Source organism: Streptococcus sp. A34 (genome assembly GCF_043674115.1).
In the GTDB taxonomy this organism is placed as follows: Bacteria; Bacillota; Bacilli; order Lactobacillales; family Streptococcaceae; genus Streptococcus; species Streptococcus suis_V.
Genome location: NZ_JBIMJM010000002.1, coordinates 57,672 through 112,497, shown reverse-complemented (window position 1 = coordinate 112,497; position 54,826 = coordinate 57,672). Strand labels below are relative to the sequence as shown.

67 protein-coding genes, 1 tRNA gene and 1 pseudogene (2 of these 69 only partly in view) are annotated in these 54,826 nt (G+C 45.2%); 66 read left to right on the top strand and 3 right to left on the bottom strand.

The genetic code is table 11. The annotated features are described in order from the left end of the window. From ACHBGV_RS01295 to ACHBGV_RS01135, 33 genes are all read left to right on the top strand, one after another. Nucleotides 1-265 carry the 3' end of a 2-dehydropantoate 2-reductase gene (locus tag ACHBGV_RS01295; protein WP_105161048.1) on the top strand. The gene continues 656 nt to the left of window position 1, outside the view, so the window shows 265 of its 921 coding nt (coding positions 657-921); its start codon lies off the left edge, out of view; its stop codon occupies nucleotides 263-265. 59 nt (nucleotides 266-324) lie between these two features. Continuing rightward, nucleotides 325-1,674 carry a DUF1958 domain-containing protein gene (locus ACHBGV_RS01290; protein WP_394735488.1) on the top strand — a complete coding sequence of 450 codons (1,350 nt, stop codon included), beginning with the start codon at nucleotides 325-327 and terminating at the stop codon, nucleotides 1,672-1,674. A gap of 503 nt (nucleotides 1,675-2,177) precedes the next feature. Then, nucleotides 2,178-2,393: a YozE family protein gene (locus ACHBGV_RS01285; protein ID WP_105111139.1), complete on the top strand. Its 216-nt coding sequence runs from the start codon at nucleotides 2,178-2,180 to the stop codon at nucleotides 2,391-2,393. Nucleotides 2,394-2,712: 319 nt separating this feature from the next. Then, nucleotides 2,713-3,735: a PhoH family protein gene (locus tag ACHBGV_RS01280; RefSeq protein WP_257117983.1), complete on the top strand. Its 1,023-nt coding sequence runs from the start codon at nucleotides 2,713-2,715 to the stop codon at nucleotides 3,733-3,735. Continuing rightward, on the top strand, nucleotides 3,725-4,249 hold the full coding sequence (locus ACHBGV_RS01275) for a GNAT family N-acetyltransferase (RefSeq protein ID WP_394735480.1): 525 nt from the start codon (nucleotides 3,725-3,727) through the stop codon (nucleotides 4,247-4,249). The genes ACHBGV_RS01280 and ACHBGV_RS01275 overlap by 11 nt, the downstream gene beginning before the upstream one ends. A 35-nt stretch (nucleotides 4,250-4,284) precedes the next feature. Next, nucleotides 4,285-4,357, top strand: a tRNA-Thr gene (locus ACHBGV_RS01270). A 278-nt stretch (nucleotides 4,358-4,635) separates the two neighbouring features. Then, nucleotides 4,636-6,366, top strand: coding sequence for an ABC transporter ATP-binding protein (locus ACHBGV_RS01265; protein WP_394735479.1), 1,731 nt, complete (start codon nucleotides 4,636-4,638; stop codon nucleotides 6,364-6,366). After that, complete coding sequence (locus ACHBGV_RS01260; protein ID WP_394735478.1) at nucleotides 6,363-8,102, top strand: ABC transporter ATP-binding protein; 1,740 nt, start codon at nucleotides 6,363-6,365, stop codon at nucleotides 8,100-8,102. The genes ACHBGV_RS01265 and ACHBGV_RS01260 overlap by 4 nt, the downstream gene beginning before the upstream one ends. A 226-nt stretch (nucleotides 8,103-8,328) precedes the next feature. After that, nucleotides 8,329-8,487, top strand: coding sequence for a hypothetical protein (locus tag ACHBGV_RS01255; protein ID WP_161948244.1), 159 nt, complete (start codon nucleotides 8,329-8,331; stop codon nucleotides 8,485-8,487). Nucleotides 8,488-8,912: 425 nt separating this feature from the next. After that, complete coding sequence (locus ACHBGV_RS01250) at nucleotides 8,913-9,152, top strand: GlsB/YeaQ/YmgE family stress response membrane protein (RefSeq protein WP_105110353.1); 240 nt, start codon at nucleotides 8,913-8,915, stop codon at nucleotides 9,150-9,152. Nucleotides 9,153-9,173: 21 nt separating this feature from the next. After that, nucleotides 9,174-9,749 carry an alkaline shock response membrane anchor protein AmaP gene (gene amaP / locus ACHBGV_RS01245; protein WP_172021530.1) on the top strand — a complete coding sequence of 192 codons (576 nt, stop codon included), beginning with the start codon at nucleotides 9,174-9,176 and terminating at the stop codon, nucleotides 9,747-9,749. A gap of 8 nt (nucleotides 9,750-9,757) precedes the next feature. Beyond that, nucleotides 9,758-9,949: a DUF2273 domain-containing protein gene (locus ACHBGV_RS01240; protein WP_105110351.1), complete on the top strand. Its 192-nt coding sequence runs from the start codon at nucleotides 9,758-9,760 to the stop codon at nucleotides 9,947-9,949. Nucleotides 9,950-9,983: 34 nt separating this feature from the next. Next, on the top strand, nucleotides 9,984-10,481 hold the full coding sequence (locus ACHBGV_RS01235) for an Asp23/Gls24 family envelope stress response protein (RefSeq protein WP_394735477.1): 498 nt from the start codon (nucleotides 9,984-9,986) through the stop codon (nucleotides 10,479-10,481). Between the two features lie 24 nt (nucleotides 10,482-10,505). Beyond that, nucleotides 10,506-10,697 (top strand): CsbD family protein, encoded by a 192-nt coding sequence (locus tag ACHBGV_RS01230; protein ID WP_105101041.1) that lies wholly within the window; start codon nucleotides 10,506-10,508, stop codon nucleotides 10,695-10,697. 29 nt (nucleotides 10,698-10,726) lie between these two features. Then, on the top strand, nucleotides 10,727-11,251 hold the full coding sequence (locus ACHBGV_RS01225; RefSeq protein ID WP_105110349.1) for an Asp23/Gls24 family envelope stress response protein: 525 nt from the start codon (nucleotides 10,727-10,729) through the stop codon (nucleotides 11,249-11,251). 137 nt (nucleotides 11,252-11,388) lie between these two features. After that, nucleotides 11,389-12,015, top strand: a complete 627-nt coding sequence (locus ACHBGV_RS01220; RefSeq protein WP_394735476.1) for a TrkA C-terminal domain-containing protein — start codon at nucleotides 11,389-11,391, stop codon at nucleotides 12,013-12,015. Nucleotides 12,016-12,031: 16 nt separating this feature from the next. Beyond that, nucleotides 12,032-12,733, top strand: coding sequence for an HAD family hydrolase (locus ACHBGV_RS01215; protein ID WP_394735487.1), 702 nt, complete (start codon nucleotides 12,032-12,034; stop codon nucleotides 12,731-12,733). Nucleotides 12,734-12,931: 198 nt separating this feature from the next. Beyond that, nucleotides 12,932-14,440: a PTS transporter subunit EIIC gene (locus tag ACHBGV_RS01210; protein WP_394735475.1), complete on the top strand. Its 1,509-nt coding sequence runs from the start codon at nucleotides 12,932-12,934 to the stop codon at nucleotides 14,438-14,440. A gap of 197 nt (nucleotides 14,441-14,637) precedes the next feature. Beyond that, entirely contained in the window at nucleotides 14,638-15,339 is a 702-nt protein-coding gene (locus ACHBGV_RS01205; protein WP_105123191.1) for an N-acetylmannosamine-6-phosphate 2-epimerase, read from the top strand. Nucleotides 15,340-15,393: 54 nt separating this feature from the next. Beyond that, nucleotides 15,394-16,707: an ABC transporter substrate-binding protein gene (locus ACHBGV_RS01200; RefSeq protein WP_105160630.1), complete on the top strand. Its 1,314-nt coding sequence runs from the start codon at nucleotides 15,394-15,396 to the stop codon at nucleotides 16,705-16,707. A 94-nt stretch (nucleotides 16,708-16,801) separates the two neighbouring features. Continuing rightward, on the top strand, nucleotides 16,802-17,689 hold the full coding sequence (locus tag ACHBGV_RS01195) for a carbohydrate ABC transporter permease (protein ID WP_161943016.1): 888 nt from the start codon (nucleotides 16,802-16,804) through the stop codon (nucleotides 17,687-17,689). 13 nt (nucleotides 17,690-17,702) lie between these two features. Continuing rightward, complete coding sequence (locus tag ACHBGV_RS01190) at nucleotides 17,703-18,533, top strand: carbohydrate ABC transporter permease (protein WP_105110344.1); 831 nt, start codon at nucleotides 17,703-17,705, stop codon at nucleotides 18,531-18,533. Between the two features lie 331 nt (nucleotides 18,534-18,864). After that, nucleotides 18,865-19,314 (top strand): YhcH/YjgK/YiaL family protein, encoded by a 450-nt coding sequence (locus ACHBGV_RS01185; RefSeq protein WP_125265687.1) that lies wholly within the window; start codon nucleotides 18,865-18,867, stop codon nucleotides 19,312-19,314. A 9-nt stretch (nucleotides 19,315-19,323) separates the two neighbouring features. Then, nucleotides 19,324-19,950: a DUF624 domain-containing protein gene (locus ACHBGV_RS01180; RefSeq protein ID WP_105123194.1), complete on the top strand. Its 627-nt coding sequence runs from the start codon at nucleotides 19,324-19,326 to the stop codon at nucleotides 19,948-19,950. Between the two features lie 43 nt (nucleotides 19,951-19,993). Further along, on the top strand, nucleotides 19,994-20,914 hold the full coding sequence (locus ACHBGV_RS01175) for a dihydrodipicolinate synthase family protein (protein WP_394735474.1): 921 nt from the start codon (nucleotides 19,994-19,996) through the stop codon (nucleotides 20,912-20,914). Between the two features lie 12 nt (nucleotides 20,915-20,926). Continuing rightward, nucleotides 20,927-21,823 (top strand): ROK family protein, encoded by an 897-nt coding sequence (locus ACHBGV_RS01170; RefSeq protein ID WP_394735473.1) that lies wholly within the window; start codon nucleotides 20,927-20,929, stop codon nucleotides 21,821-21,823. A 4-nt stretch (nucleotides 21,824-21,827) separates the two neighbouring features. Further along, nucleotides 21,828-22,796, top strand: a complete 969-nt coding sequence (locus ACHBGV_RS01165; RefSeq protein WP_394718926.1) for an acetylxylan esterase — start codon at nucleotides 21,828-21,830, stop codon at nucleotides 22,794-22,796. 116 nt (nucleotides 22,797-22,912) lie between these two features. Further along, on the top strand, nucleotides 22,913-23,848 hold the full coding sequence (locus tag ACHBGV_RS01160; RefSeq protein WP_394735472.1) for a manganese-dependent inorganic pyrophosphatase: 936 nt from the start codon (nucleotides 22,913-22,915) through the stop codon (nucleotides 23,846-23,848). Between the two features lie 88 nt (nucleotides 23,849-23,936). Beyond that, entirely contained in the window at nucleotides 23,937-24,401 is a 465-nt protein-coding gene (locus ACHBGV_RS01155; protein WP_394735471.1) for a phage tail protein, read from the top strand. A 151-nt stretch (nucleotides 24,402-24,552) separates the two neighbouring features. Further along, nucleotides 24,553-25,506: an ABC transporter permease gene (locus ACHBGV_RS01150; protein WP_394735470.1), complete on the top strand. Its 954-nt coding sequence runs from the start codon at nucleotides 24,553-24,555 to the stop codon at nucleotides 25,504-25,506. Continuing rightward, nucleotides 25,503-26,471 (top strand): iron chelate uptake ABC transporter family permease subunit, encoded by a 969-nt coding sequence (locus tag ACHBGV_RS01145; RefSeq protein ID WP_105160637.1) that lies wholly within the window; start codon nucleotides 25,503-25,505, stop codon nucleotides 26,469-26,471. Before ACHBGV_RS01150 ends, ACHBGV_RS01145 begins: the two co-directional genes overlap by 4 nt. Continuing rightward, on the top strand, nucleotides 26,471-27,223 hold the full coding sequence (locus tag ACHBGV_RS01140; RefSeq protein ID WP_394731883.1) for an ABC transporter ATP-binding protein: 753 nt from the start codon (nucleotides 26,471-26,473) through the stop codon (nucleotides 27,221-27,223). Before ACHBGV_RS01145 ends, ACHBGV_RS01140 begins: the two co-directional genes overlap by 1 nt. A 12-nt stretch (nucleotides 27,224-27,235) precedes the next feature. Continuing rightward, entirely contained in the window at nucleotides 27,236-28,201 is a 966-nt protein-coding gene (locus ACHBGV_RS01135; RefSeq protein ID WP_394735469.1) for a siderophore ABC transporter substrate-binding protein, read from the top strand. A gap of 50 nt (nucleotides 28,202-28,251) precedes the next feature. Here ACHBGV_RS01135 and ACHBGV_RS01130 read toward each other — a convergent pair whose 3' ends face one another. Then, nucleotides 28,252-29,568, bottom strand: a complete 1,317-nt coding sequence (locus ACHBGV_RS01130) for a DUF2974 domain-containing protein (protein ID WP_394735468.1) — start codon at nucleotides 29,566-29,568, stop codon at nucleotides 28,252-28,254. A 98-nt stretch (nucleotides 29,569-29,666) separates the two neighbouring features. Between ACHBGV_RS01130 and ACHBGV_RS01125 the strand changes: the two genes are divergently transcribed. The 7 genes from ACHBGV_RS01125 (at nucleotide 29,667) to ACHBGV_RS01095 (ending at nucleotide 35,765) form a co-directional block, all read left to right on the top strand. Beyond that, on the top strand, nucleotides 29,667-30,350 hold the full coding sequence (locus ACHBGV_RS01125) for a response regulator transcription factor (RefSeq protein ID WP_105110382.1): 684 nt from the start codon (nucleotides 29,667-29,669) through the stop codon (nucleotides 30,348-30,350). Further along, nucleotides 30,343-31,323, top strand: a complete 981-nt coding sequence (locus ACHBGV_RS01120; protein WP_172096089.1) for an ATP-binding protein — start codon at nucleotides 30,343-30,345, stop codon at nucleotides 31,321-31,323. Before ACHBGV_RS01125 ends, ACHBGV_RS01120 begins: the two co-directional genes overlap by 8 nt. Nucleotides 31,324-31,533: 210 nt before the next feature. Further along, nucleotides 31,534-32,292, top strand: coding sequence for an ABC transporter ATP-binding protein (locus tag ACHBGV_RS01115; protein WP_394735467.1), 759 nt, complete (start codon nucleotides 31,534-31,536; stop codon nucleotides 32,290-32,292). 1 nt (nucleotide 32,293) lies between these two features. Then, nucleotides 32,294-34,294 carry an FtsX-like permease family protein gene (locus ACHBGV_RS01110; protein ID WP_394735466.1) on the top strand — a complete coding sequence of 667 codons (2,001 nt, stop codon included), beginning with the start codon at nucleotides 32,294-32,296 and terminating at the stop codon, nucleotides 34,292-34,294. Between the two features lie 187 nt (nucleotides 34,295-34,481). Continuing rightward, on the top strand, nucleotides 34,482-34,646 hold the full coding sequence (locus tag ACHBGV_RS01105; protein WP_394735465.1) for a hypothetical protein: 165 nt from the start codon (nucleotides 34,482-34,484) through the stop codon (nucleotides 34,644-34,646). Next, a complete protein-coding gene (locus ACHBGV_RS01100; RefSeq protein WP_105123210.1) occupies nucleotides 34,643-34,960 on the top strand; it encodes a PadR family transcriptional regulator in 318 nt (105 codons plus the stop codon). Before ACHBGV_RS01105 ends, ACHBGV_RS01100 begins: the two co-directional genes overlap by 4 nt. 1 nt (nucleotide 34,961) lies before the next feature. Next, nucleotides 34,962-35,765 (top strand): hypothetical protein, encoded by an 804-nt coding sequence (locus ACHBGV_RS01095; protein WP_394735464.1) that lies wholly within the window; start codon nucleotides 34,962-34,964, stop codon nucleotides 35,763-35,765. 253 nt (nucleotides 35,766-36,018) lie between these two features. Here the strand turns inward: ACHBGV_RS01095 and ACHBGV_RS01090 are convergent, their stop codons facing one another. Beyond that, the gene (locus ACHBGV_RS01090; RefSeq protein WP_153047860.1) at nucleotides 36,019-36,111 is read right to left on the bottom strand and encodes a type I toxin-antitoxin system Fst family toxin; all 93 of its coding nucleotides are present in this window, start codon (nucleotides 36,109-36,111) and stop codon (nucleotides 36,019-36,021) included. Between the two features lie 255 nt (nucleotides 36,112-36,366). Here ACHBGV_RS01090 and ACHBGV_RS01085 point away from each other — a divergent pair, with 255 nt between their 5' ends. From ACHBGV_RS01085 to ACHBGV_RS01035, 11 genes are all read left to right on the top strand, one after another. Then, nucleotides 36,367-36,603, top strand: coding sequence for a DUF2829 domain-containing protein (locus ACHBGV_RS01085; RefSeq protein WP_394735463.1), 237 nt, complete (start codon nucleotides 36,367-36,369; stop codon nucleotides 36,601-36,603). Beyond that, complete coding sequence (locus ACHBGV_RS01080; RefSeq protein WP_394735462.1) at nucleotides 36,596-37,294, top strand: 3-oxoacyl-ACP reductase; 699 nt, start codon at nucleotides 36,596-36,598, stop codon at nucleotides 37,292-37,294. The genes ACHBGV_RS01085 and ACHBGV_RS01080 overlap by 8 nt, the downstream gene beginning before the upstream one ends. Beyond that, a complete protein-coding gene (locus ACHBGV_RS01075; RefSeq protein ID WP_394735461.1) occupies nucleotides 37,291-37,671 on the top strand; it encodes a hypothetical protein in 381 nt (126 codons plus the stop codon). Before ACHBGV_RS01080 ends, ACHBGV_RS01075 begins: the two co-directional genes overlap by 4 nt. Then, nucleotides 37,668-38,258 carry a DJ-1/PfpI family protein gene (locus tag ACHBGV_RS01070; RefSeq protein ID WP_105160648.1) on the top strand — a complete coding sequence of 197 codons (591 nt, stop codon included), beginning with the start codon at nucleotides 37,668-37,670 and terminating at the stop codon, nucleotides 38,256-38,258. Before ACHBGV_RS01075 ends, ACHBGV_RS01070 begins: the two co-directional genes overlap by 4 nt. 124 nt (nucleotides 38,259-38,382) lie before the next feature. After that, nucleotides 38,383-38,928, top strand: coding sequence for a GNAT family N-acetyltransferase (locus tag ACHBGV_RS01065; RefSeq protein ID WP_394735460.1), 546 nt, complete (start codon nucleotides 38,383-38,385; stop codon nucleotides 38,926-38,928). Further along, nucleotides 38,928-39,368, top strand: a complete 441-nt coding sequence (locus ACHBGV_RS01060) for an ASCH domain-containing protein (protein ID WP_394735459.1) — start codon at nucleotides 38,928-38,930, stop codon at nucleotides 39,366-39,368. The genes ACHBGV_RS01065 and ACHBGV_RS01060 overlap by 1 nt, the downstream gene beginning before the upstream one ends. A gap of 391 nt (nucleotides 39,369-39,759) precedes the next feature. Then, on the top strand, nucleotides 39,760-40,071 hold the full coding sequence (locus ACHBGV_RS01055; protein ID WP_394735458.1) for a hypothetical protein: 312 nt from the start codon (nucleotides 39,760-39,762) through the stop codon (nucleotides 40,069-40,071). Between the two features lie 300 nt (nucleotides 40,072-40,371). Then, nucleotides 40,372-41,754 (top strand): bifunctional UDP-N-acetylglucosamine diphosphorylase/glucosamine-1-phosphate N-acetyltransferase GlmU, encoded by a 1,383-nt coding sequence (glmU, locus tag ACHBGV_RS01050; protein ID WP_172010054.1) that lies wholly within the window; start codon nucleotides 40,372-40,374, stop codon nucleotides 41,752-41,754. 9 nt (nucleotides 41,755-41,763) lie between these two features. Then, nucleotides 41,764-42,309 carry an NUDIX hydrolase gene (locus tag ACHBGV_RS01045; protein ID WP_105160653.1) on the top strand — a complete coding sequence of 182 codons (546 nt, stop codon included), beginning with the start codon at nucleotides 41,764-41,766 and terminating at the stop codon, nucleotides 42,307-42,309. 8 nt (nucleotides 42,310-42,317) lie between these two features. Then, nucleotides 42,318-42,641: a cell wall synthase accessory phosphoprotein MacP gene (macP, locus tag ACHBGV_RS01040; protein WP_172021571.1), complete on the top strand. Its 324-nt coding sequence runs from the start codon at nucleotides 42,318-42,320 to the stop codon at nucleotides 42,639-42,641. An 8-nt stretch (nucleotides 42,642-42,649) separates the two neighbouring features. Continuing rightward, nucleotides 42,650-43,339 carry a 5'-methylthioadenosine/adenosylhomocysteine nucleosidase gene (locus ACHBGV_RS01035; protein WP_125265666.1) on the top strand — a complete coding sequence of 230 codons (690 nt, stop codon included), beginning with the start codon at nucleotides 42,650-42,652 and terminating at the stop codon, nucleotides 43,337-43,339. 26 nt (nucleotides 43,340-43,365) lie between these two features. Here the strand turns inward: ACHBGV_RS01035 and ACHBGV_RS01030 are convergent, their stop codons facing one another. Then, nucleotides 43,366-44,175 (bottom strand): peptidylprolyl isomerase, encoded by an 810-nt coding sequence (locus ACHBGV_RS01030; protein WP_394735457.1) that lies wholly within the window; start codon nucleotides 44,173-44,175, stop codon nucleotides 43,366-43,368. 122 nt (nucleotides 44,176-44,297) lie between these two features. Between ACHBGV_RS01030 and ACHBGV_RS01025 the strand changes: the two genes are divergently transcribed. The 15 genes and pseudogenes from ACHBGV_RS01025 to ACHBGV_RS00955 all read left to right on the top strand — a co-directional run. Next, nucleotides 44,298-44,654, top strand: coding sequence for a DUF2500 domain-containing protein (locus tag ACHBGV_RS01025; protein WP_105110993.1), 357 nt, complete (start codon nucleotides 44,298-44,300; stop codon nucleotides 44,652-44,654). Nucleotides 44,655-44,912: 258 nt separating this feature from the next. Then, a complete protein-coding gene (locus ACHBGV_RS01020) occupies nucleotides 44,913-45,119 on the top strand; it encodes a hypothetical protein (protein WP_394735456.1) in 207 nt (68 codons plus the stop codon). A gap of 37 nt (nucleotides 45,120-45,156) precedes the next feature. After that, nucleotides 45,157-45,312: a hypothetical protein gene (locus ACHBGV_RS01015; protein WP_394735455.1), complete on the top strand. Its 156-nt coding sequence runs from the start codon at nucleotides 45,157-45,159 to the stop codon at nucleotides 45,310-45,312. 79 nt (nucleotides 45,313-45,391) lie between these two features. Continuing rightward, nucleotides 45,392-45,940 carry a hypothetical protein gene (locus ACHBGV_RS01010; RefSeq protein ID WP_394735454.1) on the top strand — a complete coding sequence of 183 codons (549 nt, stop codon included), beginning with the start codon at nucleotides 45,392-45,394 and terminating at the stop codon, nucleotides 45,938-45,940. A 365-nt stretch (nucleotides 45,941-46,305) separates the two neighbouring features. After that, nucleotides 46,306-47,295 (top strand): LacI family DNA-binding transcriptional regulator, encoded by a 990-nt coding sequence (locus ACHBGV_RS01005; RefSeq protein ID WP_394735453.1) that lies wholly within the window; start codon nucleotides 46,306-46,308, stop codon nucleotides 47,293-47,295. Nucleotides 47,296-47,376: 81 nt separating this feature from the next. Continuing rightward, nucleotides 47,377-47,919: pseudogene (locus tag ACHBGV_RS01000) on the top strand (ABC transporter substrate-binding protein); the annotation flags it as partial. A gap of 17 nt (nucleotides 47,920-47,936) precedes the next feature. Next, nucleotides 47,937-49,298, top strand: coding sequence for a glycoside hydrolase family 32 protein (locus ACHBGV_RS00995; RefSeq protein WP_394735452.1), 1,362 nt, complete (start codon nucleotides 47,937-47,939; stop codon nucleotides 49,296-49,298). A 132-nt stretch (nucleotides 49,299-49,430) separates the two neighbouring features. Further along, the gene (locus ACHBGV_RS00990; protein WP_394735451.1) at nucleotides 49,431-50,459 is read left to right on the top strand and encodes a YeiH family protein; all 1,029 of its coding nucleotides are present in this window, start codon (nucleotides 49,431-49,433) and stop codon (nucleotides 50,457-50,459) included. A 148-nt stretch (nucleotides 50,460-50,607) separates the two neighbouring features. Beyond that, a complete protein-coding gene (gene truB, locus ACHBGV_RS00985; RefSeq protein ID WP_394719006.1) occupies nucleotides 50,608-51,483 on the top strand; it encodes a tRNA pseudouridine(55) synthase TruB in 876 nt (291 codons plus the stop codon). A 33-nt stretch (nucleotides 51,484-51,516) separates the two neighbouring features. Further along, on the top strand, nucleotides 51,517-52,440 hold the full coding sequence (locus ACHBGV_RS00980; RefSeq protein ID WP_394735450.1) for a bifunctional riboflavin kinase/FAD synthetase: 924 nt from the start codon (nucleotides 51,517-51,519) through the stop codon (nucleotides 52,438-52,440). Further along, entirely contained in the window at nucleotides 52,433-53,164 is a 732-nt protein-coding gene (locus ACHBGV_RS00975) for a potassium channel family protein (RefSeq protein WP_105110984.1), read from the top strand. The genes ACHBGV_RS00980 and ACHBGV_RS00975 overlap by 8 nt, the downstream gene beginning before the upstream one ends. 79 nt (nucleotides 53,165-53,243) lie before the next feature. Beyond that, on the top strand, nucleotides 53,244-53,645 hold the full coding sequence (locus ACHBGV_RS00970; RefSeq protein WP_105123231.1) for a Spx/MgsR family RNA polymerase-binding regulatory protein: 402 nt from the start codon (nucleotides 53,244-53,246) through the stop codon (nucleotides 53,643-53,645). A gap of 6 nt (nucleotides 53,646-53,651) precedes the next feature. Beyond that, the gene (locus ACHBGV_RS00965) at nucleotides 53,652-53,930 is read left to right on the top strand and encodes a UPF0223 family protein (protein WP_394735449.1); all 279 of its coding nucleotides are present in this window, start codon (nucleotides 53,652-53,654) and stop codon (nucleotides 53,928-53,930) included. After that, nucleotides 53,920-54,681 carry an inositol monophosphatase family protein gene (locus tag ACHBGV_RS00960; protein WP_172062062.1) on the top strand — a complete coding sequence of 254 codons (762 nt, stop codon included), beginning with the start codon at nucleotides 53,920-53,922 and terminating at the stop codon, nucleotides 54,679-54,681. The genes ACHBGV_RS00965 and ACHBGV_RS00960 overlap by 11 nt, the downstream gene beginning before the upstream one ends. Beyond that, nucleotides 54,678-54,826, top strand: the start of a protein-coding gene (locus ACHBGV_RS00955) for an RsmF rRNA methyltransferase first C-terminal domain-containing protein (protein WP_394735448.1). It continues 1,153 nt past the right edge of the window; only the first 149 of its 1,302 coding nucleotides appear in the window; its start codon is at nucleotides 54,678-54,680; its stop codon lies beyond the right edge, outside the window. The genes ACHBGV_RS00960 and ACHBGV_RS00955 overlap by 4 nt, the downstream gene beginning before the upstream one ends.

Below are 54,826 nucleotides of genomic sequence, written 5' to 3'. Positions count from 1 at the left end.
GGAATTTATCGCTGTGGCGCGTGCGGAAGTAGGGAATATCGATGAAGAGGGAATTTGGAAGTACATCATGGAAACTTCTAAAAAGGCCTCACATCATTATCCGTCCATGCATCAGGACTTGATCCAACATGGTCGCAAGACGGAGATTGACTATCTGAATGGAGCGGTAGTTTTCAAGGGCAAGCGGGTTGGTATTCCAACGCCTTATTGCCAGATGATGACGGACATGGTTCATGCCAAGGAAGCCATGTTGGGATTGCGTTAGGAGGAAGGTGCAGGGTTTGTAGTTATCCTCCCGTTTATCAATAAATATCAATGGAGTTTATAGTGAAAAGAATACTACTTGCTCTACTGTTAATTGGCCTGGTTTGGGGCGGTTCGGTAGTAAAAGCAGATGAATTGATGGATATTGCTAGAGCTTCTGGTTATGAGGTTTATGAGGGTTACAGGCCCAAGTCTTCTATATTGATTGATGGAAATACTGGAGATATTGTTTGGCAAGATAATATTGATGAGTCAAGGGATCCGGCTAGTATGAGTAAGCTCATGACCTTGTATCTGGTCTATGAAGCCATTGGTCAGGGCAAGTTGACAGAAGATACGATTATCAGGGCAACGGAGACTGACCAGGCGATTTCTGCTATCCATGAAATTTCGAACAATCCGATCTATGCTAATGTTGATTATACAGTTGGTGATTTGATTGCCATGACCTTGGTACCATCTTCCAATGTAGCGACAGTCATGTTGGCAAATTATTTGTCTAACAATGATCCGGATGCTTTTATGGACATGATGAATGCCAAGGCCAAGGAGCTGGGTATGACCAATTCTGTCTGGAACAATCCAGGAGGAGCAGGGGCAAGTGGCTTTAGAGGTTACTATAGTCCCAAGCGTTATGACAATTCGGCTTCCAACCAGACAACAGCGCGTGATATGGCCATTTTGGTCTACCATTTGACCAAAAAATATCCTGCTATTTTGGAATATACGCGCCATCGGGTCATTGTTACGATGGTGGACACTCCCTACCAGCAGGCCTATAATTCCTATAATTATTCTTTACCAGGAAATATCTACGGTTTAGAAGGGGTCACTGGTCTCAAAACCGGTTCCAGTCCTCGTGCGGCCTTCAATATTTCCATGACCATCGATCGAGGCGGGCAAAAGATGATTGCAGTCATTATGGGTGTGGGTACCTGGTCTGATATGAATTCTGATTTCCAGCGCCATGCCTTTGCTAACGCCTTGATTAATAAGGCTTATCAGGACTTTGAATACAAGAAAGTCTTGACAGCTGGTAAACATAGCCAGGACGGAAAGCATTACCAGGTTGAGTCGGACCTATATGCGACTGTCCCCGTTGGAACTAGTCCCAAATTGGTATATAAGGATGGGCAGGTCTATGCGGATAATGGCTTGGATTCGGTCAGTCCCTTGATTCAGGATTCTGTGAAGGCTGAAGATACAGGCGTCTTGGCAACGGTCAATAAGGCCTTGGTCAAAAAGCAATCCGCTGAAGCTGACAATCAAACAAATTTCACCCTAACTTGGATTGGTTCTAGTCTGGTCTTGTTACCACTGGCTCTGGTTTCCTATTTTATTTTTAGGAATGAGCAGAAAAATCGTGCCCAATTTAAGGAAAGACGCAAGAGTCGTTCGAGAAATAAATAGTTTGTTAGAATGTCGATAAACTAAATTCTGGATAAATTAACTGAGTAGCTCTGCTAAGAAAAAAATAAAAATTTAGATTATTTTGCGAGCGGAGCGAGCCCTAAACCAGGACTTTCCGCCGTGATGAAAATGCCTGAAACGTTGTCTTTTCAGGTATTCGGAGTATTTGAGACCTTAGGCTCAAAGGAACAGAGGATTTGAGGAACTGCTCAGCAGTTCCCTATTTCCAACCTTTGATAGTCACTCCCCTGACTAAATGAACCGAACTGCGTTCGTTCTATTTCCAACCTCCGAAAGTCACTCCCCTGACTAAATGAACCGAACTGCGTTCGTTCTATTTCCAACCTCCGAAAGTCACTCCCCTGACTTTCGGAGCCATCCAACATCACCTCAGGAAAGTCTGAAAAGAGACTTTGTCTACAAACTGAGTTTGTTTTACTTTATTGAGAATCCTTTGGTTCTGAACTGAAGGATTCTTTCATCACTAAGGAGAATAGGATAGTATGAGAAGAACCTTTTATAGCTGGTTGATGACCCAGCGCAATCCCAAGTCCAACGAGCCTGTGGCTATTTTGGCTGATTATGCCTTTGAAGAGTATGATTTCCCAAAGCAATCAACGGATTTTGATGAGGTCAGTCGCTTTTTGGAGGAGTCTGCCAGTTTTGCTTTTTCAATGTCTGATTTTGACGCCATTTGGGAGGACTATATGGCCCATTAGCCTACTCTGCATATAGGATTATTTCATATAATCATACCAATATAAAATCAAAAATGTAAAAATATACATAAAAATAAAAAAATAATGTTCATTTAGTTGCAATTTATCACTAAATAGGGTTATAATACAAGTGTAAGAATAATTTCTTACGAAAATCGTGGAGATCTGATTATTCCTTTATAACCTAATCCCTTTATATAATGAATACGGTCTCCATAGGAGCAGAGAGGTGATCTTCTCTGTTCTTTTTGTTTTCACAAGGCCAGTTTGATAGATTTTTGGTATAATAATAGAAAAGCACAGGTAAAGGAGCAAGTCTTTGCAAGAACATTCTATTGATATTCAACTCAGCCATCCGGACGATAGTTTTAGTCTTTTTGGGTCCAATGAGCGCCATTTGCGTCTGATGGAGCAGGAGCTGGGCGTGGTCATTCATGCTCGGACAGAAAAGGTCCAGGTCATTGGTCAAGCTGACCATGTTGAGCAGGCCCGTCTGGTCATCCAGTCCCTCTTGGTCTTGGTCAATCGCGGGCTAACTGTGTCAACGCCAGATGTGGTGACGGCTATTTCCATGGCCAAAAATGATGAAATCGAAAAATTTGTCGCCCTCTATGAGGAAGAAATCATCAAGGACAATTCTGGCAAGCCCATTCGTGTCAAGACCTTGGGACAGAAGGTTTATGTGGATGCTGTCAAGCGACATGATATTGTCTTTGGTATCGGTCCAGCAGGGACGGGAAAAACCTTCCTGGCTGTGACCTTGGCTGTCACCGCCCTCAAGCGTGGCCAGGTCAAGCGGATTGTCCTGACTCGTCCTGCGGTTGAGGCTGGTGAAAGTCTGGGCTTTTTGCCGGGGGATTTGAAGGAGAAGGTTGATCCTTATCTGCGTCCCGTTTACGATGCCCTCTATCAGATCTTGGGTAAGGAGCAGACCACTCGTCTCATGGAGCGGGAGATTATCGAAATTGCACCTTTGGCTTATATGAGGGGGCGGACGCTGGAAGATGCCTTTGTCATTCTGGATGAGGCGCAAAACACTACTATCATGCAGATGAAGATGTTTTTGACCCGTCTCGGTTTTAATTCCAAGATGATTGTCAACGGGGATATTAGTCAGATTGACCTACCTCGTAAGGTCAAGTCTGGTTTAATTGATGCTACGGAAAAATTGAAAAATATTTCGCAGATTGATTTTGTTTATTTTTCTGCCAAGGACGTGGTCCGTCATCCAGTTGTTGCCCAGATTATCAATGCTTACGAACAAGATGCATTAGCAGCAGATAGCCGAGCAAGTTTTGAGGTGATTGGGGAGCCTAGTGGGAACGAAGAGGATGAAGATTAGTCAATTTTCAAATCATTATCAAGTCCGAAAGCTAACTGAAGCTGACTTAGAGCAGGTTTTGGTTCTTTACCAGACCAATCCCCTCTATTTTGAACATTATCCGCCTAGTCCGAGTTTAGAAGGTTTGCGGCAAGATTTAGTCGATTGTCCGCCTGGGAAGGACCTGTCAGATAAGTATTTTGTCGGTTACTGGTGGGACAATCAGTTGGTGGCAGTGCTGGATTTGATTGCCGGCTATCCTGATGAACAGATAGCTTACATTGGTCTCTTTATGGTGGACGGTAGCTTGGCTGGTCAGGGGATAGGTTCCAAAATCATGGCAGAGCTAGAAAGTCAGTTAGGACAGTATTTCCAAAAAGTCAGACTAGGCTATGTGGCGGCCAATCCACAGGCCAGTCGATTTTGGCAAAAGCAGGGCTTTGAAAGAGTTGCTGAGAAAACTGTAGAATCTATTCAGATATGTATAGCGGAAAAGAGTCCTTTTATAGGCTTTTTTTCTTTCAAAAAATATTGACAAATTTCCAGAGTATGATATACTGATAAGGTACTGCTGGTTTAGCTCAGTCGGTAGAGCGCATCCATGGTAAGGATGAGGTCGCCGGTTCAATCCCGGCAACTAGCATATAGTTGACAAACGGTCCGGATGGGTCGTTTTTTCTTACTTTTTTACCTAAAATACCTTGACAAGTCAATATATTCTGATAAAATAAGGGGTAGAATAAGGAAAGGAGTACTACAATGAACAATACAGTATTTATCACAAAACAATCTGTTTTTCATAAACCACTCCTTTTTAAGCAACTATAATAGTCTATTTGAACGGACTTGAGGGAGCCTAGGCGGAGTGTGTTGTCTAGGCTTTTTTGCGTGCTTAGAAAGGTTTTAAGATAAGGGAGATATATGTTCAGCTTAATTTTTGATTATGTCAAGCGGCACAAGTGGCTCTACTTGCTGATCGCTGTGACCTTGATTATTTACGACGCCACGCTCTTGGTGCCGACCCAGATTATCCAAAGAATGGTCGACACCCTGGCGTCTAATGGCTTGACCGAGAAAATGTTGGTCCAGGATATGACCCTGCTTTTCCTGGTGACCCTGGTCAACTATGCTACAGCCTTCATTTGGCATCTCAAGCTTTTTCAGTCTTCTATCAATTTCAAATTTGACATGCAGCAGCGGGCCTTCCGAAAAATGGTTGTCATGCGGACGCCCTTCTATGAGAAGTTTCGCTCTGGGGATGTCATGACCCGCTTTTCAACGGACGTGGACGGGCTGATGGAAATGGTTGGCTACGGAATCATGATTGTGGTCTATGCAGGAGGCATGTTTGCCTTTGTCATTCCATATATGTTTATCATCGACTGGAAGACTTCTCTGGTGGCTCTGCTTCCTATGCTGGCTATGACTGCGGCTATCTTTTTCATCGGTCGCAAGCAGGATGAGGCCATTGAGGCCAACCGGGAGGCTGTCGCCCAGCTCAATAATGAGGTTCTGGAAGTCGTAGAAGGTATTCGGGTCACACGCGCCTACAGCAAGAAGGCCACTCAGAAGGTCAAGTTTCAGGAGCGGACACGGGAGCTTGCCAAGGGTGGAGACCGGATTACTTCCCTCCAGTCCCTCTACAATCCCTTGGCTACTTTGGCTCTGGGCTTGTCCACTATTTTGGTCCTGGTCATGGGGACAGTAGCTGTCAAGTCCGGTCAACTGTCTATCGGCCAGGTCATCGCCCTCCAGCTCTACGTTGGTTCACTTCTCGAGCCTTTCTGGATGCTGTCGGATTTCATCTTGGTCTACCAGACCGGCAAGACCTCATTTGAAAAGCTGCAGGAGCTGATTGATACAGGGGATGATTTGGAAGTTGATGGTTTTGGGGAAATAGCAGAGCTGTCCAGTCTGGCTTTTGAAGGGTACAGCTTTAGCTATCCACAGGCAGACCGGCCGAGTTTGCAGGACATCCATTGGACCCTGAAAAGAGGGCAGACAGTCGGTATCGTTGGGAAAACAGGGTCAGGCAAGACCACTCTGGTCCGCCAATTCCTCTGTCAATATCCAGTCGGTCAAGGCAGTTTTACAATAAATGGCCAATCAGTTCTGGACTTTAAACGCGCATCTATCGAGGAAAAAATTGGCTACGTTCCTCAAGAGCATATCCTCTTTTCCAAATCAGTTGGCGAAAACATTGCTTTAGGCAAGCTAGATAGCAGTCCTGAGGACATTCAGAGAGCCATTGCCACAGCAGCCTTTACCAAGGACTTGGAGCGGATGAGTGACGGTCTGGACACCATGATTGGTGAGCGGGGTGTGTCCATTTCGGGCGGTCAGAAGCAACGGATTTCCATTGCACGGGCCTTTCTGCGAAAACCAGACCTGCTGATACTGGATGATTCCCTGTCGGCAGTAGATGCTCGTACAGAACGCCAGATTATTGAAAATATCCAAAAAGAACGGGTGGGTAAAACCAATGTCATCGTTACCCACCGCCTGTCGGCTGTTAACCATGCAGACTGGGTGCTGGTTCTGAATGAGGGCCGCATCGTTGAAGAGGGCCGTCCAGCAGATTTGCTGGCGCAAGGTGGCTGGTACTTTGAGCAATACCAGCGACAACAAAGCCAGGAAGGAGGAGAGGAATGAAGATTTTAGGATTTTTATTGCGACAAATCAAGCAGGTCAAATGGCTATTTGCCATTGCGGTAGCCTTCTATCTCCTTGCTTCTACCATGGTGCGTTTGGCACCGCTCATTATCCAGCAGGCTATTGACGGTCCCTTGACGGATTTGAGCAAGGGGCTGCCCTTTAATCAGGCTGCCTTTTTGACCAAGGCTAGTCAGTATATGGGAATGACGGTCATCGGTAGTCTGGGCTTTTATCTGTCCATGCGCCTGCTTATGCACTGTGCCAATCGGATTGCGGAGCTTTTGCGAAATCAGGCCTACGATGTCATGCAGCGCCTGCCTATTTCCTACTTTGATGACAAACCAGCAGGTAAGATTGCGACTCGGATTGTCAATGATACCGAGACCCTGCGCAACCAGTTCTATGGGACCCTGGTCTACGCCTTTAATAACCTCATCCGTCTGGCATTTACCTACGGTGTCCTCTTTTACATGAATGCCACCCTGGGCTGGCTCATGCTGGTCTTGATTCCACTCTATATCGCTATCCAGTATGCCTATAAGCGGATGACAGACAAACCCATGAAGGACTTTTATGATGCCAGGAGTGATGTCAATACCCAGGTCAATGAAACCATGAACGGGGCTAGTCTGATCCAGCTTTTCGGTCAGGAAGAGGCAGTCATGGAAGAGTTTGAGGCAACGGCAGACAAGATGCGACGGGCCGATAACCGAATTATCTGGGCCCAATCCTTGGCGACCTGGAACCTGAGTGGTTTCCTGCAAAACTTGGTGGTCACTGGTATTCTTACGGTGGTTGGCTATCAGTTTCTCAAGGGCCAGCCGGGGGTTAGTCCAGGCAAGCTCTTTGTCTATGTCAACTATATTGAGGGAATTTTTATTGCCCTGGGTTCCTTGGTACAGCAATTTCCAAATATGCTGCGGTCCTTTGAAACGGGCAAGCGTTTGATGGCCCTCTTGGAAGAAGAGACGGAGCCAGATAGAGAAGAGATCTTGCAGGTGACTGATGGTCAAGTCATATTTGAACATGTCCAGTTTGCCTATGAAGAAGGCAAGGCAATCTTGAAGGATATCTCTATCCAGGCGGACAAGGGACAGACAGTAGCTCTGGTGGGCCATACTGGTTCGGGTAAGACGTCGATTATGAACCTACTCTATCGCTTTTACGATCCCCAGGTTGGGCGGGTCTTGATTGATGGTCAGGATATTCGCGACTATTCTCGCGAAAGCCTGCGCAGCCATATGGGGATTGTCCTGCAAGATCCTTATCTCTTTACGGGGACCATTGCCAGCAATGTGGCCATGGATGTGGACCAAATGGACCGGGAGCGCGTGCACCAGGCTCTGGAAAAGGTTGGAGCTGGGCCGATGTTGGTTCGTCTGGAAAAGGGAATCGATGAGCCTGTTGTCGAAAAAGGTTCGGCCTTCTCCAGTGGAGAGCGGCAGTTGATTGCCTTTGCCCGGACCCTTTATTCTGACCCTAAGATTCTGATCCTGGATGAGGCGACTTCTCACATTGATACGGAGACTGAGGAAATCATCCAGCATGCCATGGAAGTGGTCAAGGAGGGGCGGACAACCTTTATCATCGCCCACCGCCTGTCGACCATTCAAAATGCAGACCAGATTCTGGTCCTGGACCAAGGTCGTATCATTGAACAAGGCCGTCATGATGACTTGGTCGCTCTAGGTGGTGTCTATGCCCAGATGCAGGCTATTCAGTCTAAAGTCTAGTGTTTATAAATCTATTGAATCTCAGTCTACGGACTGGGATTTTCTTTGTTTCTATCTATAAAACTCAATGAAAATGTCCATGGTTGCCCTCTGTCGTGCCCTTCTTTCAAGGCGATAGGCTGAAAATTTCCCCCGAAACTCTTCACTCAACAAGGCTGTTGACAATGGATAGATTTGATTTTTCAAGAGTAAAGATAGTATAATGATAGTACAAGGAGATTTACCTATGAAATTTGATTTGAAGAATATCTACATCCGCATCGCTTTGGCCTTGTTCTATGTCCTAGTGGCCAGCCTTGGCAAGTATCTGCTCCATATGGAGGTCAAATGGTGGATTTCGGTCGGAATTGTGCTCCCCTTTGTGCTCTTTTATAAGGAGAAGTAGCTTAAGTTGTCTCATTTGAGGAAGTCGTTGGATATTCAACGGCTTTTTTTGTTCAGAAAAAGTGACAACTTATAAATTAAAAAAGCTAGTCAATGTAGTTTCTTTTGAAGTAAAAACCGAAAAATCGTGTTATTTTTTCCTCTTATTCTCCTCATTATCTGACATTTTAGGTTAGAAACTGGCTCCTTCTGAAAAGAAATATCAAAAAAATAGCACCTAAAAATCGCATAAAATAGGCATTTTAAAGAATTTTTTCAACTTTTTTTGAAAAAATAAGAAAAAAGACTTGCCAAGTCTCCAAATTGATGATATACTGACAACATAAAGATAAATAAAAGTTGTCACTTATCAAGTAACGTTGCTGTTATTCATCTTTATAACCCAAAAATCGATTTTTACTATTTTTATCTAAAAGGAGAATTTATATGATTTGGTCACTTATTGTTGGTGGATTTATTGGAGCTATCGCTGGTGCGATTACGAAAAAGGGTGGTTCAATGGGTTGGATCGCGAACATTATCGCTGGTCTAGTCGGATCATCTGTTGGTCAAAGTTTGTTTGGTCACGGCGGTCCGAGCCTTGCAGGTATGGCCTTGTTCCCATCTATCCTTGGTGCGGTTATCGTTGTAGCAGTTGTATCCTTCTTCTTTGGCCGTAAGGGTTAATGAAACTAGAAAGAGGCCTCAATGTCTAAAGTAAAAAAAATACTGACTGCTAGCCTCTTATTGCTGGTCCTGCTCTTCCTCTTGCTGACTTCTTTGAAGTTTGCAGGAGGGGGCCATCTCCCAGCGGAGCTAGTAGCATGGATTCCTCAATGGCCTGTCCATCAGGTTGTCGCTCCCTTTCTCAATCCCCTTGCATTTTGGGGCTTGATAGGACTGGCAATTCTGACTGCGGTCCTGCTCCTGGTAGTCCTTTTCTACCCTAAGCGCTATGCAGAGATTAACCTCATCCAGGAAAATGGTGGCAGTCTTCTAATGAAAAAATCTGCTATCGAGTCCTATGTAGCGATCCTGGCAGAAGAATCTGGCTATATGAAATCTGCAAGTGCAACAGTTATTCCCTATAAGAAGCGTCTTAAAGTCAAGCTTGCGGGTGATCTTGCTAAAGCTGGCTCCCTTGGTGAGCAGACTAGTCTTTTGGAGAAAAGCATTCAACATGGTTTGCGTCAATTCTTTGGAATGGAGCAGCCTATCAACTTTACTGTTCTTGTCAAAGATGTTGCAAGCAGTAAACAGTCGCGTCCTTCTCGCGTAGAATAGAGGTGTACATGAAAACAGTCAATAAATGGACTCTTCCTCTAGTGGGAGGTGCCGTCGGTCTTGTATTATCTATCTTATTTCTGAGTCTTGGATTTTTCAAAACTCTCTTAGTCTTAGTTTTGGTTGCAATCGGAGTAGGGGTAGGCTTCGGCCTCCAGGAGACAGGTCTCTTGGAAAACTATTTCAATAAGCGCTATTAAGTTTAAATAGAATTTTATATTTTCGGAGGTCATTATGACAGAACAAAATACACAGGTAATCAATGGTGAATTGACCTATGCGGACAAGGTCATTGAAAAAATTGTTGGCTTAGCTTTGGAATCAGTAGACGGCTTATTAGCTGTGGATGGCGGATTTTTAGCTAACTTGAAGGATAAATTGGTCAACACTGAAAATGTCCGTTCAGGTGTGAATGTAGAAGTTGGGAAAAAACAGGTTGCAGTCGATTTGTCGATTGTGGCTGAATACCAAAAACATTTGCCGACTATCTACAAGGCTATCCAGACAGTTGTCGAGTCAGAAGTCAAGCGTATGACGGACTTGGAAGTTGTTGAAATCAACGTTGAAGTATCGGACATCAAGACGCGGGCTCAATTTGAAGCTGATTCTATTAGCTTGCAGGACCGTGTTTCAGATGCAACCCAATCAGTAGCAGATTTTACAGGTAGTCAGGTCAAGAAAACTTCAAGAGGTATTGAAGAATTGACTGCTAATGAACCCCGTGTCATTTAAGAAATAAAAGAAAGAGGAAATCCTATGTCAGAAGAAAAAGTAAATGCAAAAGCAGAAGAACTTGTTGGTGGTGCTAAAAACCTTGTCGGTAAGGCAACTGGCAACAAGGAAGTAGAAGCAGAAGGTAAGGTAGAGCAATTGGCTGGTAAGGCTAAGGCTGCTATTGCTGACGCTAAAGATGCCGTTAAAGGCGCTGTTGAAGGTTTGAAAAAATAAGTTTTATCTATAGAAAGAGAGATTAGGAAATGAAAGAAACGAAAAACACACAAGTTGAAGCTGTAAAAGGTACTGTAGAATACGCAGACCAAGTGATTGAAAAAATGATTGGCTATGCCTTGAAAACTGTTCCAGGTCTTTTGTCAGTCAGCGGTGGTTTCTTGACGGATTTCAAGAACAAGCTGGTCAATAGTGACAATGTGAGAGAAGGCATCAACGTCGAAGTTGGTACCAAACAAGTTGCAACAGACCTGAAGATTGTGGTAGAATATGGTAAAGATATTCCAGCTATCGTTGAACAAATGAAAGCTGTCATCAGCAAAGAAGTTGCGGCTATGACTCACTTGCAAGTAGTAGAAGTGAACGTAGAAGTTGTAGACGTACAAACGCGTGAAGAGTTTGAAGCGGCATCTGTTACCTTGCAAGATCGTGTAACTGAAGCAGGTCAAGCTACAGGTCAGGCTATCGCTTCTCAAGCAAACAAGGCTGGTGAATTTGTCTCAGAAAAAACAGGACAAGTGAAGGAACAAATCCAATCATCTCGCGTAGAGTAGACTCAGTCTAATCAGTTCATCAATTAAATAGGGTTCAGGGCATGATTCTTGCCTAGGACCAATTAAAGGAGTGAGTTTCGGGATCATGGAAGGTGATACGGTACCGCTCCTTTTGTCTATGGAAAGAAGGAAGATTTATGCCAAATCGAAAAATTGTGAAAGCGTCTAAGTACCAGCAGATTGCGGTCGGAGTGGCGCAACGGATTGTCTCAGGTGAATATGAAGTAGGTGAGCGAATCAAGTCTCGTTCGACCCTATCCAGCATGTTTGGTGTTTCGCCGGAGACCACTCGTAAAGCTTTGAATATCCTGGCAGATTTACATATTGTGTCGGTAAAGCACGGTAGTGGAGCGATTGTCTTATCCAAGGAAAAGGCCCACGATTTCATTGATAATTTTGAAATGACCAGCTCCCTAAATTCGCAAAAAGACCGGATTTTGGAGAAGATGGACCAGCAGGAAAATATGCTCAAGGAATTGCGTGGCTTGGTTTCTGTCTACTTGGATCAGACCAAGCGCGTGCAAAAGAAATACCCTTTGGAGCCCTACGGTTTAAAGTTGACAGCTGACTGTGAGTTGCTGGGCAAGCAGTTGGCGGATGCACGTATCTGGCACCACACAGGAGCCATTATTGTCGGTATTGAGCGCAATGAAGAGCTCTTGATTTCTCCTAGTCCCTACCAGACTTTGGAGAAAAATGATCTGGTGTATTTTGTCGGAGAAGAGCAGAGCTATCTGCGGATGAAAAATCTCTTCGGTTTATAAGAGGTAAGTAATGACAATAAAGGCACTTGTATTTGACTTAGACGATACCTTATATGACCAGATTCAGCCCTTTGAACGGGCCTTGAAACGACATTTGTCGGTGCCTGAGGAGCAATTGGTTCACCTGTATCTGGCCTTTCGCCACTATGCGGATCAGGTTTTTGAAGTGGCTGCGACTGGCAAGATCAGCCTCAAGGACAGTCATGTTTATCGGATGAAGGCGGCCTTAGCTGATTTTGGTTACCAGGTGTCCGATGGGCTGGCCTTGACCATTCAAATCGACTACGACTATTATCAAGGGCAATTGGAACTCAGTCCGATTTATCCAGTCATTTTTGAGGCTTGCAAGCAACGGGGTATTACTCTTGGCATCATTACCAACGGTCCCCATCGGCATCAATTGCGGAAAATCCGAACCTTGGGCCTACAAGATTGGATAGAGCAGGAGAAGATGGTTATCTCGGGGCAGGTTGGGATGACCAAGCCCAATCCAGCTATTTTCAAGCTGATGGAAGAGCGCCTGGGAATGGCGGGTCAAGAAATCTGTTATGTCGGTGATTCATTTGAAAATGATATCATCGGTGCCAAATCAGCTGGCTGGCAGGCCATCTGGTTCAACCACAGAAAACGGCAGCAGCCGGAGACAAGTGTGGAACCGGATAAGGTTGTGACCGAATGGCTTGACTTAGAAACAGCTATTATAGAGATGGGAAACTAGCTTAGGCTGGTTTTTTATTTTGGAGCTAATCGAAAGTAATTTCACAATTTATAAAATTTATCTATAATCTTAAAACTACTTTCTAAACAAGTTCAGATGGTTGAAATTCCTAAAAACTATGCTTATAATGTTTTTGTAAACGTTAACATTTTGTAAAAGAGCGATGATGTCGTTCCATGCTTTAGAAAGGAGTTTCTGATGAACTTCAAGAAGTTTTCTCAGTTGGGGCAGGCTTTCATGCTGCCCATATCTATCTTACCGGTTGCTGGTTTACTCCTGGGTATCGGGGGTGCCTTGTCCAACAGTAATGCGGTTTCTCAATTTCCTGTATTAGACCAGGCTTGGTTACAGGCAACTTTCACCATTATGAGTACAGCTGGTAGTGCTGTCTTTGCTAATTTGGCCCTTATTTTTGCGGTCGGAGTGGCAGTTGGTCTTGCAGATGCCGACAAGGGAACAGCTGGTTTATCAGCTGCGGTGTCCTACTTGGTGTATACAGCTACGATTAGTGGTTTTCTACAGTTATTTGCAGAAGAAGGTGCTAGTATTGACACAGGAGTGGTCGGTGCTTTGGCTATTGGTATCACAGTAGCAAATCTCCACAATAAATATAGGAAAATTGAGTTACCAGCCTTCCTAGGTTTCTTTGGAGGTTCGCGCTTTATTCCAATAGTGTCGTCTTTTGCAGCCATTGCCTTTGGTGGGATTTTCTATTTGATTTGGCCACCGATTCAGGGGCTTTTGGTGACATTCGGTGAAACAATATCAGAAATGGGAAGTCTAGGAACGTTCCTTTATGGATTTGGCTTACGGTTAACCGGAGCTTTTGGTTTACACCATACTATCTATCCGATGTTCTGGTATACTTCACTGGGTGGAAGTGAAGTAGTTGCCGGTGAAACGATTCAAGGTGCTCAGAATATTTTCTTTGCACAATTGGCTGATCCCAACCATACTGGATTATTTACATACGGGACTCGTTTCTTTGCCGGTCGTTTTGCGACTATGATTTTTGGTTTGCCGGCTTCTTGTTTGGCCATGTACCATGCTATTCCAAAGGAAAATCGTAAAAAAGTTGGCAGTTTCTATTCAAGTAGTGCCCTTACGTCCTTGTTGACAGGGATTACAGAACCAATTGAATTCTCCTTCCTATTTGTTGCTCCATGGTTGTACGTCGTCCATGCCTTCCTAGATGGTGTCTCTTTCTTGGTAGCTGACTTGCTACAAATTCGTATCGGGAATTCCTTCTCTGGTGGTTTGATTGACTATCTTATCTTTGGTGTTTTCCAAGGCAATGACAAAACCAACTGGCTCTTGGTGCTTCCAGTCGGTTTGGCCTGGGCAGCTATGTATTATGTTGTTTTCAAATTCCTAGTGACCAAGTTCCATGTTCTAGTGCCTGGTATGGAAACGGGTGATAGCTCTGCAAATTCTGATAAGGTATTGAAAAACGGCTCAACCCTCTATGATAGTGCCACTTCAATCATTGATGCCTTGGGTGGCGAAACCAATATAGAACACGTGACAGCCTGTGCGACTCGCCTCAGAGTATCCTTGAAGGACAGTCAAATGGTTGACAAGGATGTCCTGAAAGCGATTGGAGCAACAGCAGTTCTGGATGTGAAAGATGGTATTCAAGCCATCTATGGCGGACGGGCTATTCTTTATAGCCAAGAAATCAATCAGATTTTGGGCAGAGAAGAATAGCAAGGACAATCGACCAGCTTCGGCTGGTTTTTACTTTTGAAATTTTCTGACTTCTGAAAGTAGTTTTAGGAATATGTTAGATTTTACAATTTTTGAAACTGAAACCTATTATATGGCAATATATTGAATTATTGTATCCGAGGCGTTATAATAACAATGTAAGCGCTAACTCGGATCCGTCATTGAAAGGAGAATTCATGGCTAAATTGAGTAAGGAGGCCTTGATTGAACAAATAAAACCAGGGATCATCATTTCTTGCCAGGCCCTACCAGGTGAGCCACTGTATAGGGAAGAAGGCGGGATAATGCCCCTCATGGTTAAGGCAGCCCAGGAAGCAGGAGCTGTTGGTATTCGGGCCAACAGTGTTCGAGATATAAAAGAAATTAAAGAAGTGACCAACCTACCTATTATCGGTATTATCAAGCGGGATTACCCACCACAGGAGCCTTTTATCACAGCGACCATGAAGGAGGTCGATGAGCTGGCAGCCCTGGACATTGAGGTTATTGCACTAGATTGTACCAAGCGGGAACGGTACGACGGTTTGACTATCGTCGAGTTTATCAAGCAAATCAAGGAAAAATACCCAGACCAGCTCTTCATGGCAGATGTTTCCACCTATGAAGAAGGTCTGACGGCCTACGAGGCAGGTATTGACTTTGTCGGCACCACTCTCTCAGGCTATACTTCTTATAGCCGTCAGGGAGAAGGACCAGATATCGAGCTAGTAGATCGATTGGTTAAGGCGGGCATAGATGTCATTGCTGAAGGCAAAATCCATTATCCGGACCAGGTTAAAACGATTCACGACCTTGGTGTGGCAGGAATTGTAGTTGGTGGGGCTATTACTCGACCAAAAGAAATCGCAGAGCGTTTTATCAAGGCTTTGCAGGCTTAAATTGTCATCAAACTCCCCACAGGGGAAAATTAAAAAAATAAAAGGAGTAGAATGATGAAAAAAATCATGCATTCATTGTTAGCAGGTGCAGCTATTTTGTCACTTGCAGCTTGTGCCAATAAGGCAAGTGACACTACCGCATCATCTGCAGCAGAGTCAGGCAGCTCTGACAAGACAGAAATCACTTGGTGGGCCTTCCCAGTCTTCACGCAAGAAAAAACAGAAGATGGTGTGGGTACCTATGAGCAAAAAATTATTGCTGCTTTTGAGGAAGCAAACCCGGATATCGATGTGAAATTGGAAACCATCGACTTCACATCTGGACCTGAAAAAATCACGACAGCTATTGAAGCGGGCACTGCGCCAGATGTGCTCTTTGACGCACCAGGTCGTATCATTACCTACGGAAAAAATGGTAAATTGGCTGATTTGAACGACCTCTTTACAGATGATTTTGTTAAGGATGTCAACAACGATAACATCATCCAAGCGTCTAAAGCTGGTGATACAGCCTACATGTATCCAATCAGCTCTGCTCCATTCTACATGGCCTTTAACAAAGCGATGTTGAAAGATGCTGGTGTTCTTGATCTTGTCAAAGATGGCTGGACAACAGATGACTTTGAAAAAGTCATCAAGGCTTTGAAAGACAAAGGCTACAACCCAGGTTCCCTCTTCTCGAATGGTCAAGGTGGTGACCAAGGTACTCGTGCCTTCCTTGCGAACCTTTACAGCGGAAGCATCACAGACCCTGAAGTAACCAAGTACACAACTGACTCAGAACAAATGATTAAAGCCCTTGATAAGGCAGCTGGCTGGATCAAAGATGGCTACATGATGAACGGTTCTCAATATGCTGGTGGTGACGATATCCAAAACTTTGCAAATGGTCAAACATCTTACACCATCCTTTGGGCACCATCTCAAAATGGTATCCAACAACAATTGTTGGAAGCATCAGGCGTAGAAGTGCTTGAAGTTCTCTTCCCATCAGAAGATGGTAAACCAGACCTTGAATACCTTGTAAACGGCTTTGCAGTCTTCAACAATGGCGACGAAGCGCGTGTAGCAGCATCTAAGAAATTCCTTCAATTCATCGCAGATGATGCTGAGTGGGGACCTAAGAACGTTGTTCGTACAGGTGCCTTCCCAGTTCGTACATCCTTTGGAGCACTCTATGATGATGAACGCATGGCAATGATTGACGAGTGGACTCAATACTACTCTCCATACTACAACACCATTGACGGTTTTGCTGAAATGAGAACACTTTGGTTCCCAATGTTGCAAGCAGTATCAAATGGCGAACAAGACGCGGAAACAGCTTTGAAAGACTTCACTGAAAAAGCGAACGCAACCATTAAATAATATTTGAAAGTAGGCTCCTTTTCTAATCCCATTTCTAACGAGATCTAGAAAGGGAGCTCTTGCTTTCTAACTTGAAAGAATTGAGGTGTTTGCATTGCAAATCAACAAAATACGAATGCGGGAAACCATTGTTTCCTACACGTTCTTGGCCCCAGTTTTGGTATTCTTTACCGTCTTTGTCTTGGCACCTATGGTCATGGGATTTGTGACTAGTTTCTTCAACTACACCATGACGGACTTTACCTTTGTCGGCTTGGATAACTATGTGCGGATGTTCAACGATCCTATCTTCATCAAATCCTTGATTAACACCTTGGTTATCGTTGTGGGATCAGTGCCAGTCGTGATTTTTTTCTCGCTCTTTGTAGCGGCCAATACCTACCAGAAAAACGTCATCGCTCGTTCCTTCTATCGAGCAGTCTTCTTCCTACCGGTGGTTACTGGTTCGGTAGCTGTAACGGTTGTCTGGAAATGGATTTACGATCCTCTGTCGGGTATTCTTAACTTTGTTTTGAAATCAGGTGGTATTATTGAACAAAATATCTCTTGGCTTGGAGACAAACAGTGGGCCCTCTGGGCAATTGTCATCATTCTCCTGACTACATCTGTCGGTCAGCCCATTATCCTCTATATCGCTGCTCTGGGAAATATTGATAATTCCTTGGTAGAAGCAGCACGGGTAGACGGTGCCAATGAAACCCAGGTTTTCTGGCAAATCAAGTGGCCTAGCCTATTGCCTACAACCCTTTACATTACAGTTATTACAACCATTAACTCCTTCCAGATTTTCGCGCTTATCCAGCTCTTGACATCTGGTGGACCAAACTATTCAACATCGACCCTCATGTACTATCTCTACGAAAAAGCCTTCAAGCTTTCTGAGTATGGCTATGCCAATACCATGGGTGTCTTCCTTGCAGTCTTGATTGCTATCATTTCCTTTATCCAATTCAAGGTTCTTGGAAATGATGTGGAATATTAGAAAGGAGGTCAAGATGAAAAAGAAAACCATTACCCCATTTTCAATCCTATCTTCAGTGATTTTGTTGACCTTGACTGTCCTCTTTATCTTTCCTTTCTACTGGATTATGACAGGTGCCTTCAAGTCTCAACCCCATACCATTGTCATTCCGCCCCAGTGGTGGCCAACTGAGCCAACCCTGGAAAATTTTGTTAAGTTGACTGTGCAAAACCCAGCCCTGCAATGGTTGTGGAACTCAGTCTTTATTTCCTTAGCTACCATGATTTTGGTTTGTGCGACCTCATCCTTGGCAGGCTATGTTCTGGCCAAGAAACGCTTCTACGGTCAGAAAATTCTTTTCTCTATCTTCATCGCGGCCATGGCCCTGCCTAAGCAGGTAGTCTTGGTGCCGCTGGTACGGATTGTTAATTTCATGGGTATCCACGATACGCTGGCAGCGGTTATTTTGCCACTGGTTGGCTGGCCATTCGGTGTCTTCCTCATGAAGCAATTCTCAGAAAATATCCCGACCGAGCTTTTGGAATCAGCTAAGATTGACGGTTGTGGCGAGCTATCTACCTTTTGGAATGTGGCCTTCCCAATCGTAAAACCTGGCTTTGCGGCCCTGGCAATCTTTACCTTTATCAATTCTTGGAACGACTACTTCATGCAATTGGTTATGTTGACCTCTCGTCAGAACTTGACCATTTCCCTGGGCGTTGCGACCATGCAGGCCGAGATGGCGACCAACTACGGTCTCATCATGGCGGGTGCTGCTATGGCGGCCGTACCGATCGTAACCGTCTTCCTTGTCTTCCAGAAATCATTTACACAGGGGATTACCATGGGTGCTGTGAAAGGCTGATGCTCGTCGAAAATGGCTTTGTCTCGTCGTTATGTCGTCTCGGTAAACTTTAGTTATACCTTTGACTTCCTTGCCTAGATACCAAGCCATTTTCTTAGAGCATCCCGTTGGAGTGTTGATGAAGACTGTTTCAGCTAGGCTAAAAGAAATTTACATTGCCAAATCCCGTTGGGTTGGTTGATCAGTTTTCGTGGGAAATAGTACGAGACTTGGTCGATTTGGTTTGACGAGTGAAAACCTCCACCGGAGCTTTTCACTCACCAAGGCTCTTGACAACGGATGATTTTGATTTTCGCAGAGTATTAAAGCAAATATGGATTAGAGGTTGTATATGATTTACGATCTGATTGAAAATATTGCAACATATAAGGGGCTGGATCCGCATCTGGATCTGGCAATCGATAGTATTTTGAGTGGTGACTTCAAGACACAAGATCCTGGCAGGTACGAGCTGGCTGGGGACAAGGTTTTCTGCTTTGTTCAGGACAATCAGCTGGCGGAGCCAGGGCAGCGTTTTGAATACCATAGAAATTATGCAGATCTGCATTTTCTTCTAGCTGGTCAAGAAATGATTTCCTACGGATATGACGGTCTGGAGGACTTAGAACCTTATCAAGCCCAGTCAGATGTTGGCTTTGTGACGGCATCCAGTCAGCTTGATTTGACCATCAATGACCAGTATTTTGCCTTTTTCCTGCCAGGAGAGTCTCATTTGCCCAACCAAAAAGCGGGTGAGGGAGAACAGGTCCGCAAACTTGTGTACAAAATTTTGATAGAATAGGAGATTTCCATGAAAAAGACAGGTGGTCAGCTATTACAATCTTTATTCGATGTCAATCACCCATTTTGGCAATCGGTGGAAAAGGTCTTCACCATTTTCCTTCTGAATATTTGCTTTGTGGTGACCAGTTTGCCTGTCTTGACCTTTGGAATTGCCCGCCTGGCTCTCTTTGCCAGTCTGGACATCCTTAGAAAGGAAGGAAAAGTGGCTGTTCTTGCGACCTATCCTGTCATGGTGAAGCGGTATTGGAAACAGGGCTTGACCTTGGGTCTGCTGGAAGGTCTCTTGGTGGGAGTCTGCATCCTGAACTTATTCTTGACTTCGGGTGTGACCTCGCTGCCCATACAAATTCTGCGCCTGGTCTGCTTTGCGACCCTCATCTTTAGTCAGTTGATGATTCCTTACCTCTATCGAGTGGCCAGTCAAGTAGAATTGCCCTTGGTTCAGCTGGGCCTGACTGCCCTGATGCAGTCGGCTCGAAACCTTTGGTTGACCCTGGCTATTGTCGTGGTACTTCTGGTCCTAGTCTTTGTAGCTTTCTTCAATGGTCTGACCTTTTTGGTCGTCCTCTCATTGCTGGCTACTTTCGGCTACGCGGGCCTGGTCTATCTCTTCCTTCTTTACTATAAATCCTGAAATCTTGAAATCCTGAAAAACTGATAAATTTGAAAGGAATCTTATGTCTCATTTAGAAAAATACAAAGGAATTATCCCAGCATTTTATGCCTGTTACGGCGAAAATGGAGAAATTGATTCGCAACGTGTCAAAGAACTGACCCGCTATTTTATTGAAAAAGGAGTAAAAGGACTGTATGTCAATGGTTCTTCTGGTGAATGCATTTATCAGAGTGTGGCGGATCGTAAGTTAGTCCTTGAAGCAGTTATGGAAGAGGCGCGTGGTAAATTGACCATTATCAACCATGTGGCCTGCAACAATCTCAAGGACAGTCAAGAATTGGCCCGTCACTCTGAAGAATTGGGTGTTGATGCCATTGCGGCCATTCCGCCGATTTATTTCCACCTGCCAGAGTACGGCATCGCTGACTACTGGAACGGCATCAGCAGTGCCGCACCAAATACGGACTTCATGATTTACAACATTCCGCAGTTGGCTGGTGTGGCTTTAACGACAAGCCTCTACAAGGAAATGCTGAAGAATCCTCGTGTCATCGGGGTGAAAAATTCATCCATGCCAGTGCAGGACATTGACACCTTTATCAACATTGCTGGTCCAGACTATATTGTCTTCAATGGTCCAGATGAGCAATTCTTAGGAGGGCGTCTCATGGGAGCTGGCGGTGGAATTGGTGGTACCTATGGCGCTATGCCAGAGCTCTTTTTGGCCATGGACGATATGATTAGCAAGAAAGAATTAGAAAAAGCACGAGAACTTCAGGCTGAGATTAACCGAATTATTAACAAACTATGCTCCGCTCACGGTCATATGTACGCAGTTATCAAGGAAGTTCTTCGTATCAATGAAGACTTGGACATAGGATCAGTTCGGGAACCATTGTCCTCTCTTAAAGATACAGATTTGGCCATTGCCAAGGAGGCGGCGGCCATGATTACTCAAGCTAAGATAACGTTTATCAGCTAATGGAGGTGACTTATGACACGCTATTTAGCAGTAGATATAGGTGGTACCCAGATCAAATACGGACTGGTTAACCAGGATGGGAAACTTCTGGAGCAGTATAAAATGGATACCCAGGCTCACCTGGGAGGGCCACATATCCTTGCGACAGTTAAGGATTTGGTAAGAAAATACAAGGACAATTCTGATATTGCAGGTGTAGCTATTTCGTCAGCAGGAATGGTCGACCATGTTAAAGGGGAAATCTTCTACTCTGGACCGCAAATTCCTAACTACGCCGGAACAAAATTCAAGGCTGAAATCGAGGCAACATTTGGATTGCCCTGTGAAATGGAAAACGATGTCAACTGTGCAGGTCTAGCAGAAGGAATTTCGGGTTCGGGTCAAGACAATCAAATTTGCCTTTGCCTGACGATTGGCACTGGCATTGGTGGCTGTCTCCTTATCGACAAGGAAATCTACCACGGATCTAGTAATGCAGCCTGTGAAGTAGGCTATCTCCCCTTGTCTGACGGGGCCTTTCAAGATATTGCTTCAACGACAGCTCTAGTTCAGCATGTGGCAGACCTGCATGGGGATAATCCATCCGAATGGGATGGGTATCGGATTTTTCAAGAAGCCAAAAATGGCAACAGCAAGTGTCAAGTGGCTATTCATCAACTAGTGGACAATCTTGGTAAGGGCATTGCAACCATTACTTATGTAGTCAATCCGGAGATTGTCATCCTAGGTGGTGGAATAATGGGGCAGAAAGAATATCTGGAACCCATGATTCAAGAAGCAATAAAACGTCATTTATTACCAAGCTTGGTTGAAAAAACAAGGATTGCATTTGCTAAACATGAAAATGCAGCTGGCATGCTAGGGGCCTTCTATCATTTTGCCCAAAAACAGGGCTTGAAAGTTGGGTGAGTCTATGATTGATACCATGTCCCTGGAGGCTATGCGTACCTATCGTGGTCGTCATGAGCTTCCAGAAGATTTTGATAGTTTTTGGCAGCAGCAACTAGCTGCATTGCCAGAACTGCCAGATTATGATTTGCTTGAAAAGCCAGCTGGTTTGCCTGGTGTGATTTGCTATGAACTCTATTTTACAGGTACCAACGGCTCACGGGTCTTTGCCAAAACTATTTTTCCGGAAGCTGAACAGCCTGTGCCTGTTCTCTTCTATTTCCACGGCTACCAAGGCCAATCACCTGACTGGGCTGAATTGCTCAAGTTTACGGCAGCTGGCTACGGTGTTGTGGCCATGGACGTGCGTGGTCAGGCCGGTTGTTCCCAGGATTTGGGCCAATTTAAGGGCCTGACAGTCAAGGGGCAGGTCATTCGTGGCATGTTGCAGGGACCAGACCATCTTTTCTACAAGGATGTTTACCTGGATGTCTACCAGCTGATTAAGCTAGTGGCTGGCTTTGACTTTGTGGATGAGCACCAGCTGATGAGTTATGGGGCCTCCCAAGGCGGGGCCCTGGCTCTGGTAGCGGCCAGCCTCTATTCAGACCTATCAAAATGCCTGTCTATTTATCCTTTCCTATCGGACTTCAAGCGAGTCTTGGAATTGGGTAATAACAGCGAGGCCTATGATGAGCTCTTCCGTTATTTCAAATACTCGGATCCCTTCCATGAGACGGAGGAGCAGGTATTGCAGACCCTGTCCTACATTGACATTAAAAACTTGGCTCATTTGGTAAAATGCCCTGTGGCCATGGTGACTGGTCTAGAGGACGGAGTTTGTCCACCTTCGACCCAGTTTGCGGCCTATAACCGCCTGGAAGTTGAAAAAGAAATGAAAATCCTTCCAGACTATGGGCACGATGCCCTCAACGTCAAGGTTAATGACTATGCCTTTGATTACTTGGTGGGGACACGATTTTTAGGTGATTAATTTTTCGATACAATGAATGCAGAAACTAGGTCGTGAAAAGCCTGGTTTCTTTTGTTTTCAAGAGTCATCTTTTATGGTAAAATGTAGGAGATTATTAGAAAAATGAGGTTGTAGACATGTCTAAATTTTTAGTTTTTGGTCACCAAAATCCTGACACAGATGCCATTGCATCATCATACGGCTGGGCTCACTTGGAGCGTGAAGTGTTTGGTCGTGATGCGGAAGCAGTTGCACTTGGAACGCCAAATGAAGAAACAGCCTTTGCGCTTGACTATTTTGGTGTGACAGCACCGCGCGTGGTTGAGTCTGCTAAGGCAGAAGGCGTTAGCCAAGTCATCTTGACGGACCACAATGAATTCCAACAATCAATCGCAGACATCAAGGATGTGGAAGTTGCAGCTGTTATTGACCATCACCGTGTTGCCAACTTTGAAACGGCAAATCCATTGTACATGCGTTTGGAGCCGGTTGGTTCAGCATCTTCAATCGTTTACCGTGCCTTCAAAGAAAATGGTGTGACACCTCCAAAAGAAGTAGCTGGACTTCTTCTATCAGGTTTGATTTCAGATACGCTCTTGCTCAAATCTCCAACCACTCACGCAACAGATCCACAAGTAGCAGCTGAATTGGCGGAAATTGCTGGTGTAAACTTGGAAGAATACGGCTTGGCACTCTTGAAAGCAGGTACCAATCTTTCCAGTAAGTCAGCAGAAGAATTGATCGACATCGACGCAAAAACCTTCGGTTTGAACGGAAATGACGTGCGTGTAGCCCAAGTCAACACAGTGGATATTGCGGAAGTCTTGGAACGCCAAGCAGAAATCGAAGCAGCTATGACAGCAGCATCAGCAGCAAATGGCTACTCTGACTTTGTTTTGATGATTACAGACATCGTTAACTCAAACTCTGAAATCCTTGCCCTCGGTAGCAACATGGACAAGGTAGAAGCAGCCTTCAACTTCAAGTTGGAAAACAACCACGCTTTCCTTGCTGGTGCCGTTTCACGTAAGAAACAAGTGGTACCACAATTGACAGAAGCGTTTAACGCCTAATGAATTTTTTCTACCGACCTCGAACCTGAAGTTGGTAGAGAAGCCTTACCTAGCACCTTCGGGTGCTTTCTTTATTGAAAGGAAAATCATGGCTTATACAGTAAATTTTAAAGAAGTCGAAACGACAGGCTTGGAAACTAGTCCAGTCGCAGAAGTCTTGGCCGGTCTGCGTGCCAACGAAGCTCGCTATTTCTGGAACAAATACAAGCAGGAGTTCGTGGTCTATAGCCCAGAGGAGAAGCCTGAAATCCTGCCCTTCATAGAGCAGGTCTTGGCAGAGCGGGACATGAACTTTCCATACACCCCGCTTAACGTAGCCCAGCTTGAGGTAGATGGCGTTCTCTGGTCTTTTGTCTTTTATGACAATGGCCTGGCTGTCAATGTCCTCTATACGCTAGAAGAAGGAGGCAAACGAGCGGTCGGTTTCAAATTGTCGGACGGGATTGACATTCCCAAAGAATTTGAAGGAAAATTCAAGTTTGCCCGCCAACGCTCCAAACTAGCTGGGGAAATCCGTGGGACTTACTTTAATGTTAAGGGTGAATATTTATAAGTTAGAATCTCAAGCAGTTGATTTTGCTTGGGATTTTTTTATGCTGTTGAGACTGATTCTATTTTAAATTAGAATTATCTGACAATTATAATCAAAGATTGACATTTACCTGCTTTTCTGTTAAGCTTGTACTATTGAAAAATGAGGTATCATGAAAAATAAAATTCTCCTAGCTGGTCTGACGGCTAGTTTAATCATTCTTTCTTTATCCATTGGCAGTCATGCCGGCTTTTCCTGGCTTGGGCTTTTTCAGGGACAGGATACGTCTAGGATCCTCTTTTGGGAATCGCGTCTTCCCAGAACTCTTGCCATTATCTTAGCCAGTGGGGCCATTTCCCTGTCGGGCTTGTTAATGCAAACCGTGTCACAAAATCCCTACGCAGCCCCCTCGACAACAGGGACGACAGAGGCAGCCCAGCTGGGTATTCTCTTGTCTTTATTTGCCTTTCCCAAGGCCACTCTCTTTCAAAAAATGAGTTTTGCCTTTCTTACTGCCCTGCTCTTTACAACGGTTTTCATCCAAGTTATCCGGCGCTTGCAGTTCAAGGAAAAGTGGGTTATGCCCTTGGTAGGACTGATTTACAGTGGTATTATCGGCTCTTTTGCCCAGATGATTGCCTTTCGGTTTAACCTCATTCAGTCCATGACCGCATGGAGTCAGGGTTCTTTTTCCATGATTCAGCGCAATCAGTACGAATGGCTCTTCTTGTTGGTTTTCGTCTTGATTGCCATTTGGTACTATTCGGATGCCTTTTCGGTCATGGCTCTGGGTGAGGATGCCAGTCGGAATTTGGGTTTGCCTTACCAAGCCTATGAGACCTTGGATCTAGCCTTGGTGTCTCTGACCTCGGCTGTGACCATGATTACGGTCGGCGCTCTGCCATTTCTGGGCGTCATCATTCCCAATCTGGTTCGGCAGTACGCAGGCGATTATTTCAAGAAAGTCAAAGGCTTGGTGGTCATCTGGGGCATCCTCTTGGTCTTGGTCTGTGACATCTTGGCACGTTTGGTCATCTGGCCTTACGAGGTCTCAGTTTCTTTGATTTTGGGAGTGGTCGGCACCCTAGCCTTTCTCCTCATTATCTGGCAAGGAGCGCGTGCATGAACCGTATCAAACGCTCAACCTTGCTTCTGATTGGCATTTTGTCGGCCATCGCTGTTTTGGGAACGCTATTTTATCTCCTGCCAGATGGTAGCCTGCCCAATTCTTACATCCTGAACCTACGCTTGAAAAAATTGCTGGTCTATCTGGTGGTGGCTGTCATTGCTAGTTTTTCCACCTTCAGCTTTCAGGCGGTGACGGGCAATCGTTTCCTGACCCCGTCTGTGCTGGGACTGGAAAGTTTCTACGTCCTTATGCAGTCTCTTTTCCTATTTTTCTTTTGGAAATGGTCGCAGGGATTGGCACCCAATTCCCTGACCGAATTTTTCATGGTGCTGGGCTTGCAGGCTGGATTTTTCTTGCTCTTGCAACCAGCTATCAAGGCACTTTTGAATAAGGGAATTGGTCTTATTCTTCTCATTTGCATGACCTTGGGAACCTTTTTCCGTAGTACATCCACCTTTCTACAAGTCTTGATGGAGCCCAATGAATATGACAAACTGCAGTCCAAACTCTTTGCCTCCTTGCAGAATGTCAATGAGGGCGTCCTACTTGTGGTGGTGGGATTGGCCATTCTGATTTGTGGTTTGCTCTACCGCAAGGGCAAGGTACTGGATACCTTTTATCTGGGAAAAGACAATGCTCGGCTCTTGGGCGTGGACGTGGAAAAGGAGCAGCAACAGCTTCTCTGGTTAGTTGCTCTGTTAGTTTCAGCCTCCACAGCCTTGGTCGGTCCCTTGTCTTTCTTGGGCTTCATTCTGGCCAATCTCACCTATCAGCTGGTCAATGATTTTCGTCATCGAACTCTCTTTTTAGTTGGCTCTCTGCTCGGCTTTGTTAGCCTTTTACTGGCTCAAACCTTGGTCGAAAGAGTCTTTAACTTCAATATCAGCATTCGGACGGTCATTGAATTGATCGGTGGTATTTTCTTCTTTTATCTCTTGTACAAGGAGCGTAATAAGCTATGATTAAAATGGAAAATATTTCCAAGAAATATGGGACCAATCCAATCTTAGACGAAATTGGTCTTAACATCGAAAAAGCTAAGTTTACCGCCTTTATCGGACCAAATGGCGCAGGCAAATCAACGCTTTTATCGCTGATTAGCCGACTTTTGCCCAAGGAGCAGGGGCTGCTCTATATCAAGGGGCAGGAAATCGAAAGTTGGGACTCGGTTGAATTAGCCAAGGAATTATCCATGCTCAAGCAAAAGGTGGATTATCAAGTCAAATTAACGGTCGAGGAGCTAATTTCCTTTGGTCGCTATCCCTACAGCAAGGGGCGCTTGACAGCTGTCGACTATGAGCATATCAATCAGGCTATTTCCTATATGGAATTGGAGAATTTCCGCCATCGTCCTATTGACCAGTTATCGGGGGGGCAGTTGCAGCGGGTCAACATTGCCATGATTTTGGCTCAGGATACGGAGATTATCCTCTTGGACGAGCCGCTCAATAATCTGGACATCAAGCAAGGGATTTTGATGATGAAAACCCTCCGTCGTCTGGTGGATGACCTGCACAAGACGGTGGTGGTTGTCATTCACGACATCAATGTGGCTAGCCAATTTGTCGACCAGATGGTCGCCTTTAAAGATGGCAAGGTCTATTCCCAGGGGCAACCCCATGAGGTCATGACGGAGCCTATCCTCAGCTCCCTTTATGATATGGAGCTGACCATCGCCGATATTGACGGCAAGAAAATTTGTCTCTATAAATAGAAAGGAAAAATTATGAAACGCATCACACTCGCATTTTTAGCACTCTTTAGCATCATTGCTCTAGCTGCTTGTTCGTCAGCGGAGCAGGTCAGCACCTCTCAGGACATTACTATTCAAACCTCGACGGGTGAGACAACCGTTCCAAGTAATCCCCAAAAGATTGTGGTTTTGGACTACGGTGTGGCTGACAGCCTGCGTGCCCTTGGCAAGGAAGACACTATCGTCGGGATGCCAAAAGACAGCCTGCCAACCTATTTGAAGGACTTGAAGGATAAAAAAGAGATTACAAACGTTGGTAATCTGCGCGAAGTCAACCTTGAAACGGTTGCGGAGTTGGAACCGGATTTGATTATCCTGTCCAGTCGTACGCAGGACCAGCAGGCAGAGTTTGAGAAAATTGCGCCAGCTATATACTTTGAGACCTCTACTTCTGATTATTTGAACTCTGTCAAGACCAATGCTACTGAATTGGCAAAACTCTTCGGAGACGAGGTAGTCAAAGAAGCTGAAAGCAAGCTGGCTGATATCGACACACTTGTTCAAACGGCTCAAGACAAAAACAAGGACACCCAATTGACCACTCTAACTGTCCTGCTCAATGAAGGCAGTATGGCAGGCATTGCTCCAGACGGCCGTTATTCCTTTATTTATAAGACATTGGGCTTTCAACCAACTGACCTCAAGCTGAAAGAAAACACCCAAGGAAATCAAGGCAGAAGTCACGGTTCCAGCCTGAGCTTAGAGAGTGTCAGCCAGATCAACCCAGACATCATCTTTGTTGTTGACCGCACCCTGGCCATCGGTGGCGACGATACGCAAAATTCGGACATTCTCAACAACGCCCTCATCCAGGAAACCAATGCTGGTAAGAACAAGAAAATCATCACGCTGACACCAGACCTCTGGTACCTGTCAGGTGGTGGTCTTGAGTCAACCAAGCTTATGTTTGAAGAAGTAGTTGCTCGTCTTGAAAAATAAAATGCTCGACTAGAACATCAAATATAATAGAAAAAACTAGCTTTTCCAGGCTAGTTTTCTTTGTCTTTCTTATCGCTTGGTCCTCTCAACCAGTCGTTCCAATCCGGGAATTTGAAGTTGGGTACTCTGAGAAAATCGTCCGGCTGGACCTTCCTTCTATCGTTCACATAGTTTTCTGTGTTGTTTTTGAAACCAGGAACCTTCAATTCAGGACTGGGAAAATGGAGGGAGAACTGAGGCAATTTGAAATTGGTATGAGGCAGGTTTTGGTAGATGCCTTCCAGCCAAATTTTATAGCGGGTATCAATTAGTAAGCGGCTCAATTTGTCCAACATCTGGGCCTTTTCATCTGGCAATTCCTTGCGCAGTCGGTCGATTTCCTGCAATTTTTGGAGGGGGTTGACGGTCAAGTCCGCTAGTTTTTCAATACCAGCCTCCATGATGAGCCCGAAGAAGAGGTCGAAAAATTCCTGTAATTCCTCCTCTGTCAGGCTGGCTGTCCAGGTTTTGAGGGTTTGATCAACCTGCAAGCTATCCTCTGTTAGGGCTGGAGCAGGCTTGAAGTCGTTGCCGTTAATTTCCCAGGAAAAGCTTATATGCTGGAGGAGACCAATGGTATTGCTCTGGACGATTTGAACATGGTCAGGAGTTTCCAGCATCATACCGACCACAGAATTTTGCGGGATAATGGGGTGGACCCGATCAGCAAGCATCAGGTAGCTCGGACTTTCCAGGTGTTTCTTATGGAGTCCAGGAGCATCGTAGGGATAGACCTGCAAAATCCGTTCCTGCAAGTCAGCCGCAAGCTTGCTGCTGGCATAGAGTGCCAGGTTGCCCCCCTTGGAGTGACCAGAGATATAAAACAGTCCTGGCTGGCTCCCTATCAGCCCTTCCAAGTATTCCTTGGCGGACTTTTGGGCAGGAATCTCCTCCATGTAGGTCATGTGGAAATCTTCCTTCCAGCCGATAATGGTATCATCTGTCCCCCGGAAGCAGGTGACAATGGTCTGCCGGTCTAGGCGGTAGCTGATGACCGCAAACTGTTTCTGCAGGTCCAGTTCATATTGGTCGACATAGGCAAAGGCCCGTAGATGCTTGAAGCGCTTGGCCTGGGCTAGCAACTGAAACATGGCTAGTCGGCTCTTTGTCACCATAGAAAAAGGTGGGAATTCATCCTGGTATTTAGCTGCGAAATCTTCTGCTAATTGGTCGATTCGGACGCCTTTTTCAGTAAAGTCAGCTGGGACTAGACTGTCGAAGGGCAGATAGGCTAGCTCGGTCAGGGCCAAAATATCTAGCTTATTGAGCGGCCGATCATAAAAACTATCGAATTGACTTTCTTTTAGGTAATCAAGTAGGTTTGCCATAGTAGTCTTAGTATAGCGGATATTGTGGAAAATGACAAATTTGAAAGGTTTCTGGAGCGATTTTACGATATAATAATAGTATAGCCAAGGAGGTCCCTATGCAAAAGATTCTATTGATAGAAGACGATAAGGTCATCAGCCAGCTCGTGGCCAAGAATTTACGAAATTGGAACTATGAGGTGGAGGAAGTGGCTGACTTTCAGGATATTCTCAGCCAGATTGACCGCTTTCAGCCACACTTGATTCTCCTGGATATCGGTTTGCCCTTTTTCAACGGTTACTATTGGTGCCAGGAAATTCGCAAGACCTCCCGCATTCCGATTATGTTTTTGTCCTCTCATGACCAGCCCATGGACATTGTCATGGCCATTAACATGGGGGCTGATGATTATGTGACCAAGCCCTTTGAGATGACGGTCCTCTTGGCCAAGATACAAGGCCTGCTCCGTCGGACCTATGATTTTGTTGGTGAGCAGAGCTTGCTCTGGTTTGGAGAGATTTCCCTTGACCTTAAGACCATGCAGGTTCAGTACGACCAGAAGGTGGAGGAGTTGACCAAGAACGAATTTCAGATTTTGCGGGTTCTTTTCGAGCATGGTCAGGAAGTGGTCAGCCGGGAGGAGCTCATGCGCCAGCTCTGGAATAGCGATATTTTCGTAGATGACAATACCCTGTCTGTCAACATGGCCCGCCTTCGGAAAAAGTTGGATGAACTGGGGCTACCGGGCTTGATTGCTACCAAGAAAGGGGTCGGCTACGGCCTGGTGAAAGCTCATGACTAGAGAAGATTATCGGCTCTTTCTGACCAGCTGGATCCGCCACCGCCTGCCCTATCTCCTGGCCTACCCGGCCCTAGCCCTCTTCATCTACGGCCTCAGTTACCTCTTTGAGCTGGACCGCCCCCTCATCTCCTATGGTCTCTTGCTCCTGAGCCTGGTCTGGCTCTTGGCATTAGGCTGGGACTTGTTGGCGGATGTTTCTCGCTTTGGTAAATACTGGCGTGGTCAGCAGGCGGCATCAGGTAGCCCAGCAGAGCGGTATTTGCAGGAAAAGGTCCAGCAGCTAGAAGCCCACAACAAGCTCTTGCAGGAGCAGCAACTTCAAGCCAAGACCGAATTGGATGACTACTATACCCTCTGGGCCCACCAGATGAAGATTCCTATCGCTGCCAGTCAGCTCCTGGCCAAGGAAATCGACCAGCCAGACATCCGTTACCAGCTGGAAAATCAACTTTTCAAAATCGAGCAATACACAGGTCTGGTCCTCAATTATCTTCGCCTGCAATCCTTCCATGACGACCTAGTTATTGAGCGGGTGGACCTGGAAGAACTGGTCAAGAACCTGGTCAAAAAATATTCCCTCTTTTTTATCCAGGCCAGAACCAAGCTGGATTTGGGAGACCTATCGCGAGTCCTAAAAACAGACAAACGCTGGCTGGGTCTCTTGATTGAACAAGTCCTCTCCAATGCCCTCAAATATTGTGAGAATGGGACCATTTCCATTTTCCTAGACGGTCACGACCTGGTCATTCGAGATACGGGTCTGGGGATTGCGGAGAGTGACCTGCAGCGGATATTTGAGCGTGGTTTTTCAGGTTTCAATGGTCGTAGAACCCAACAGTCTTCGGGCCTTGGGCTTTATCTCTCCAAGAAAATCGCTGCGGAGCTGGGCTATTCCCTTACCCTCAAATCCAAGTTAGGCCAAGGGACTGAAGTCCGGATTGGGATAAAAGAGACAGAACTGGCCTTGGATTAAGTGACAATTTTGTAAGGTAAATGAAAGTTTGGGCTATGGCAGGCCTTGGGTTGAAACTGTAAAATGGGATTATAAAAATAAGAACTTGTATTCACAGTTCGGTACCTGATTTATGGCTAGTTTGCTGCCCCTCATAGCCCTTGATTAGCAAAAACTATCTCTTATTTCAATGACCGCACTGGTGAATACAGTTTCCAAAGGAGAAGTATCATGGTTCTACTAGACGTGCAGCATGTACAAAAGATTTATAGTTCTCGGTTTAAGGCGGGGCAGGTCGAGGCTCTCAAGGATATCCATTTTACGGTGGAGGAGGGCGAATACCTGGCCATCATGGGAGAATCCGGTTCTGGAAAATCCACCTTGCTCAATATTCTTGCGACCTTAGACAAGCCGACCCGTGGTCATGTCCTGCTCAATGGTGTCAATACAGAAACGATTAAGAGCAAGGAAGCTGCAGTCTTTCGTCGGGAGAAATTGGGGTTTGTCTTCCAAGATTTCAACCTCTTGGACACCCTTTCTGTCAAGGACAATGTTCTCTTGCCTCTGGTTTTATCCCGTTTTCCGCTTGACCAGATGAATAAGCGTTTGATTCAAACCCTCAACAGTCTGGGAATTACGACCTTACAAGACAAAATGCCCTACGAGATTTCGGGTGGTCAGCAGCAACGGGTTGCGGTGGCGCGTGCCATCATCACCCAGCCAGAAATCCTCTTGGCGGATGAACCGACTGGAGCCCTCGACTCCAAATCAACAGCAACCCTTCTCGATATCTTTGAAAAAATCAATCAAGAAGGGCAAACCATTTTGATGGTAACCCACTCGACAGCGGCAGCCAGTCGTGCCAAACGGGTCCTCTTTATCAAGGACGGTATCCTCTACAATCAAATCTACCGTGGTGAGCGAACTAGTCAGGAAATGTACCAGCTGATTTCAGATACATTGACAGTCATGGCGAATCGAGGTGAATAGTATGCTGGGATTGACCTTTCGATTGGGCTTAACCAATCTCAAAAAGAACCGCAGACTTTATTTTCCCTATGCTCTGATGACTATTTTGTCCACAGCCATTGCCTATATTTTTTCCTCGCTTGCTTTTCATCCTGATTTAGGTCAGGTCAAGGGGGCCAATGGGGTGATTCAAGTGCTGGGCTTTGGTATGATTGTGGTCATGTTGGCAGTTGCCATCATGGTTCTCTATGCCAATAGTTTTGTCATGAAGCAACGGTCAAAAGAGTTTGGTGTCTATAGTATCCTTGGCTTGGAGAAAAAACACCTTCTCTTGATGACGTTTTTAGAAAATCTGGTCTTTTCAGTCAGCACTATTCTGTCAGGCTTACTCTTGGGTCTGGCTCTGGACAAACTCTTCTATGCCCTCTTGCTGAAAGCCATGCAGATGCCTGTTGTCCTAGCTTCAACCTTTCAGTTGAAAAGTTTGGTAACTGTAGTCATCTATCTCTTTGGGATTTTTGCCTTGGTCAGTCTCTTTAATATTGGGAAACTGGGCTTGACCGATTCACTCAAGCTGGTTCAGGGCAAGAAGCGAGGGGACAAGAAAACAGGCTTCCTCTGGCTACAAACCCTCTTAGCCCTTATCCTATTGGGGGCAGGTTACGCCATTGCCCAACTAGTGACCAGTCCGCTAACAGCTATTCCAAGTTTCTTTGGAGCGACGCTTCTGGTTATTTTTGGGACTTATTTGCTTTTCCAATCAGGTGTCATCAGTCTCTTAAACTGGCTAAAGAACCGTCAGACCTATTTCTACAAGCCAGAGAATTTTATTTCTGTATCCAACTTGATTTTCCGTATGCGGAAAAATGCTCTAGGGCTTGCGACCATTACCATCCTATCAAGCATGTTCTTGGTGACCATGGTTGGAGGACTCAATATTTACATCGGTGGCAAAGATTATATCGCCAATCAAAATCCAAATGACTATTCGATCGATGTTGGGATGCAGCCAACAACTTCAAAATCACAAGTGGAGGAGTGGGCGGAAGCTATCTTAGAAGAGAAGGATATTCCTGTTGAAAGTAAGGTGGTCTATCCTTACCAGCAAGCCTCTTTTACTGAGGTGACAAACCAACACGTAAGATTTTTTACGGTTGAAGATGTAGCTAGCGTAGATTTCTCTGACCTGGGTGTTGGTTTTATCCTTGATCAAGCCAGCTATGAAAAGATGACTGGAGAAGCGCTCCAGCTGGCAAGTGACCAAGTAGCCATTTATAGTAAGGGAGTCCAGTATCAAGCTGGTCAAACCCTCACCTTTGATGAAAAGGAGATGGAAGTTGTCCAAGTCTTGCCCAAGAATGTGACCTTGGGGCATCTGCCTGACCATATGTCTTTCAATGTCAGTCAGTACTTAGTCGTTGTGGTTCAAGATTTGACGATATTTGAAAATCAAGCTGAGAATCGCTATTATATGGGCTTTGAAAGCAGTCTATCAGAAGAAGAACAAGTAAGTAGCCAGGAGATCTTCTTATCCGGTACTTTTGAAAGCGAACTGTGGACTTCCAATATTTTGCCAGATGGTACTAACACGGTTAGTCTCGCTTACCGTGCCTATGCGACACGGAATTACTTCAGTTTTGCAGGCTCTCTCTTCTTCATCGGTCTCTTGCTATCGCTCATCTTTTTGATGGCAGTGGTGCTGGTAATTTACTTCAAACAGATTTCAGAAGGCTATGAAGACAGAGATCGCTTCGTCATTATGACCAAGGTTGGTCTGGATGAGGACCAGACTAGACAGTCCATTCGCAAGCAATTGCTGACAGTTTTCTTCCTGCCTATCCTACTTGCCTTTGTTCATCTAGCCTTTGCCTACAAGATGCTATCGTCTATCTTGTTGTCTATCGGCGTGGTCAATGCAGGGCTTATGTTGCAGGTGACAGCAGGCATCTGTGGTGGCTATCTCCTCCTCTACCTAGTGGTCTATGCCATCACGACACGGACTTACAAACAGATTATTTCCTAAACTTGGGGCAACCCAAGTTTTTTTATTTTTTGAATAGGTTTCACTATTTTGTTTTACATACTAGCCACCTTGTGTTATACTATAGATACAAAACTAATAGGTAAAACAAACTAGTGATAGAAGACAAAGAAAATCACTTTTATTTTTATTAGGCTAGTTGGTATTACAAACTAGATGGGGAGGCAGTATGAAACTGGATAAGAAAAGTCGGGAAAGTTGGAAACTAGTAGGCATCATGCTTGTGACGGCTATTATAACTGGCTGGACTTTGGATTCTATTTTGATCTTAGACATCCTGTTAGTATCAGGCTTACTGTTTGGTTTTTTTACAGATGAAGAGGTGGGCTTATGAAAGAAACCCAGATGCTCAAGGGGGTCCTGGATGGCTGTGTCTTACAAATTATCAGTCAGAAGGAGATTTATGGTTATGAGTTGGTCCAGGAGTTGAGAAAGCAGGGCTTTGAAAACATGGTCGGAGGAACAGTCTATCCCCTCCTTCAGAAGTTAGAGAAAAATAGTCTGATTTTTAGTCAGAACAAGCCCTCGCCAGAAGGACCTGACAGGAAGTATTTTTATTTGACGGACCAAGGGCAGAGCTACTTAAACGATTTTTGGGTCCAGTGGGGAGAACTCGTCGAAAAAGTGGAGAAAGTGAAGGGAGAGTAAGATGAGCAAACAAATGGAATACCGCAAGCAGATTGAAGTGATTGAAAGCCAGCTGACCAAGGAAAACAAGGAATACATGGGCCGTATCAATGGCTACATGATGATTGCATCTGTTTTTCACAGGCAGGAAGAAGCAGTGACTGCCCAGCTTTTATCTATTTACCAAGATGTCCTTGAAGCTCAAGAAGCCGGGCTTTCGGCGGAGGATTTTCTGGACAAAGACAGCAAGCAGATGGCGGATGATTTGTTGAACTATTTGCCTCCGATCGGAGTCAAGGAAGTTGGACACCTGGCAGGGCTTGTCTGGCTGGTCTATGTCGGCAGTCGATTTCTCATGGAATTTGCAGGATCAGGCACAGTCCAATTTAATTGGTTAGCTCTGGTGTGTGATAGTTTGCTGGCCTTTCTACTGCCGGCTGGCATCATGCTCTTGTTACGGAATTTGATTTACCAGACTTCTAAACTGAAAATTTGGGCGACCTATATTGGTTTTCCACTGGTCTATGTAGCAATTTTGGCCGGTCGTTTCATCCTATTGCCGGATGGTACAGACATCTCTTTGACTGGTTGGACAAGCCTGATTCCAGTCATCCTCATCGGTCTCGCTCTGCTATGTTACCGTAAGGAAAAGCTGGTCAGCCATGTCTTTTTGCCAACCTATGGACTCATGCTTGCTGGTGGAATTCTCAATCTGGTTATGATGGTGCCAACTTGGTTAAATCTGGTCTTGGTTATTCTGCCAGCTGTGGTTTTCTGGATTGGCTCTATGGTCTTGCTGGTGAGAAAACCGAAAGTGGTCAAGTAATTTTTTGGTATAATGAGATGAACTATGAAATAATTAACTAAGATGTTCGGAGGATGAGGTGATATATTCCAGAGGAGAAAGACTAGAAGTCAAACGACATGTTGGTTAAAAACATTTGACAATTGAATGAGGGGATGCTATACTTTAGCTAATGATAAGTAAGTTCCATTGGAACACAAAAAGCCCCTGACAGATTCCACAATGTCAGGGGTTTTCTTTTGGCTCCTAGCTAGTTCTAGCTAGCGCCCTAGGGTTATTTGTTGCGTGAGTTGAGCCAATACTCAAACAATGCTGTTAGGATAGATACCAGCAAAGGTGCAACAAATACGATGATAAATAAGTCCATTAGACCACTTCACCCCCTCTCTATCCCAAAGGGGCAAGGAAAGATACCAGAAATCTGTCCAGCCTATCAAAGGCTCAAAAAGTCTTTGGATACATTCTATTTTCCTGATAAACCAACAAGATTGTATTTTCAACGGTCGGATAGATACAAATTACTGTAACTTCACAAAAAGGTGAAAAAATTACAAAATTAACTCAATACAAGGTGCTAGAAACCTTATTAAATCAACGTTTATAGACAATAAAGGAGTAAACCATGACATTTGAAGAGATTTTACCAGGCTTGAAAGCCAAGAAAAAGTACGTTCGCACAGGCTGGGGAGGAGCGGAGAACTACGTCCAGCTCTTTGACACCATTGAGGTCCACGGGCAAAAGCTGGAGGCGACGCCCTACTTCCTCATCAACGTGACCGGCGAGGGTGAAGGCTTCTCCATGTGGAGCCCGACCCCCTGCGACGTCCTTGCGACCGACTGGATAGAAGTCCATGACTAAGACAGCCCTCATCACCGGCGTTTCCAGCGGTATCGGACTAGCTCAGGCGGGGATTTTTTTGGAAAATGGCTGGCGTGTCTTCGGAGTTGATCTGGCTAGCAAGCCTGATTTGGCAGGCGATTTCCACTTTCTACAGCAGGACCTGACAGGCGATTTATCGCCCGTCTTTTCATGGTGCCAGTCAGTCGATGTCCTCTGTAACACCGCAGGCATACTAGACGATTACCGTCCCCATCTGGATATTGAGGAGGATGAATTAGCTCGCATCTTCGCGGTCAATTTTTTTGCGGTGACCAGACTGACCCGTTCCTATCTGCAGCAAATGGTGGACAGACAGTCAGGCATCATCATCAATATGTGTTCCATTGCCTCCAGTCTAGCAGGTGGAGGAGGTTCCGCCTATACTGCCTCCAAGCATGCTTTGGCAGGCTTTACCAAGCAGTTGGCACTGGACTATGCTAAGGACAAGGTCCAGGTCTTTGGCATTGCCCCAGGTGCCGTGCAGACAGGCATGACCCAGAAGGACTTTGAGCCTGGTGGCCTGGCGGACTGGGTCGCGGAGCAGACACCGATTGGTCGTTGGACCCAGCCTGAGGAAATCGCAGAGCTGACATTTATGCTGGCCTCTGGCAAACTAGCATCCATGCAGGGACAGATTATCACCATCGACGGTGGTTGGAGTTTGAAATGATAAAAAATGTTTTACTAGGCTTGGTCAAGACCCTGCTTGTTCCCCTAGCCTTGTTGCTAGTTACCAAATTTTGGTGGGGCTGGCCCAGCGCCTTGGTTTATTTGTTGATTTTGAATGCCTATCTGATGTCATTCTATCTGTTTGAAGTGCCAAAGCAGCAGTTGAAAAAGAAGTTGGCCTTTATTCGGTCAGCGCTCTGGTATCAGCTGATTTTCTTGGCTTTCTTTCTCACCATTGGTCTGCCCAATCGACACGGTCAAACCAGCGAGAGTTTTTGGCAAATGGCCCATCCTGTCAAATTTCTAATCGTCGGCTTGGCAGTAGCCGTCGTCATCAGTCTGTTCCTATGGAAGAAAAAGGAAGAAGGTCAGTCATGAAATGTATCGCCTTGGTATTTGAAGATTTTGAAACCTTGGATTTATTTGGTCCGGTGGAATTGTTGGCTGGTATTCCAGCTATTAACTTTTCCTATCAGTCTCTAGCTGGTGGGCTAGTTCGCAATCGTCAGGGGGTAGAAATACTGACTCAGCCTCTTGATTTGACTAGTCCTATTGACGTTTTGCTCCTACCGGGTGGTCGGGGAACCCGTACCTTGGTTGAAAATGAAGCCTTCTTGACCAGCTTAGGACAACTGGCTGAGCAGGCATCATTTGTTTTGTCTGTTTGCACTGGCAGCGCCCTTTTAGCAAAAGCGGGTCTGCTCGATGCTAAGGAGGCGACCAGCAATAAACTTGCTTTTGACTGGGTGACCAGTCAAGGATTAGCTGTCAACTGGAAGAGACAGGCGCGCTGGGTCCATGATGGGAAGTATTATACTTCTTCAGGTGTCTCCGCGGGAATGGATATGGTGCTCGGTTTTGTGCGGGACCAATTTGGTCAGGAATTGGCTGAGCAGATTGCCCGACAGGCAGAATATCATTGGCAGGATGACCCAGACAGGGATGATTTTGCTCCTGCCGGGTAATTTAGAAACAAGAAGCTTGGCCGTTGAACTCAGTCTTGAGAAGGTATAGATTTGTTTGGGATGAACTGCTTGCTGCGTAGAGGGCAGATTATCAACAGTTAGAGTTTTGAAATAGGAGAATTTTATGATAGAAACACCACGTTTATTGCTCCGTCCTTGGACGGTGGATGATGCGGAGAACCTCTTTGCTCTGGCCTCGCATCCTGAAATCGGACCGCGTGCAGGGTGGCCGGCCCACCAATCCTTAGAAGAAAGTCGGAACGTTATCGAGACGGTCTTTGCCCAACCAGAAACCTATGCTCTTGTAGATAATATTACTGGAAAGCCTGTCGGTGCTATTAGCTTAATGATTGGAGGTGCTAGTAAACTGACGACTTCGGATAAGGAAGCGGAGCTGGGCTACTGGCTAGGACGTGATTATTGGGGACAAGGTTTGGTTCCAGAGGCAATCCGAAAACTGCTCTGCCATGCCTTTGAAACCCTAGAATTAGAAACTATCTGGTGTGGCTATTTTGAGGGCAATGAGCAATCCAGGCGTGCCCAGGAGAAGTGTGGTTTTACCTATCATCACAAGCTGGAGAATGTTGAGTGTTTGCTGATTGGTGAGGTTCGGACGGAGCATGTGACCCGTCTGACCAGAGCTAGTTGGCTAGAAAGTAAGGAGAAATGATGATTCCAACACAATTATGGCAAGAATATTTGACCGTCAATCCGCAGGCGGGCCCTGAGCCAGAGGCTTGGGCTTTTGGTGCAGTACCAGATGAATTAGCTGACCTAGTGGCGCGTGGAATCAAGACGGCAACCAGCTCTGCTTACCCACTTTATGAACTAGAAGGGGAAGAAATTCCACAGACTGGTGGTTACGACATCATTCTGGATAGCCAAGGTAATTCCGTTTGCATTATCGAAACGACCAAGGTCTATGTTACCCCTTTTTTGCAAGTGACGGAAGAACATGCTTTTAAAGAAGGCGAGGGTAATCGTAGTCTGTCCTATTGGCGTCAGGTTCATGAGGAACTCTTCACCATTTGGCTGGAAGAGGCAGGTCTGACCTTCTCTGAAGATATGCTGGTGGTCTGCGAAGAATTTGAATTAGTCTATCCAAAATAGAGAATATTTCCGAGTTTGTAGACAAAGTCTCTTTCGGACTTTTCTGAGGTGATGTCGGACGGTAGTAAACTTTCTAGTTTCTGGGTTTACTCCTCAAACAGTCTCCCAGACTGTTTGAGCTTCCTTCGGAATTCCATACCTAGTCATTGAGCCTAAGGTCTCAATGACTCCGAACGCCAGAAACGACAACGTTTCTAGCGTTTTCATCACAGCAGAAAGTCCCGACTTAGGGCTCACTCCGCTCGCAAAATAAACTTAATTTTTATTTTTCATAGCAGAGCTACTCAGTTTATTTATCCAGAGTTTAGTTTGTCTACGTTCTGTATTTCCTTGTATTTTTTTGTTGATTTGATATAATAAATATAAATAAAAGATTCATAAGGAGGTCTTTATGGACAAAGAAAAAGTGCTTGGTTTGTTGGACCAGTTGAAACCCATACTGGCAGGTAAGGCAGAGTCAATCGGTGCTGAGACGGCAAAACAGCTGACTGCAACCCTTGACCAGACTAGGGCTGAAGTAGTGCAGAGCGAGGGGATGGCTCTGGGAATAAGTTTGCAGGGCTTGGTTCAAGCTGTTTCCAATGCTAGTCTACCGGGAACAGAACTGCGTTTCACAGACGAGGAAAAACCTGTCTGGGAAGAACTAAAAAGCTTGACAGATAAGGAACGGACAGATATTTTTCGAGGTGTCCACTTGTTTTAACTGTCGGCCAGGAGGATGACCAGATGAAGCGATTATTGATGATGATAGTTATATTTTTGTCCGTCTTTGGTGTGTTTTTCGGACTGCTCGATTTACCAGATAATTGGTTCACTATGTTACTAGCAGTTTTTAGTGCCACTTTGTTATCCGAACTGGCCTATAGAAAATGGCTCCATAAATTCTAAAGAGGTTTCGACCTCTTTTTCTTTATCCAATGCAGACTTGATTTTTGCTCTGCCATTTTCCAAAACAATCAAAATTTGCTATAATGGTAGCAGTATCAATGAAAAGAGAGTAATCATGAGTAATAACTATGCAATCATCCTAGCGGCGGGCAAGGGAACCCGCATGAAGTCAGACCTGCCAAAAGTTCTCCATAAGGTGGCAGGCATCACCATGTTGGAGCATGTCAAGCGAGCTGTGGATGCTGTCAATCCTGCCAAGACCGTGACGATTGTGGGTCACAAGGCAGAATTGGTCCAAGCGGTCCTTGAAGGTCAGTCCGAGTTTGCCCTGCAATCAGAGCAGTTGGGAACAGGCCATGCAGTCATGATGGCGGAGCCAGCTCTAGCAGGTCTTGAGGGCCAGACTTTGGTTATCGCAGGTGACACACCTTTGATTACGGGTGAGAGCTTGAAAAATCTGATTAACTTCCACATCAGTCATAAGAACGTGGCGACGATTTTGACTGCTCAGGCGGACAATCCTTTTGGCTACGGCCGCATTATCCGTAACGCTGACGGCGAAGTTCTGAAAATCGTTGAGCAAAAGGATGCCAGCGATTTCGAACAACAGGTCAAGGAAATCAATACAGGTACCTATCTCTTTGACAACAAGCGTCTCTTCGAGGCTCTCAAGGATATCAACACGGACAATGCCCAAGGGGAATACTATTTGACCGATGTTATTTCTATTTTCCGTCAGGCTGGTGAGAAGGTCGGGGCCTATATCCTCCGTGATTTTGATGAGAGTTTGGGGGTCAATGACCGTATTGCTCTTGCGACGGCGGAAGCTGTTATGCGCAAGCGGATCAATGAAAAACACATGATCAACGGCGTAACCTTTATCAATCCAGATGCGACTTACATTGACATTGACGTAGAAATCGGTGCGGAGGCAGTCATCGAGGCCAATGTTGTCCTCAAGGGCGCAACGACCATCGGTGAGCGGACAGTTTTGACCAACGGCACCCGAGTTCGTGATTCCAAGATTGCAGCGGATGTGGTTATTACAAACTCCGATATTGAAGAATCTGTCATTGAAACAGGCGTGACAGTGGGGCCATTCGCCCATATCCGTCCTCAGTCCATTCTTGGTAAAGATGCCCACGTCGGCAACTTTGTTGAAGTTAAGGCTACGACAATCGGTGAACAGTCCAAGATTGGTCATCTGACTTATCTCGGTAATGCAACCATTGGAAAAGATGTCAACGTCGGTGCAGGTACGATTACAGCCAATTACGACGGGCAACACAAGTACCAGACAGTGATTGGTGATGGTGTATTTGTCGGTTCAAACTCAACCATCATTGCACCGGTAACTGTTGGCGATAATGCCCTCCTAGCAGCAGGTTCAACCATTACCAAAGATGTTCCGACGGATTCGATTGGAATCGGTCGCGGTCGCCAGGAAAATAAGGAAGGCTCTGCCAAACGTTTTCCTTTCCACCCTAGTCAAAAGTAGGAGTTTTTCATGAACTTTGAAGAAAAAACTATTGAGCGGACAGAGATTTTTAAGGGCAAAATTTTTGACGTCGTTGTCGATGATGTTGCCCTGCCAAATGGCGGAACCAGCAAGCGTGAGCTGGTTTTCCACAAGGGAGCAGTCTGTGTGCTGGCTCTGACAGCGGAGGGTAAGATTATCCTGGTCAAGCAGTATCGCAAGGCCATTGAACGCGCTATTTATGAAATCCCCGCTGGCAAGCTGGAACTGGGTGAAGAATTTACACAAGAAGATGCAGCCCTGCGGGAATTGGAAGAGGAAACCGGCTATCGGACAGACAAGCTGACCCTCTTGGCAGACTTCTATTCTGCTATTGGTTTTTGTAACGAGCGCATCTATCTTTATCTGGCTGAAAATCTAGTCAAGGTAGAAAATCCCCGTCCCATGGACGAGGATGAGGTCATCGAGCTCTATGAAGTGACCTTGGATCAGGCTCTGGACTTGGTGGCAAGTGGTGACATTTGCGACGCCAAGACCATCATGGCTATTCAATATGCACAACTAATGAGAAAGTAGGTCTAAACATGGGCAAGTCCCTGTTGACAGATGAAATACTAAAACGATTTAAGAAGGGTCAGAAACTGGAAGATACCAGTCAGTTTGGCCATTACAATCCGGATAAGGAAGTCTATTTGGAACCAGATGATTTTCAGGACTATCTGGACGAGGAAGGATACGAGGGCTATGTAGAAGGGCATACCATCCGCATCCCTGTCCAACCCTCGGTTGTTAAAAGTAGACGGATTGAGACCAATAAGCGCGAAGCCTTTCGCAGCAAGGTCAATACAATCTTGTTTTGGGTAGTGATTCTTGTTCTTCTGTTTATCGTAGCGGTTATTTTTTGGTAGGAGAGATTATGAAATTTGGAATTATCGCAGCCATGCCCCAGGAACTCAAGGTTTTGGTGGACTATTTGCAGGAGCCAGTCGAGACAGAAGTGCTTGGCAGAACCTATTATCAAGGCAAACTTGGCCAGCATGAGGTAGTTTTGGTCCAGTCAGGCATCGGTAAGGTCATGTCAGCCATGTCGGTGGCCATTTTGGTGGACCGCTTTGAGGTTGATGCCATTGTCAATACAGGATCGGCTGGTGCAGTGGCAGAGGGCATTTCAATCGGTGATGTGGTAGTGGCTGACAAGCTAGCCTACCATGACGTGGATTTGACAGCCTTCGGCTATGCCTATGGGCAAATGTCAGGGCAGGAACTGTATTTCCCGGCTGACCAGGCCTTACTTGAGAAGGTGACAGCCGTTTTGGCAGAGCAGGAAATCGACAGCCATGTGGGTCTAATCGCAACAGGAGACAGTTTTATTGCAGGTGCTGACAAGATTGCGGCCATCAAAGGACATTTTCCACAGGTCCTTGCTGTTGAAATGGAAGGAGCCGCCATTGCCCAGGCAGCAGTCAATCTGAGCAAGCCTTTCTTGGTCATTCGTGCCATGAGCGACACGGCTCAAGGCGATGCTAATATTACCTTTGATGAATTTATCATCCAGGCAGGCGAACGTTCTGCCAAGACATTGATTGCCTTTTTGGAGAAAGATTAAAACCCAGTCGTCGACTGGGTTTTGGTCTATTCTGTTGGGAAGGTGTAGTCTTTCAAGATTTCGATATTTTCGATTTTCACATCTGTTTTGGGCTTGTCGTTTTCGCCGGTTTCTACAGCGGCGATTTTATCCACAACGTCCATGCCTTCGGTAACTTGACCAAAGACGGTGTGCTTGGTATCCAGGTTTGGATTGCCCCCGTTTTTGTAGGCTTGTAGGATTTTTTCAGGATAGCCTGCGCCAGCCAATTGACCGGACATATCGGTTGTGTTTTGGTTGATGAAGAACTGGCTGCCGTTTGTCCCCGCGCCAGCATTGGCCATGGAAAGAGAGCCACGGATATTGTAGAGGAAGGCAGAAATTTCATCCTTGAAACCATAGCCGGCATCCTTGGTCGTCCCCTTGCCAGCCCAAATGGACTCGCCACCGGTACCATTGCCAAGGGGATCTCCGCCTTGAATCATAAAGTCCTTGATAACCCTGTGGAAAATCGTACCATCGTAGTAGCCTTCTTTGGCGTGGGTCAGGAAGTTTTCCACCGTCATAGGGGCCAATTCAGGGAAGAGCTTGATGGTGATGTCTCCCTCGGTTGTTTTTATCTTGACCAGGGCCTCATTGTCAGCAACCTCTGGGCTCAACTGTGGAAAAACGGCGTCAGGATTGTTGACAGCGTAGGCCAGGTCTTTTTTGAATTTGCTGGCTGCTGTCGAGTCAGAAGTTGTTTGCAGGGTAGAGCTTGAATTAGCCTCTTCAGTGCTGCTTGGTGTCGTTGTTGAGTTGGCGCAGGCTGTCAGTAGGAGGCTGCTAGTAAGGCCTAGAAAAAGTAGTTTTTTCATTTGTATCATCACTTTCATTTCAAAATTATGCTTCATTTTATCATGATTTTAGTCAATATTCAATTTCCTGGCCATTCAAAATATGATATACTATTCTTATAAATGTAAAAGGAGTATCTACTATGTTTGACAATCTTTTAGGTCCAGGTGGAAGTGTGGATGTAATTATGCTATTCATTTATGCAGTTGCCACCATTATTTTGGGGATTGTTGTCTATCAAATCGTCCGAAATTTTTTGGAATGGCATCGCAATAACCAGTCTCCGGTGGAAATTCGGCAGGCCAAGCTAGTGTCCAAGCGCACTCATGTCTTTGGCAATGAAATGGCTAGGACCAATTACTATGTGACCTTTGAATGGCAGAAGGAGCGCAGGGAGTTTCGTGTCAAGCCTGAGGAATATGCCCTACTTGCTGAAGGTGACCAGGGAGAATTGACCTTCCAAGGCAGCCGCTTGCTCCAGTTTAAAAGACAAGATTAGACCAAGTTCCTGCAGTCATCTTCTGGCTAGCAGGAATTTTATTTGATTAAAAATAACTAAATATTTACAAATGATTTTAAGTTAATTTTTGAATAAATATCGATAAAAAGTTGATTATTCCAATATTTATGAATTGACTTTAATTATCTGAAATTCGTTTGTTTTTGAAATTTTCTACAAAAATTGTATAATAAAAATTGCCATTTTGTATAATGAAGAAGTTGCAGAATGCTTATTTATCAATGTGAGGATGTTAAAATGATACAAGCGCTAGAAATCAATCTAGTAACGAATGGAAATGGGGTGGAAGCGGTCCAGTTTTACCAAGATGCCCTGCAGGCTGAGGTCTGTAATCTGAAGAAATGGGCAGACTTTGTCCATCCTTGTCCCAAGGAGCACGAACATTTGCTCTTGAGCGCTGAATTAGTGGTCGGAGAGCATCGACTGATGATATCCTGCCTTTGAATACCGACAGGGCTACAATTTTTCGGCCTCTATTGTGGTGGATACGGCGGATAATGCTAGACGTATTTACGAGAAATTGAGCCGGGATGCACGGAAGATTATTGCTGAATACCAGGAAACACCTTGGGCTCCTGCCTATGCCAACCTTGAGGACCAATTTGGTATCTGCTGGCAGATTATGGTTGGTGCCTAACAGTCTGCAGTTCTTCTTGTCCTATGCCCATAAATAGGCTATAATTGAGGAGAAGTTTAAGTTTGGTGAGGAAGAGAACATGTCATTTGAGAAACGCATTGAGGAAATGTATAAAGACCATGAGGTCAAGCCTTATATTTCTCATGAACGCGATTTGGGTCAATGGTTGCTAGAACCCAAGCCGGTTCCCAAGCGCAATATGGTCCGTCTGGAAGAGGGAATTTTGCCGGGCGATATTATCTTGCTCTGGCGCATTAGTCTAGGTTCTTTTGAAACGACGACGCCCTATTCCAAGTATTTTGAGTACAGCTATGGGATTGACGGTCCTGCCCATATGGAACAACTGATTGCGGATGGCTATGCCCGCGTCGAAACAGCATTTGAGTCGCTGGATCACATTACTTCAACGGCCAAGAAAAATATTCTTAAGGCAGAAGGTGTGACCGGTTTGTCGAAAATGAAGGCGGCAGAAGTTGATCAAGCCCTCAAAGACCATTTGAAGGAGGAGCAATTGGCACCTTACTTCAAGGTTCGTGGCTACGCCTTGACCGAAAAAGGCCAGGCAGCACTGGACAATCACCCAGAAGTCATTGCCAAGCACCCGATGAAGAAGATGTATAAATCGTAAGGAATGGACGGCTCTATTTAAAACAAAAGGCTATAAACATTTCACGGCCTTTAGGGGTAAATAACAATGAGCAAACTATTTAAAAATAAGAATTTCTATTTAGTATTATCTCTTCTAGTTTTGGTTGTTTTGTATTTTAGCAATCTTGATTCAAGATTGTTCTTTCTAGCTTATTTTGTTTATCTTATTCCTTATTGTTTGTTGGATTTATTTGATTATTTGAAAAGAAAGAAAAAGAAATAATTAGACTTTGTCAGCTCAATGGACTGGCTCAGCTGGTCTATTTTATTTTTTCTTGACAGAAAACGCTATCAATGATATCCTAGTATTAAATATTGAAACGTTTCAAAAGAAAGGGGTAAACCATGGAAGAGCAAAAATCAATCACCATGAAAGATGTTGCGCGGGTTGCTGGTGTAAGCGTTGGGACTGTATCAAGAGTTATCAACAATGAGCCAGGTATTAAGGAAAGTACGCTTGAAAAAGTCAATGCTGCCATTCAGGAATTGAATTACATTCCGGATGTCTATGCCCGTGGTATGAAGAAGAACAAGACCGAAACCATTGCCTTGATTATTCCGACTGTTTGGCATCCCTTTTTTGGAGAATTTGCCTATCATGTCGAAGTGGAGCTGAGTAAGAAAAATTACAAATTGCTCCTTTGCAATATTTCTGGTCCAAAAAGGGAACTGGATTATCTGACTATGTTGCAACAAAATAAGGTGGACGGCATTATCGCCATCACCTATAGTCCCATTGACGATTACCTATCATCTAATATTCCTTTTGTGAGTATCGACCGCACCTATGAAAACAAGGAAATAGCCTGTGTCAGCTCGGACAACCAAGCTGGTGCAGAACTAGCAGCGGACACCTTGATTGAAAAAGGTGGTAGCCATTTTGCCTTTATCGGTGGGCACAATAAAACCATCAATGAAACCAAGAAGCGCCGCTTATATTTTGAAAAGCGGATTTTAGAAGCAGGTTTTCCTTGTCAGGTCTTGGACTTGGAAGAGCCTTATGATGATTTTGGTGGCCAAGTCGAAGAATTTTTGGTTAACAATCCACAGGTTGACGCCATTTTTACCATCAATGATTTTACAGCCCTAGATACTCTTGCTGTTTTAGAAAAACTGGGACGACGGGTTCCAGAAGATGTGCAGGTGATTGGCTATGACGGTATTCAGTTGGCAAGTGAACGTTCTTTAGAACTTTCTACCATTCGTCAGCCATTGGAGGCTATGGCCCAAGAAGCAGTTGCCTGTTTAGTCGACATTATTGAGAAAAGGGAGCGCTCTCTCCAAGTTACATTACCAATTTCTTACCTAGAAGGAAAAACGACAAAAAATTTTTAAAAAGCAGTTGACAGAAAACGGTTACAATGTTAGAATAAAATCATCAATAAACAGTTGGTTTTATTTTTGCAAGAAAAATGAAACGTTTCAAAAAACTTGGAATTGACAGCCAAGTGGATCGATGCCCAATACAAACCAATCCAGTCTGTTCAAAACAACTGGGGTACCTATGGTGATGAAACCCAACAAAACATCTTCGAATACGATGAAGCTACAGATAGCTTGACACACTTGCCGTTGAACGGTACAGCTCCAGGCGAATTGCGTCAGAAGACAGAAGTTGGTGGACCGCTTGCTATTCTTGATGAGTACTACGGAACTGTGACAACAATGCCAGACGATGCCAGATGGCGTTTGGATTTGATGCACGAAACCTATCTTGACTATGTGACCAACGATGACATCTACCCTCGTGTCTTCATGGAACAAGAAGATTTGGACAAGATTGCTCAAGTTGAAGTAGATATGAACGACTTTATCTACCGTAAACGTGCAGAATGGATTGTCAACGGTGGTATCGAAGAAGAGTGGGATAGCTACTTGAAAGAGTTGGAAAGCTATGGTCTTTCTGACTGGTTAGCTATCAAGCAAAAATATTACGATCAGTACAAAGAAAATCAGTAATCAAAAGGAGGCTGCCTGTGAAAACAGTAGTAGAAGCCAATCAATTTATTCAGACAGAAAAAGGAAAGGTCAATCCGATTTTCAAACCGCAAGCCCACTTAACACCAGAAACCGGCTGGATGAACGACCCAAATGGATTTATCTACTTCCGTGGAGAGTACCATCTCTTCTACCAATTCAACCCTTACGAAAGTGTTTGGGGACCGATGCACTGGGGTCATGCGAAAAGTAAGGACTTGGTCAACTGGGAACAGCTTCCAGTTGCCCTAGCTCCTGATAAAGCTTACGATAAAGACGGCTGTTTCTCGGGCTCTGCCATTGTCAAAGATGATGTCCTCTGGCTCATGTATACCGGTCATATCGTCAATGAAGACGGTACAGTTAGCCAAGTTCAGAACATGGCCTTCTCAACTGACGGTATTCACTTTGAAAAAATCGAGCAGAATCCAGTCGCAACAGCAGATGGACTGCCAGAAGAAGTCATTGCCAATGACTTCCGCGATCCGAAGATTTTTGAGAAAGATGGTCACTACTACTCTGTTGTCGCAACCAAGCATAAGGACAATGTCGGCTGTATCGTCTTACTCAGCTCTCCTAACCTGACGGATTGGAAATTTGAGTCTATCTTCTTGAAAGGTGAGGCCAACCAAGGCTTTGTCTGGGAATGTCCTGACTACTTTGAAGTGGACGGTCAAGAGTACCTGATTATCTCTCCCATGCGTTACCAAAAAGACGGGAATGACTTTATCAATATCAATTCCAACATCTTTGTGACAGGTCATGTGGACTGGGATAAGAAGGTCTTTGTGGCAGAATCCTTCAAAGAAATTGACCACGGACATGACTTCTACGCAGCTCAGACTACCCAAGGTCCAGAAGGCGAAAGGATCATGGTAGCCTGGATGCACACTTGGGGTCGCAAGTTGGTGACCAATGACCTTGGACACCAATGGTTTGGTCAAATGACCCTACCACGCATTCTCAAGAAGACTGAAAACGGATTGCACCAAGTTCTGCCAACAAGTGTCTTGGAAGCCTTCAAGGATATTGAAATTGGACAAAGTATCCAAGGTCCAAGCAAGCTCTCTATTAGACTGGAAGACAGTTTGGAACTAAAACTTGGAAGTGACCAAGATTACCTGCAATTTGGTTACGATAAAGAAAGCCAAGAAGTCTATATTGACCGTAGTCACCTCAAAATCCAGCAGTCTGGTGAAGAAGAGTGGCCAACGGTTCGCCGAGCAGTTACTGTTCAAGCGACAGACCTGCTGGTCTTGGTTGACAGCAACTGTGTGGAAATCCTTGTCAACGAAGGGCAGGAAAGCCTGACATCGACTTTCTATATTGAGGGTGATTACCAAGTCACCGATCTAGATTAACTGCCCCCTAAAATTCAAGACCTGCTTGTGCGGGTCTTTTCTAATGGGCCTGAGGTGTTTATCATCCCTCCCAGGCATTTTTTACAGAAAAAGAGTATAATGTTTGAAAAGTTTCCTTTGGGGGAGGTTAGGATGGAATTTAGGAGAAAAGCAGCTGGTATCGGTGTTTGTGTCATTATTGCCTTGGCCAGTCAGTGGCTGGGAAGTCAATTTCCGCTGGTTGGTGGAGCAGTCTTTGCCTTGATAATAGGACTGGTCTTAGCATTTTTTATCAAGGATAGCTATGTTTTGGATGCTGGATTGGCCTTTACATCTAAAAAAATATTGCAATATGCGGTTATTCTACTAGGGTTTGGTCTCAATCTGGGTGTCATCTGGGAGACTGGCAAGCAGTCCTTGCCTATTATCCTTGCGACAATTTCAACAGCCCTGCTAGTGGCCTATCTTGGGCACAAGTATTTTGCGATTGAAGCGCCGATTGCAATCCTGGTCGGAGTTGGTTCTTCGATTTGTGGGGGTTCTGCCATTGCAGCGACAGCGCCTGTTATCAAGGCCAAGGATGAAGAGGTTGCCCAAGCCATCTCGGTGATTTTTTTCTTTAATCTCTTGGCAGCACTGCTATTTCCCAGTTTAGGACAAATCCTGGGATTTTCCACCCAATCGGGTCAAGAATTTGGCTTGTTTGTAGGAACTGCCATCAATGATACCTCCTCTGTCACAGCGGCAGCAAGCACCTGGGATAATCTTTACCAGCTGGGAAGTCAGACCCTAGATACAGGTGTAACAGTCAAATTGACACGAACTCTGGCCATCATACCGATTACTCTTGTTCTGGCCATTCTGCAAGCCAAAAAAGCTCGGTCCAGCCAGTCAGATTTCTCGCTCAAAACGGTCTTTCCGACCTTTATCCTCTTTTTCCTTGGGGCCAGTCTTTTTACGACGATTTGGACTGGTCTGGGCTATTCTCAAGCAATTTTTGCGCCCATCAAGGATTTGTCTAAGTTCTTCATCACCATGGCCATGGCAGCGATTGGACTCAAGACAGACCTGCTTCATCTGCTCAGGACAGGTGGAAGAGCCATTCTGCTAGGGGCCAGCTGCTGGATTAGCATTACCTGCATCTCCCTCCTCTTGCAGTATCTGCTAGGGATGATTGGCTAGTCAGGAATTTATAAACCTGTATTTACAGTTCAACACCTTTAACTAAGGAAATTTTCTAAATGACATTTACTTGTAAATACAGCTTCTTAGAAAGTAAGCGAGGACTTGCTCACAAGAGCGGTCCTTTTATGGTATAATTAAATCTATGATTTCAGGAATTATCAATTTAAAAAAAGAGGCTGGCATGACCAGTCATGATGCGGTTTTCAAGCTCCGCAAGATCCTACAGGAAAAGAAAATTGGCCATGGCGGGACCCTGGACCCAGATGTGACAGGTGTTCTGCCCATTGCGGTTGGCAAGGCTACTCGCATGATTGAGTTCATGCAGGAGGAGGGCAAGGTCTACGAGGGCGAGATTACCATTGGCTACTCGACTACGACAGAAGATGCGTCCGGGGAAACTTTGGAGACGACGCCTGTTTTGGAAATAGCAGAGCAGGCAGTGGATGAGGCTATGGCTAGCTTTGTCGGTCGGATTACCCAGATTCCGCCTATGTACTCAGCTGTCAAGATCAATGGCCGTAAACTCTATGAATATGCACGAGCAGGAGAGCAGGTAGAGCGTCCCCAACGCCAGGTGGACATTTACAGCTTTGAACGCACTAGCCCTATTCAGCTGTCAGACGGCTGTGCCAGATTTACGTTCCGTGTCAAATGCGGCAAGGGAACCTATGTTCGGACCCTGTCTGTGGACCTGGGTGCCAAGCTAGGTTATGCCAGCCACATGTCCAAATTGGAGCGGACTGGTTCAGCAGGCATGTGCCTGGATGACGCCCTGACCTTGGAGGAAATAGCGGTCTTGGTTGCTAGAGATGATTTCTCCTTCCTTCGCCCCATTGAGCAAGGCATTGGTGATCTGCCGATTGTGACCTTGAATGAAGAGCAGGTGGCAGATGCTGGCTTTGGCCGTTTTCTCCAATTGGATGCCAGTGCAGACCGAGTAGCTGGCTTATATGAGGACAAGTTGATTGCTGTTTTTGAAAAACGAGACGACCTCTACAAACCAAGCAAGGTTTTTGCCTAGTTTTCGTCCAAAAATATGATAAAATAAACTGTTATGGAAATTATAGAGATAAATGATTACAGGGATTTGAACCAGCAGGAGCCTACGGTGCTGGTTTTGGGTTATTTTGATGGGATTCACCTGGGCCACCAGGCACTCTTGCAGCGGGCCAGAAAAATAGCGGATCAAGAGGGGTTGACCGTGACGGTTTTGACCTTTCCTGAGTCACCCAAGCTGGCTTTTGCCCGCTTCTCGCCGGACTTACTCCTTCATTTAACCAGCCCGGAGCAACGCTACCAGCTCTTGGCAGACCATGGTGTAGACCGGCTATTTTTGACGCCCTTTACCAGTGAATTTGCCAGCAATCAGCCGGAGCAATTTGTAGAACGCTACATCAAGGGGCTCAAGGCTCAGGTCTTGGTGGCAGGTTTCGACTATCATTTTGGCAATTGCAGAGCAGATGTTACGGTTTTGGCAGAACTGTTTGATGGTCGGGTTGAGGTTGTGGAGGCAGTGACCATGGGCGGTGAAAAAATTTCTTCCACCCGCATTCGCCAAGCTATTAAAGAAGGGAATGTCACCCTTGCTAATCAATTGCTGGGCCACCCCTTTACGACTCAAGGCCTGGTTGTTCACGGGGATGCTAGAGGTCGAACTATTGGTTATCCTACCGCTAATCTGGCTCCTTACGATAGAGTTCATCTGCCGTCGGACGGTGTTTATGTAGCAGATGTAGAGGTCGGTGGCCGACGTTACCGAGCCATGACCAGCGTAGGGAAAAATGTCACCTTTGATGGGACTGAACTGCGGATTGAGGCCCATATTTTTGACTTTGAAGACTTTATCTACGGAGAAAGTATGACTATTTTCTGGTTGGAAAAAATCCGTGACATGATTAAGTTTGATGGCATTGAGGCTCTGATGGAGCAGATGAAGAGTGATGAAGCCTATTCACTCAACTGGGGGCAGCATGATTAAAAAATGGGTCCAACACCCTATTTATGAAAAGGTCATGACCTATCTGGCCCTGGCCTACGTTCTTTTGATTGTCTTGGAACTACTGGATACCAGCCTTGTGTATAATTCTGGCTTTCAGACCTTGGATTGGTGCCTCTGGTTCATTTTTGTAGTGGACTATTTCGTTCAGCTATATTATGCAGAAGATAATCTGCAATACATACAGGACCATATCTTGGAATTGATTGCCATTATTCCCTTCGATTCGGTCTTTCGTTTCCTGCAGATTGGTCGGCTGGCGCGGCTTTTTCGCCTGGTCAAGGTTGCCCGCATTTTTGCCCTGTCCAATCGTTTCTGGGACACGCTCAATAAGCTCCTCCACACCAATAGCCTGTCCAAGGTTCTGATGCTCAATGTATCAGCTGTCCTAGTGGCCAGTGGGGTCCTGTCTATCATCGAGAAGAAGTCCTTCTTTGATGCCCTCTGGTGGTCTATTGTAACCATGACAACGGTTGGTTACGGGGATATTGTTCCTACGGATACTATTTCAAAAATTATGGCCATCCTCCTGATGTTGATTGGCATCTGCACCTTCGGTATGGTGACTTCGACCATTACCCGCTTTTTTACCGACAATGAGCGCGAGACCAAGATGGATATTCTCCTTGCCAAAATCGAGGAACAAGGTCTGAAGATTCAGGAGCTGGAGAAAAAAATCGACATTTTGATTAAGAAAGAGGAATAAATCCAGGAATAGCCTTGAAAACGTTCTAAAGTTGCGATATAATATAAGTGATTAGGAATGTAGAAGGGAGCTGAAACAGATGATTACCTTGTTTTTATCGCCAAGCTGTACTAGTTGTCGCAAGGCGCGTACATGGTTGACCAATCATGAAGTCCCTTTTATTGAGCACAATATTATGACCAGTCCGCTGACTGCTGTCGAGCTTAAGCAAATTTTAGCCTTGACAGAAAATGGAACGGATGACCTCATTTCAACACGTTCTAAGGTTTTTCAAAAGTTGAATGTGGATGTCGATGACCTGTCCATTGGTCAATTGATTGAATTGATAGAAACCCATCCGAGTCTCTTGCGTCGTCCCATTATCTTGGATGAAAAGCGGATGCAGATTGGGTTTAACGAAGATGAAATCCGTGCCTTCCTTCCTAGAAAATACCGTAAACAAGAATTAAAAAATGCTACATTGCGAGCAGAAATAGGATAAATTGATATGAACAAAAATTATTCATATCCACTTGATTTTTCGTGGAGCACAGAGGAGATTTCCTCCGTGCTTTCTTTTTTGAATCAGGTGGAGCTGGCCTATGAAAAGGGAGCTGATGCAGGACAGGTTTTGACAGCCTACCGTGCCTTCAAGGAAGTGGTTCCCAGTAAGGCCCAAGAAAAGCAAATTGACCGTGATTTTGAGGATGTTTCTGGCTACTCTAGCTACCGTGTAGCCAAGGCTGCCAAAGAAAGGCAGAAGGGGGTGGTCAGACTTGGACGCTAAATACCAGTTTGCCCTGACGATTGTCAAGGAAGCCGGGGACTTTCTCCTGGAACATCTGGACGACCAGTTGGAAATCACTGCAAAGACTAATCCCCAGGACTTGGTAACCCATGTGGATATGGCTATCCAGGAGCGTCTCAGTCAGGCTATTTTATCGCATTATTCTGACGACCATATCTTTGGTGAAGAAGGTGGCGATGTTTCCAGCATTGATACTGGTCATGTCTGGGTCATCGACCCTATTGACGGGACCACGAATTTTATCGCGCAGAAGGCGGATTTTGCCATTATGCTGGCTTATTTTGAAGAAGGAAAAGGGATTTTTGCGGTCATTTACGATCTCATGAATGATGAGATTTTGCATGGTGGTGCTAACTACCCTGTCAAGCTCAATGACCAACTCTTGCCTGCTCCCCAGAAGAAGGATTTTGCCTACAGTTTGCTGGGGCTCAATGCCAAGATTTATGCAGAAAATGCCTATGGTTTGCGGGATTTGGCCCAGCAAACCCTGGGGACGCGATCGGTAGGAAGTGCTGGGATTGGCTTTTTACAGGTTTTGAAGGGTCGTCTTCTGGCCTACGCTTCCTATATTTACCCCTGGGATTATGCGGCAGCAGCCATACTTGGTCAGGCCCTTGGGTTCAGTCTCCTGAGTTTGGAAAATGACCAGCCACTTTACCAGGGACGGGAGTATGTTCTCTTGGTGGCCGACGCCAATGTTGAAGAAGTAAAAAGGTATCTGACATCATGAATTTACCACAAGATTTTATTGATAAATATAGTGAATTGCTTGGACCAGAAGCCCAAGCATTTTTTGAGAGTTTTGACCAGCCAGCTGTTTCAGGGTTTCGTACCAATCCGCTTAAAGAGGCCCAGATGGAATTTGTGGATGCCAT

Coding starts and splice junctions, on each gene's coding strand:
- ACHBGV_RS01285 (WP_105111139.1), top strand. CDS start 2,178: ATGAGAAGAACCTTTTATAGCTGGTTGATGACCCAGCGCAATCCCAAG.
- ACHBGV_RS01275 (WP_394735480.1), top strand. CDS start 3,725: ATGAAGATTAGTCAATTTTCAAATCATTATCAAGTCCGAAAGCTAACT.
- ACHBGV_RS01265 (WP_394735479.1), top strand. CDS start 4,636: ATGTTCAGCTTAATTTTTGATTATGTCAAGCGGCACAAGTGGCTCTAC.
- ACHBGV_RS01260 (WP_394735478.1), top strand. CDS start 6,363: ATGAAGATTTTAGGATTTTTATTGCGACAAATCAAGCAGGTCAAATGG.
- ACHBGV_RS01255 (WP_161948244.1), top strand. CDS start 8,329: ATGAAATTTGATTTGAAGAATATCTACATCCGCATCGCTTTGGCCTTG.
- ACHBGV_RS01250 (WP_105110353.1), top strand. CDS start 8,913: ATGATTTGGTCACTTATTGTTGGTGGATTTATTGGAGCTATCGCTGGT.
- amaP (WP_172021530.1), top strand. CDS start 9,174: ATGTCTAAAGTAAAAAAAATACTGACTGCTAGCCTCTTATTGCTGGTC.
- ACHBGV_RS01240 (WP_105110351.1), top strand. CDS start 9,758: ATGAAAACAGTCAATAAATGGACTCTTCCTCTAGTGGGAGGTGCCGTC.
- ACHBGV_RS01235 (WP_394735477.1), top strand. CDS start 9,984: ATGACAGAACAAAATACACAGGTAATCAATGGTGAATTGACCTATGCG.
- ACHBGV_RS01230 (WP_105101041.1), top strand. CDS start 10,506: ATGTCAGAAGAAAAAGTAAATGCAAAAGCAGAAGAACTTGTTGGTGGT.
- ACHBGV_RS01225 (WP_105110349.1), top strand. CDS start 10,727: ATGAAAGAAACGAAAAACACACAAGTTGAAGCTGTAAAAGGTACTGTA.
- ACHBGV_RS01220 (WP_394735476.1), top strand. CDS start 11,389: ATGCCAAATCGAAAAATTGTGAAAGCGTCTAAGTACCAGCAGATTGCG.
- ACHBGV_RS01210 (WP_394735475.1), top strand. CDS start 12,932: ATGAACTTCAAGAAGTTTTCTCAGTTGGGGCAGGCTTTCATGCTGCCC.
- ACHBGV_RS01205 (WP_105123191.1), top strand. CDS start 14,638: ATGGCTAAATTGAGTAAGGAGGCCTTGATTGAACAAATAAAACCAGGG.
- ACHBGV_RS01200 (WP_105160630.1), top strand. CDS start 15,394: ATGAAAAAAATCATGCATTCATTGTTAGCAGGTGCAGCTATTTTGTCA.
- ACHBGV_RS01190 (WP_105110344.1), top strand. CDS start 17,703: ATGAAAAAGAAAACCATTACCCCATTTTCAATCCTATCTTCAGTGATT.
- ACHBGV_RS01185 (WP_125265687.1), top strand. CDS start 18,865: ATGATTTACGATCTGATTGAAAATATTGCAACATATAAGGGGCTGGAT.
- ACHBGV_RS01180 (WP_105123194.1), top strand. CDS start 19,324: ATGAAAAAGACAGGTGGTCAGCTATTACAATCTTTATTCGATGTCAAT.
- ACHBGV_RS01175 (WP_394735474.1), top strand. CDS start 19,994: ATGTCTCATTTAGAAAAATACAAAGGAATTATCCCAGCATTTTATGCC.
- ACHBGV_RS01170 (WP_394735473.1), top strand. CDS start 20,927: ATGACACGCTATTTAGCAGTAGATATAGGTGGTACCCAGATCAAATAC.
- ACHBGV_RS01165 (WP_394718926.1), top strand. CDS start 21,828: ATGATTGATACCATGTCCCTGGAGGCTATGCGTACCTATCGTGGTCGT.
- ACHBGV_RS01160 (WP_394735472.1), top strand. CDS start 22,913: ATGTCTAAATTTTTAGTTTTTGGTCACCAAAATCCTGACACAGATGCC.
- ACHBGV_RS01155 (WP_394735471.1), top strand. CDS start 23,937: ATGGCTTATACAGTAAATTTTAAAGAAGTCGAAACGACAGGCTTGGAA.
- ACHBGV_RS01150 (WP_394735470.1), top strand. CDS start 24,553: ATGAAAAATAAAATTCTCCTAGCTGGTCTGACGGCTAGTTTAATCATT.
- ACHBGV_RS01145 (WP_105160637.1), top strand. CDS start 25,503: ATGAACCGTATCAAACGCTCAACCTTGCTTCTGATTGGCATTTTGTCG.
- ACHBGV_RS01135 (WP_394735469.1), top strand. CDS start 27,236: ATGAAACGCATCACACTCGCATTTTTAGCACTCTTTAGCATCATTGCT.
- ACHBGV_RS01130 (WP_394735468.1), bottom strand. CDS start 29,568: ATGGCAAACCTACTTGATTACCTAAAAGAAAGTCAATTCGATAGTTTT.
- ACHBGV_RS01125 (WP_105110382.1), top strand. CDS start 29,667: ATGCAAAAGATTCTATTGATAGAAGACGATAAGGTCATCAGCCAGCTC.
- ACHBGV_RS01120 (WP_172096089.1), top strand. CDS start 30,343: ATGACTAGAGAAGATTATCGGCTCTTTCTGACCAGCTGGATCCGCCAC.
- ACHBGV_RS01115 (WP_394735467.1), top strand. CDS start 31,534: ATGGTTCTACTAGACGTGCAGCATGTACAAAAGATTTATAGTTCTCGG.
- ACHBGV_RS01110 (WP_394735466.1), top strand. CDS start 32,294: ATGCTGGGATTGACCTTTCGATTGGGCTTAACCAATCTCAAAAAGAAC.
- ACHBGV_RS01105 (WP_394735465.1), top strand. CDS start 34,482: ATGAAACTGGATAAGAAAAGTCGGGAAAGTTGGAAACTAGTAGGCATC.
- ACHBGV_RS01100 (WP_105123210.1), top strand. CDS start 34,643: ATGAAAGAAACCCAGATGCTCAAGGGGGTCCTGGATGGCTGTGTCTTA.
- ACHBGV_RS01095 (WP_394735464.1), top strand. CDS start 34,962: ATGAGCAAACAAATGGAATACCGCAAGCAGATTGAAGTGATTGAAAGC.
- ACHBGV_RS01090 (WP_153047860.1), bottom strand. CDS start 36,111: ATGGACTTATTTATCATCGTATTTGTTGCACCTTTGCTGGTATCTATC.
- ACHBGV_RS01085 (WP_394735463.1), top strand. CDS start 36,367: ATGACATTTGAAGAGATTTTACCAGGCTTGAAAGCCAAGAAAAAGTAC.
- ACHBGV_RS01080 (WP_394735462.1), top strand. CDS start 36,596: ATGACTAAGACAGCCCTCATCACCGGCGTTTCCAGCGGTATCGGACTA.
- ACHBGV_RS01075 (WP_394735461.1), top strand. CDS start 37,291: ATGATAAAAAATGTTTTACTAGGCTTGGTCAAGACCCTGCTTGTTCCC.
- ACHBGV_RS01070 (WP_105160648.1), top strand. CDS start 37,668: ATGAAATGTATCGCCTTGGTATTTGAAGATTTTGAAACCTTGGATTTA.
- ACHBGV_RS01065 (WP_394735460.1), top strand. CDS start 38,383: ATGATAGAAACACCACGTTTATTGCTCCGTCCTTGGACGGTGGATGAT.
- ACHBGV_RS01060 (WP_394735459.1), top strand. CDS start 38,928: ATGATTCCAACACAATTATGGCAAGAATATTTGACCGTCAATCCGCAG.
- ACHBGV_RS01055 (WP_394735458.1), top strand. CDS start 39,760: ATGGACAAAGAAAAAGTGCTTGGTTTGTTGGACCAGTTGAAACCCATA.
- glmU (WP_172010054.1), top strand. CDS start 40,372: ATGAGTAATAACTATGCAATCATCCTAGCGGCGGGCAAGGGAACCCGC.
- ACHBGV_RS01045 (WP_105160653.1), top strand. CDS start 41,764: ATGAACTTTGAAGAAAAAACTATTGAGCGGACAGAGATTTTTAAGGGC.
- macP (WP_172021571.1), top strand. CDS start 42,318: ATGGGCAAGTCCCTGTTGACAGATGAAATACTAAAACGATTTAAGAAG.
- ACHBGV_RS01035 (WP_125265666.1), top strand. CDS start 42,650: ATGAAATTTGGAATTATCGCAGCCATGCCCCAGGAACTCAAGGTTTTG.
- ACHBGV_RS01030 (WP_394735457.1), bottom strand. CDS start 44,175: ATGAAAAAACTACTTTTTCTAGGCCTTACTAGCAGCCTCCTACTGACA.
- ACHBGV_RS01025 (WP_105110993.1), top strand. CDS start 44,298: ATGTTTGACAATCTTTTAGGTCCAGGTGGAAGTGTGGATGTAATTATG.
- ACHBGV_RS01020 (WP_394735456.1), top strand. CDS start 44,913: ATGATACAAGCGCTAGAAATCAATCTAGTAACGAATGGAAATGGGGTG.
- ACHBGV_RS01010 (WP_394735454.1), top strand. CDS start 45,392: ATGTCATTTGAGAAACGCATTGAGGAAATGTATAAAGACCATGAGGTC.
- ACHBGV_RS01005 (WP_394735453.1), top strand. CDS start 46,306: ATGGAAGAGCAAAAATCAATCACCATGAAAGATGTTGCGCGGGTTGCT.
- ACHBGV_RS00990 (WP_394735451.1), top strand. CDS start 49,431: ATGGAATTTAGGAGAAAAGCAGCTGGTATCGGTGTTTGTGTCATTATT.
- ACHBGV_RS00980 (WP_394735450.1), top strand. CDS start 51,517: ATGGAAATTATAGAGATAAATGATTACAGGGATTTGAACCAGCAGGAG.
- ACHBGV_RS00975 (WP_105110984.1), top strand. CDS start 52,433: ATGATTAAAAAATGGGTCCAACACCCTATTTATGAAAAGGTCATGACC.
- ACHBGV_RS00970 (WP_105123231.1), top strand. CDS start 53,244: ATGATTACCTTGTTTTTATCGCCAAGCTGTACTAGTTGTCGCAAGGCG.
- ACHBGV_RS00965 (WP_394735449.1), top strand. CDS start 53,652: ATGAACAAAAATTATTCATATCCACTTGATTTTTCGTGGAGCACAGAG.